The sequence below is a fragment of the Nocardiopsis sp. LDBS1602 genome, assembly GCF_035818715.1.
Taxonomy (GTDB): domain Bacteria; phylum Actinomycetota; class Actinomycetes; order Streptosporangiales; family Streptosporangiaceae; genus Nocardiopsis; species Nocardiopsis alba.
In genome coordinates this window covers 637178-694848 of record NZ_JAYLVW010000002.1, presented here as the reverse complement: position 1 = coordinate 694848, position 57671 = coordinate 637178, and the positions used below count along the sequence as shown (strand labels likewise).

General features: G+C 70.2%; 52 protein-coding genes and 2 tRNA genes (1 of these 54 cut by a window edge). 17 read left to right on the top strand and 37 right to left on the bottom strand.

Features of this window, described 5'->3' with window-relative positions; all coding sequences use genetic code 11:
- The 3 genes in view from U9J66_RS11210 to U9J66_RS11200 are tightly spaced (at most 8 nt apart) and all read left to right on the top strand, a layout consistent with a single transcriptional unit that may run on beyond the window.
- Positions 1-975: the 3' portion of an ABC transporter permease gene (locus U9J66_RS11210; protein ID WP_326337632.1), read on the top strand. Its footprint begins 279 nt before the window's first position; 975 of the gene's 1254 nt are visible here — the last part of the coding sequence; the start codon falls outside the window, past its left edge; it ends in the stop codon at positions 973-975.
- A gap of 8 nt (positions 976-983) precedes the next feature.
- The gene (locus tag U9J66_RS11205; protein WP_161110575.1) at positions 984-2027 is read left to right on the top strand and encodes a peptidase M23; all 1044 of its coding nucleotides are present in this window, start codon (positions 984-986) and stop codon (positions 2025-2027) included.
- The gene (locus tag U9J66_RS11200; RefSeq protein ID WP_014912314.1) at positions 2028-2747 is read left to right on the top strand and encodes an ABC transporter ATP-binding protein; all 720 of its coding nucleotides are present in this window, start codon (positions 2028-2030) and stop codon (positions 2745-2747) included.
- A 116-nt stretch (positions 2748-2863) separates the two neighbouring features.
- Here the strand turns inward: U9J66_RS11200 and U9J66_RS11195 are convergent.
- From U9J66_RS11195 to U9J66_RS11185, 3 genes are all read right to left on the bottom strand, one after another.
- Positions 2864-2940, bottom strand: a tRNA-Met gene (locus tag U9J66_RS11195).
- Between the two features lie 214 nt (positions 2941-3154).
- Positions 3155-3231: transfer RNA gene (locus U9J66_RS11190), tRNA-Met, on the bottom strand.
- A 143-nt stretch (positions 3232-3374) separates the two neighbouring features.
- Complete coding sequence (locus U9J66_RS11185) at positions 3375-6302, bottom strand: UPF0182 family membrane protein (protein WP_017533490.1); 2928 nt, start codon at positions 6300-6302, stop codon at positions 3375-3377.
- 293 nt (positions 6303-6595) lie between these two features.
- On the opposite strand from U9J66_RS11185, the gene U9J66_RS11180 reads away from it, so the two are divergent.
- Positions 6596-7102 carry a PPA1309 family protein gene (locus tag U9J66_RS11180; RefSeq protein ID WP_234305828.1) on the top strand — a complete coding sequence of 169 codons (507 nt, stop codon included), beginning with the start codon at positions 6596-6598 and terminating at the stop codon, positions 7100-7102.
- A gap of 351 nt (positions 7103-7453) precedes the next feature.
- Here the strand turns inward: U9J66_RS11180 and U9J66_RS11175 are convergent, their stop codons facing one another.
- From U9J66_RS11175 to U9J66_RS11165, 3 genes are all read right to left on the bottom strand, one after another.
- Positions 7454-8521, bottom strand: coding sequence for a YlbL family protein (locus tag U9J66_RS11175; RefSeq protein WP_161112341.1), 1068 nt, complete (start codon positions 8519-8521; stop codon positions 7454-7456).
- Positions 8522-8624: 103 nt separating this feature from the next.
- Positions 8625-9062 (bottom strand): molybdenum cofactor biosynthesis protein MoaE, encoded by a 438-nt coding sequence (locus U9J66_RS11170; RefSeq protein ID WP_014908295.1) that lies wholly within the window; start codon positions 9060-9062, stop codon positions 8625-8627.
- 90 nt (positions 9063-9152) lie between these two features.
- Entirely contained in the window at positions 9153-10220 is a 1068-nt protein-coding gene (locus tag U9J66_RS11165; RefSeq protein ID WP_017533489.1) for an NAD-dependent epimerase/dehydratase family protein, read from the bottom strand.
- 123 nt (positions 10221-10343) lie between these two features.
- On the opposite strand from U9J66_RS11165, the gene U9J66_RS11160 reads away from it, so the two are divergent.
- From U9J66_RS11160 to U9J66_RS11150, 3 genes are read left to right on the top strand one after another with little or no spacing between them, the layout of a single operon-like run.
- Complete coding sequence (locus tag U9J66_RS11160) at positions 10344-11789, top strand: zinc-dependent metalloprotease (RefSeq protein WP_014912046.1); 1446 nt, start codon at positions 10344-10346, stop codon at positions 11787-11789.
- Positions 11786-12346, top strand: coding sequence for an NUDIX domain-containing protein (locus U9J66_RS11155; protein WP_017533488.1), 561 nt, complete (start codon positions 11786-11788; stop codon positions 12344-12346). The genes U9J66_RS11160 and U9J66_RS11155 overlap by 4 nt, the downstream gene beginning before the upstream one ends.
- A 9-nt stretch (positions 12347-12355) precedes the next feature.
- On the top strand, positions 12356-12718 hold the full coding sequence (locus U9J66_RS11150; RefSeq protein ID WP_014912705.1) for a hypothetical protein: 363 nt from the start codon (positions 12356-12358) through the stop codon (positions 12716-12718).
- 19 nt (positions 12719-12737) lie between these two features.
- Here the strand turns inward: U9J66_RS11150 and U9J66_RS11145 are convergent, their stop codons facing one another.
- From U9J66_RS11145 to U9J66_RS11120, 6 genes are all read right to left on the bottom strand, one after another.
- Positions 12738-13301 (bottom strand): M48 metallopeptidase family protein, encoded by a 564-nt coding sequence (locus U9J66_RS11145; protein ID WP_014908245.1) that lies wholly within the window; start codon positions 13299-13301, stop codon positions 12738-12740.
- A gap of 278 nt (positions 13302-13579) precedes the next feature.
- Positions 13580-13738 (bottom strand): hypothetical protein, encoded by a 159-nt coding sequence (locus U9J66_RS11140; protein WP_017533487.1) that lies wholly within the window; start codon positions 13736-13738, stop codon positions 13580-13582.
- Positions 13739-13785: 47 nt separating this feature from the next.
- Positions 13786-14064 (bottom strand): WhiB family transcriptional regulator, encoded by a 279-nt coding sequence (locus tag U9J66_RS11135; protein ID WP_014909219.1) that lies wholly within the window; start codon positions 14062-14064, stop codon positions 13786-13788.
- A gap of 199 nt (positions 14065-14263) precedes the next feature.
- Positions 14264-14617 carry a hypothetical protein gene (locus U9J66_RS11130; protein ID WP_036567764.1) on the bottom strand — a complete coding sequence of 118 codons (354 nt, stop codon included), beginning with the start codon at positions 14615-14617 and terminating at the stop codon, positions 14264-14266.
- Positions 14618-14836: 219 nt separating this feature from the next.
- Positions 14837-15727 carry an acyl-CoA thioesterase gene (locus tag U9J66_RS11125; RefSeq protein ID WP_017533485.1) on the bottom strand — a complete coding sequence of 297 codons (891 nt, stop codon included), beginning with the start codon at positions 15725-15727 and terminating at the stop codon, positions 14837-14839.
- Entirely contained in the window at positions 15720-17828 is a 2109-nt protein-coding gene (locus tag U9J66_RS11120) for an ATP-dependent DNA helicase UvrD2 (protein WP_014913426.1), read from the bottom strand. Before U9J66_RS11120 ends, U9J66_RS11125 begins: the two co-directional genes overlap by 8 nt.
- 261 nt (positions 17829-18089) lie before the next feature.
- Here U9J66_RS11120 and U9J66_RS11115 point away from each other — a divergent pair, with 261 nt between their 5' ends.
- Together U9J66_RS11115 and U9J66_RS11110 are read left to right on the top strand one after the other, a co-directional pair.
- A complete protein-coding gene (locus U9J66_RS11115) occupies positions 18090-18350 on the top strand; it encodes a mycoredoxin (protein WP_026124808.1) in 261 nt (86 codons plus the stop codon).
- A gap of 172 nt (positions 18351-18522) precedes the next feature.
- Entirely contained in the window at positions 18523-18948 is a 426-nt protein-coding gene (locus U9J66_RS11110) for an ANTAR domain-containing protein (RefSeq protein WP_017533482.1), read from the top strand.
- 103 nt (positions 18949-19051) lie between these two features.
- Here U9J66_RS11110 and nudC read toward each other — a convergent pair whose 3' ends face one another.
- The 9 genes from nudC to U9J66_RS11065 form a co-directional block, all read right to left on the bottom strand.
- Positions 19052-20002 (bottom strand): NAD(+) diphosphatase, encoded by a 951-nt coding sequence (nudC, locus tag U9J66_RS11105; protein WP_017533481.1) that lies wholly within the window; start codon positions 20000-20002, stop codon positions 19052-19054.
- Positions 20003-20138: 136 nt separating this feature from the next.
- The gene (locus U9J66_RS11100) at positions 20139-21521 is read right to left on the bottom strand and encodes a dipeptidase (RefSeq protein WP_326337629.1); all 1383 of its coding nucleotides are present in this window, start codon (positions 21519-21521) and stop codon (positions 20139-20141) included.
- Between the two features lie 106 nt (positions 21522-21627).
- Positions 21628-22659: a 2-aminoethylphosphonate ABC transporter substrate-binding protein gene (locus U9J66_RS11095; protein ID WP_014908849.1), complete on the bottom strand. Its 1032-nt coding sequence runs from the start codon at positions 22657-22659 to the stop codon at positions 21628-21630.
- A 19-nt stretch (positions 22660-22678) separates the two neighbouring features.
- Positions 22679-23476 carry an ABC transporter permease gene (locus U9J66_RS11090; RefSeq protein WP_161110579.1) on the bottom strand — a complete coding sequence of 266 codons (798 nt, stop codon included), beginning with the start codon at positions 23474-23476 and terminating at the stop codon, positions 22679-22681.
- On the bottom strand, positions 23463-24395 hold the full coding sequence (locus tag U9J66_RS11085) for a 2-aminoethylphosphonate ABC transporter permease subunit (RefSeq protein ID WP_161110580.1): 933 nt from the start codon (positions 24393-24395) through the stop codon (positions 23463-23465). Before U9J66_RS11085 ends, U9J66_RS11090 begins: the two co-directional genes overlap by 14 nt.
- Entirely contained in the window at positions 24392-25447 is a 1056-nt protein-coding gene (locus U9J66_RS11080; protein ID WP_161110581.1) for an ABC transporter ATP-binding protein, read from the bottom strand. The genes U9J66_RS11085 and U9J66_RS11080 overlap by 4 nt, the downstream gene beginning before the upstream one ends.
- Before the next feature lie 3 nt (positions 25448-25450).
- On the bottom strand, positions 25451-26161 hold the full coding sequence (locus U9J66_RS11075; RefSeq protein ID WP_042283234.1) for a phosphonatase-like hydrolase: 711 nt from the start codon (positions 26159-26161) through the stop codon (positions 25451-25453).
- A gap of 2 nt (positions 26162-26163) precedes the next feature.
- Complete coding sequence (locus U9J66_RS11070; RefSeq protein ID WP_036567759.1) at positions 26164-27279, bottom strand: TIGR03364 family FAD-dependent oxidoreductase; 1116 nt, start codon at positions 27277-27279, stop codon at positions 26164-26166.
- Between the two features lie 135 nt (positions 27280-27414).
- Positions 27415-28203, bottom strand: a complete 789-nt coding sequence (locus U9J66_RS11065; protein ID WP_161110582.1) for a GntR family transcriptional regulator — start codon at positions 28201-28203, stop codon at positions 27415-27417.
- 155 nt (positions 28204-28358) lie between these two features.
- Here U9J66_RS11065 and U9J66_RS11060 point away from each other — a divergent pair, with 155 nt between their 5' ends.
- Both U9J66_RS11060 and U9J66_RS11055 read left to right on the top strand, forming a co-directional pair.
- A complete protein-coding gene (locus tag U9J66_RS11060; protein ID WP_042283105.1) occupies positions 28359-28841 on the top strand; it encodes an SRPBCC family protein in 483 nt (160 codons plus the stop codon).
- Positions 28842-28950: 109 nt separating this feature from the next.
- Positions 28951-29499: an EF-hand domain-containing protein gene (locus U9J66_RS11055; RefSeq protein ID WP_017533471.1), complete on the top strand. Its 549-nt coding sequence runs from the start codon at positions 28951-28953 to the stop codon at positions 29497-29499.
- A gap of 38 nt (positions 29500-29537) precedes the next feature.
- Here the strand turns inward: U9J66_RS11055 and U9J66_RS11050 are convergent, their stop codons facing one another.
- The 5 genes from U9J66_RS11050 to moeZ all read right to left on the bottom strand — a co-directional run bounded on the left by U9J66_RS11050 (position 29538) and on the right by moeZ (position 38341).
- Positions 29538-32969, bottom strand: coding sequence for an ATP-dependent helicase (locus U9J66_RS11050; RefSeq protein ID WP_326337628.1), 3432 nt, complete (start codon positions 32967-32969; stop codon positions 29538-29540).
- A complete protein-coding gene (locus tag U9J66_RS11045) occupies positions 32962-36111 on the bottom strand; it encodes an ATP-dependent helicase (protein ID WP_187294574.1) in 3150 nt (1049 codons plus the stop codon). Before U9J66_RS11045 ends, U9J66_RS11050 begins: the two co-directional genes overlap by 8 nt.
- Positions 36112-36197: 86 nt before the next feature.
- The gene (locus U9J66_RS11040; RefSeq protein ID WP_326337627.1) at positions 36198-36515 is read right to left on the bottom strand and encodes an MGMT family protein; all 318 of its coding nucleotides are present in this window, start codon (positions 36513-36515) and stop codon (positions 36198-36200) included.
- 116 nt (positions 36516-36631) lie between these two features.
- Positions 36632-37030, bottom strand: coding sequence for a hypothetical protein (locus U9J66_RS11035; protein WP_017533468.1), 399 nt, complete (start codon positions 37028-37030; stop codon positions 36632-36634).
- A 147-nt stretch (positions 37031-37177) separates the two neighbouring features.
- Positions 37178-38341: an adenylyltransferase/sulfurtransferase MoeZ gene (gene moeZ, locus U9J66_RS11030; RefSeq protein WP_014909009.1), complete on the bottom strand. Its 1164-nt coding sequence runs from the start codon at positions 38339-38341 to the stop codon at positions 37178-37180.
- 289 nt (positions 38342-38630) lie between these two features.
- Between moeZ and U9J66_RS11025 the strand changes: the two genes are divergently transcribed.
- The 3 genes from U9J66_RS11025 (at position 38631) to U9J66_RS11015 (ending at position 40820) form a co-directional block, all read left to right on the top strand.
- Positions 38631-38864: a hypothetical protein gene (locus U9J66_RS11025; protein ID WP_326337626.1), complete on the top strand. Its 234-nt coding sequence runs from the start codon at positions 38631-38633 to the stop codon at positions 38862-38864.
- A 212-nt stretch (positions 38865-39076) separates the two neighbouring features.
- Complete coding sequence (locus U9J66_RS11020) at positions 39077-39718, top strand: TetR/AcrR family transcriptional regulator (protein ID WP_026124803.1); 642 nt, start codon at positions 39077-39079, stop codon at positions 39716-39718.
- 298 nt (positions 39719-40016) lie between these two features.
- Positions 40017-40820 carry a mechanosensitive ion channel family protein gene (locus U9J66_RS11015; RefSeq protein WP_017533467.1) on the top strand — a complete coding sequence of 268 codons (804 nt, stop codon included), beginning with the start codon at positions 40017-40019 and terminating at the stop codon, positions 40818-40820.
- Between the two features lie 145 nt (positions 40821-40965).
- Here U9J66_RS11015 and U9J66_RS11010 read toward each other — a convergent pair whose 3' ends face one another.
- The 3 genes from U9J66_RS11010 to U9J66_RS11000 all read right to left on the bottom strand — a co-directional run bounded on the left by U9J66_RS11010 (position 40966) and on the right by U9J66_RS11000 (position 42694).
- Positions 40966-41208: a hypothetical protein gene (locus U9J66_RS11010; RefSeq protein ID WP_014911150.1), complete on the bottom strand. Its 243-nt coding sequence runs from the start codon at positions 41206-41208 to the stop codon at positions 40966-40968.
- A gap of 268 nt (positions 41209-41476) precedes the next feature.
- Entirely contained in the window at positions 41477-41788 is a 312-nt protein-coding gene (locus U9J66_RS11005) for a DUF6401 family natural product biosynthesis protein (protein WP_026124802.1), read from the bottom strand.
- 222 nt (positions 41789-42010) lie between these two features.
- Positions 42011-42694, bottom strand: a complete 684-nt coding sequence (locus U9J66_RS11000; protein WP_014909199.1) for a ferritin-like fold-containing protein — start codon at positions 42692-42694, stop codon at positions 42011-42013.
- Between the two features lie 603 nt (positions 42695-43297).
- Here U9J66_RS11000 and U9J66_RS10995 point away from each other — a divergent pair.
- Together U9J66_RS10995 and U9J66_RS10990 are read left to right on the top strand one after the other, a co-directional pair.
- Positions 43298-44839, top strand: coding sequence for a DEAD/DEAH box helicase (locus U9J66_RS10995; protein ID WP_026124801.1), 1542 nt, complete (start codon positions 43298-43300; stop codon positions 44837-44839).
- 54 nt (positions 44840-44893) lie between these two features.
- On the top strand, positions 44894-45802 hold the full coding sequence (locus tag U9J66_RS10990) for an alpha/beta fold hydrolase (protein WP_017533466.1): 909 nt from the start codon (positions 44894-44896) through the stop codon (positions 45800-45802).
- Between the two features lie 63 nt (positions 45803-45865).
- Here U9J66_RS10990 and U9J66_RS10985 read toward each other — a convergent pair whose 3' ends face one another.
- The 8 genes from U9J66_RS10985 to U9J66_RS10950 all read right to left on the bottom strand — a co-directional run bounded on the left by U9J66_RS10985 (position 45866) and on the right by U9J66_RS10950 (position 55093).
- A complete protein-coding gene (locus U9J66_RS10985) occupies positions 45866-46828 on the bottom strand; it encodes an MBL fold metallo-hydrolase (protein ID WP_326337625.1) in 963 nt (320 codons plus the stop codon).
- Between the two features lie 111 nt (positions 46829-46939).
- A complete protein-coding gene (locus tag U9J66_RS10980) occupies positions 46940-47824 on the bottom strand; it encodes a PHP domain-containing protein (RefSeq protein WP_161110586.1) in 885 nt (294 codons plus the stop codon).
- A 33-nt stretch (positions 47825-47857) separates the two neighbouring features.
- Positions 47858-48523 carry a DUF6758 family protein gene (locus U9J66_RS10975; protein ID WP_042283114.1) on the bottom strand — a complete coding sequence of 222 codons (666 nt, stop codon included), beginning with the start codon at positions 48521-48523 and terminating at the stop codon, positions 47858-47860.
- A 110-nt stretch (positions 48524-48633) separates the two neighbouring features.
- Positions 48634-50526, bottom strand: a complete 1893-nt coding sequence (gene typA, locus U9J66_RS10970) for a translational GTPase TypA (protein ID WP_014909627.1) — start codon at positions 50524-50526, stop codon at positions 48634-48636.
- A 168-nt stretch (positions 50527-50694) separates the two neighbouring features.
- On the bottom strand, positions 50695-51123 hold the full coding sequence (locus tag U9J66_RS10965) for a (deoxy)nucleoside triphosphate pyrophosphohydrolase (protein WP_017533462.1): 429 nt from the start codon (positions 51121-51123) through the stop codon (positions 50695-50697).
- A gap of 672 nt (positions 51124-51795) precedes the next feature.
- On the bottom strand, positions 51796-54051 hold the full coding sequence (recD2, locus tag U9J66_RS10960; protein WP_187294526.1) for an SF1B family DNA helicase RecD2: 2256 nt from the start codon (positions 54049-54051) through the stop codon (positions 51796-51798).
- Positions 53990-54472: an MmcQ/YjbR family DNA-binding protein gene (locus U9J66_RS10955; protein ID WP_014911329.1), complete on the bottom strand. Its 483-nt coding sequence runs from the start codon at positions 54470-54472 to the stop codon at positions 53990-53992. The genes recD2 and U9J66_RS10955 overlap by 62 nt, the downstream gene beginning before the upstream one ends.
- Positions 54473-54541: 69 nt before the next feature.
- Positions 54542-55093 carry a hypothetical protein gene (locus U9J66_RS10950; RefSeq protein WP_014909583.1) on the bottom strand — a complete coding sequence of 184 codons (552 nt, stop codon included), beginning with the start codon at positions 55091-55093 and terminating at the stop codon, positions 54542-54544.
- 324 nt (positions 55094-55417) lie between these two features.
- Here U9J66_RS10950 and U9J66_RS10945 point away from each other — a divergent pair, with 324 nt between their 5' ends.
- Complete coding sequence (locus U9J66_RS10945; protein ID WP_326337624.1) at positions 55418-57565, top strand: bifunctional metallophosphatase/5'-nucleotidase; 2148 nt, start codon at positions 55418-55420, stop codon at positions 57563-57565.
- Positions 57566-57671 lie beyond the last annotated feature (106 nt).

Here is a 57671-nt window from a genome sequence, read left to right as displayed (position 1 = left end):
TCCCAGATGCCCGCGCAGAGCGCCGTCTTCCGGAACGGCGACGAGACCCTCGACTACGTCGACCTCACGGCCGTGGACGTGTCCATGGCCGAGATCCGCCGGATCAACATCCTCCAGGGGCGTTGGTTCACCGAGGCCGACCTGGGCTCCCAGGCCCCGGTCCTGGTCGTGAACCAGGCGCTCGGGGACATCATCGGCGACAGCACCGAGATCCAGATGGGCACCGACCGCTGGATCGACGTGCGCGTGGTCGGCGTCTCTCAAGGGTCGGCCTTCGACGGGGACTGGTACAGCGCCTACCTGCTGCGTTCCCCGATCACCGAGGAGATGATCTTCGGCCCCACCTGGGACGCCGAGGCCGGCGGCATGTCACCGGGCGAGAGCGAGCTGGGGGTCACCCACGTCGCCCTCCTCGACCCCGCCGACAGCGCCGCCGAGGACATGGACAACGGTGAGGAGTTCACCGAGCGTCTGTCGTCGGCGAAGTGGCGGTGGAGCGCCGACGGCCGCCCCGACCTCATGATCTATCGGGCCGACTACGCGGAGCAGACCCAGGAGCTCATCGACATCATGTCGTGGGGTCTGATCGGTATCGCCGCCATCACCCTCACCACCGGCCTGCTCGGCGTCCTCAACGTCGGGCTGGTCACCGTCCGGGAACGACGGCGCGAACTGGCGACCTACCGCGCCTTGGGCGCGAGCCGGTTCACCCTGTTCGTGGCGGTGGTCATGGAGGCCGTCGTGGTGGCCGTGGTGGCCGGGCTCATCGCCCTGCTCCTGTCGTTCGCCCTGGTGGCCGTCGCGGGGGCCGTCATCGGGAACTTCGTCGCGCTGCCCCCCGATATCGCCATGGTGGTGCCGCCGTCGGCCGTACTGGTCGGTCTGGGCAGCGCCGCCTTCGTCGGGCTCTTGGCCGGGATCATCCCCGCGATCCGGGCGCTGCGCGCGTCCGTCGTCGCAGGGCTGCGGGAATAGGAGAACAAGTGAAGAAGTGGATCATCGTCGGCGCCGTCACCGTCCTCTTGCTGGGACTGGTCGGCTCGGGCTACCTCCTGCTGTCGCGGTCCGGAGCCGACCCCTCGGACGAGGACTTCATCGGGACCGCCTCCGACGTGAGCGGAGAGCCGGTCGAGGTCGAGTTGGGGACGGTCAGCTCCGTACTGGTGCTGGACGCCATCGTCCGCGCCGAATCCGGGGAGAAGGTCCGGGCCCGTCAGGGCGGGACCGTCACCCATCTGTGGTTGAACGACGGCGCGAGCGTGGACAAGGGCGCTCCGGTCGTCAACGTCTCCCTGCCCGCCGAGGGCGGGGCCGTCGAGGGTGAAGACGGGGAGGAGGACGCCCCGGCCACTCGTGAGGTGACGTTGTACGCGCCCGCGAGCGGCACCCTGTCCGGCCTGGACGACGTCCTGGTCGGTGACGTGCTGGAGCCCGGGGCCACGGTCGCCACGGTCTCCAGCGGGAAGTTCCAGGCGGTGGCCCAGGTCCCGGCCAACGACCTCTACCGGTTCTACGACGACCCGGGCGAGATCATGCTCAAGATCGACAAGGGTCCGCCCGCCGCGGAATGCGAGTTCATCGGGCTCGGCGCCGGGAACGACTCCTCCTCCGAGGGGGACGACGAGACCGGCGGCGGCGAGGGCGGCGGCTCCGAGCTGTCCTGCCGGGTCCCCTCCGACCTGACCGTCTTCGACGGTGTGCAGGGCAAGCTGTCGGTGAGCACCGGCGAGGCCGAGAACGTCATCGTGATCCCGGTGACCGCCGTGCGCGGCAACTCCGAGTCGGGCGAGGTCATCGTGATCGGCGACGACGGCTCCGAGGAGGTCCGTGAGATCTCCCTGGGTCTGTCCGATGGGAACTTCCTGGAGGTCACCGAAGGTCTGAGCGTGGGCGAGAAGGTCATGGACCCGATCCCGCTCGACCCGCGTTTCGACATCCCCGAGGAGCCCATGGACGAGTTCGACGAGGAGTTCGATGAGGACTTCGACGAGGACTTCGAGGACCCGGAAATCGCGGAGGAGAGCTAGATGTCGTTCGAGGCTCCCCACCTGCTCCCCACCCCGGTGCGTTCACCCGCCTCTCCGCTGCTCCGGGTGGAGGGGCTGACCCGGCACTTCATGGTGTCGGGCGAACGCATCGACGTGCTGCACGACTGCACCTTCGACGTCGCCCGCGGCGAGGTCGTCGCGATCATCGGGCAGTCCGGGTCGGGCAAGTCCACGCTGCTGAACGTGCTGGGTCTGCTCGACCGGCCCAGCGGCGGGTCCTACGTCTTCGACGGGGTGGACACCACCGGCCTGCGCGAGGGATCGAGGTCGCGGTTGCGCGGTGACGGGATCGGCTTCGTCTTCCAGCAGTTCCATCTGTTGGAGCGGCGGACCGCGCTGTCCAACGTGGGGGTGCCGATGGTGCTCTCCGGGGTGCCGCTACTGCGTCGTCGGGCCCGCGCCAAGGAGCTGCTGGAGTCGGTGGGGCTGGGTCACCGGCTGCACTCTCAGCCGCACCAGCTCTCCGGCGGTGAGCAGCAGCGTGTGGCCTTGGCGCGCGCGTTGAGTCGTGACCCCGCCCTGATCCTCGCCGACGAGCCCACGGGCGCTCTGGACGCCGCCAGCAGCACCATGATCATGGACCAGTTGATCGAGCAGGCGCGGGACCATGACGCCGCCGTGGTCGTGGTGACCCACGACCCGAAGGTGGCCGAGCGGGCCGACCGTATCGTCGAACTGGTGGAGGGCCGCACCCGCTGAGCGTGATCCCGTGCGGACCGACCCTCCGGTCCGCACGGGATCCGCGGTCCCCCTCGGATTCGAGGTATCCGCGCACGAGAAAGCGCCGGTCGGATTTCTCCGACCGGCGCTTTTCCTGGTAGCGGGGACAGGATTTGAACCTGCGACCTCTGGGTTATGAGCCCAGCGAGCTACCGAACTGCTCCACCCCGCGTCGTTGTGTTCTCCACTTTAGGGCATTCACTCTCGGGTGGCAAATCCGTTCCGACTTCCGCCGAACCGGTGGAGAACCCACCCGACCTCGATCGATCACTCGATCTCGACCCTCATCCCACCGTGTGGAAAACCCCGGAAGGACATTTCCGATTTTCACCGGGGTGAAAAGTCGGAAAAAGTACCGGACCCGGGATTTCTCCCGGGTCCGAACCTGGTAGCGGGGACAGGATTTGAACCTGCGACCTCTGGGTTATGAGCCCAGCGAGCTACCGAACTGCTCCACCCCGCGTCGTTGTGTTCACTACGTTAGCGTGCCCACGCGGTGAACGCCAAATCGACGGCCGGAGACGCCGGACACCCCGGACACGAGAGCGGGGCGGGACCCGTCCGGATCCCGCCCCGCGTCACGGCCTCGCCCCGAAGGGGCGAGGACTAGTTCTCGCCCGCGGCCTCCTCGAGGGCCTCCAGAGCGTCGCGCAGACGCTCGTTGGCCTCCTCGTTGGCGTTCTGGGCCTCCTCCCAGGCCTCGACGGCCTCGTTGAGGGCGTCGGTGAGGTCCGAGGGTTCGGAGCCCGCCTCGGAGGTCTCGTCGTCCCCGGTGGACTCCTCGGAGCCCTCGTCCGGGTCCGGAAGCGGACCCTCGCCGCCCTCGAACAGGTTGTTCAGGGCGTCCTGGAGGTTGCTGCCGATCGCGACCTCCTCACCGAAGCCGACCATGACCTGCTGGAGCAGCGGGAAGGACGCGGCTCCGCCGCCACCGGCCTGAACGTAGAGGGGCTCCACGTAGAGCAGACCGCCGGCGAACGGCAGGGTCAGCAGGTTGCCTCGTGTCACCTCGGCGTTGGACTGCTCCAGCGGGAGCAGCACCTCGCGCACGTCGGCGTCGGAGTCGAAGGCGTTCTGCACCTGGCCGGGACCGAAGATCACCGTGCTTCGAGGCAGTTCCAGCAGTTTGAGCTTGCCGTACTCGTCCGACTCGGGGTTGCTGTCCACCGCCATGAACGCGGCCAGGTTCTCACGGTTACGCGGCACGAACGTGGTGGTCAGCGAGAAGCTCGGCTCCTCGGCGCCCGGGAAGTTGATGGTCTGGCGGTAGGGCGGCTCGGAGACCTCCCCCTCCTGGGTCGGGTCGTTGGGGACCGTCCAGAAGTCCTGACCACCGTAGTAGGACGCGGCGTCGGTGACGTGGTACTCGCGCATGATCTCGCGCTGCACCTTGAACAGGTCGTCCGGGTAGCGCAGGTGCTGGACGAGCTCGTCGCTCATCTCGTCCCGGTCGACGATCGTGCCCGGGAAGGCACCCTGCCAGGTCTGGAGGACCGGGTCGTTCTCGTCCCACCCGTACAGGGTGACGGTGCCGTCGTAGGCGTCGACGGTCGCCTTCACCGAGTTGCGGATGTAGTTGACCTCGTTGCCGGGCAGCGCGCCGACCTGCTGGGCCGAACCGTCCGTGAAGGTGTCGGTCACCGCCTGGGTGAAGTCGATGCGGTTCGCGTACGGGTAGCCGTCGGAGGTGGTGTAACCGTCGACGATCCACACGACACGACCCTCGACCACCGCCGGGTAGGGGCGGCTGTCGACGGTGAGGAACGGGGCGACCTTCTCGACACGGTCCAGCGGGTCGCGCTCGTAGAGGATGCGCGAGTCGCTCGTGATCGCGCTGTTGAGCAGGATGCTCGTTTCCTGGTACTTGATCGCGAACAGGATGCGGTCGAAGAAGTTGTTCAGCGGCACGCCGCCGTCACCGTCGTAACGGTTGTAGGCCTGGGAGCCGCTGGCGGTGTCGCCGTCCTCGCCCTCCTCGGTGGCCTCGGCGTCCGCGTCCTGGGACTCGTCGGCGCCGTCGGCCGGGGCGCGGGCCTCGTCCGAGTCCGGGCTCGGGCTGGATTCCACGGCGTCCTCGAGCGTGGGGACGTCGGGTTCCTCGGCCTCGGGGTCGAGGGGGTGGTCGTACTCCTCCTCGGCCTGGACGATGACGTAGTCGGCGCCCTCGCGGCCGTAGTAGATACGCGGCTCGTACTCGCCCACGACGTCGCTGAGCTCACCACGCGGCGGGATGTTGTACTCGGTGAAGACCGGGCGGCCCTCGTTGTCGATCAGGTTGCCCGCGGCGGCGACCATGCCGTAGCCGTGGGTGTAGATCAGGTGCCGGTTGAGCCAGTTGTCCTGGTCGGCGGGCGGACCGTCGAGTTCGCGGACGGCGACGATCGTGTCGATCAGGTTGCCGTCGGCGTCCGGATAGCGGTCGACCTCCAGCACGTCCGGGAACTGGTAGAAGCCTCGGACCTGCTGCATCTGCTGGAAGGTCTGCGAGACCACGGCCGGGTCGGCCAGACGCACGCTGGGGATGGTGTCGGCCTCGGCCGCCAGCTCCTGAGGGGTGAGCTCGGTGGTGGCGTCGTAGTCGATCACCTCGGTGTCGGCGATCCCGTACGCCTCGCGCGTGCTCTCGATGTTGCGCTCGATGTAGGGGCTCTCCAGGCGCTGCTCGTTCGGGTTGACCTGGAAGCGCTGGACGATCTCGGGGTAGGCCACGCCGACGACCACCGCGGACAGCACCAGCAGACCGAGAGAGGCCACCGGGATCATCGTGTTCTTGAAGACGATGTTGGCGAAGAACAGGAGCGCGCAGATCACCGAGATGACGGTGAGGATGGTCAGCGCGGTCTTGACGGCGTTGACGTCGGTGTAGGAGGCGCCGAAGGTGTAGCCGCGGTTGGAGAAGACCAGTCCGTAGCGGTCGAGCCAGTAGGAACCGGCGCGCAGCAGCACGAAGAGGCCCAGCAGCACCGACAGGTGCACTCGGGCCGCGGGGGTGGCGCGCTGGCCGCTGTCGTTCTGGAGACGCACACCGCCGTACAGGTAGTGGACGATGACCGCGGCGATGAACGCCAGGATGACCGCCGCGTACATGTAGCCGAGCAGGATCCGCAGGAACGGATAGGTGAACGCGAAGAAGGCGATGTCGATGCCGAACTCGGGGTCGTTGACGCCGAAGTCCACGCTGTTCACGAACTGGAGGTAGACGCGCCAGTCACCGCTCGCGGCGGCTCCGGACAGGAGCGCCAGGGCGCCCACCGCGATCCAGAAGAAGAGCTTGCGGTGCGGGTCGATGGACTGGCGGTAGCGGTCCAGCCCCTGCTGTTCCAGGCTCATCGGCCGGATGCCGGGCCGGGCCCTGTAGGCGAAGAAGATGCTCGCGCCGACGATGACCGCCATCACCAGTGCGGCGACGGCGAACAGCAGGACACGGGTCCACAGCTCGGTCAGGAAGACCGAGGTGTAGCCGATGGCGTTGAACCACTTGTAGTCGGTCCAAAAGTTCGCGGCGAGCATCAATCCCGCGATGATGACGACCACGGTCGCCGCGACTGGCGCGAGCAACCTTGATCGGCGAGGCATACGCGCAGGTGGTGCGCCGGGCGATCGGAAGCTCACGCCTCCCCCTCGTTCTGGCTAGGTGCGTTCTGGTGCGCGTGTGGCGCCTTATTGGTGAAAACTTATGCGGTGGCCCCCGGGTTCCCGAAATCCCCCATAGGCAGGTGACAAGGCTGCATCGTTGGGGTATCGGAGTCGCAAACGGACGGCCCCCACGCGACCCTACTGCCGGCGAACGGGCGCGGCGAGGTTCCCACATCGGCCACCATGGAAACGTGTCGAACATTCGCGAAGCCGTCATGGACCTGGAACGCCACGCCGCCGAACAGGGGTGGGACCGACCGTTGGGGCTGTACGCCCTGGTACCGACCTCGGAGCTGCTGACAGCGGAGCCCGCTCTGGCCGGTCTGCTGGGGATCGACTCCCCCGCCGACCCGGACGAGCTGACCCCGGTGGAGCAGGAGGAGCTGCCCGGAGACGTCCCGTTGGAGGAGGCCCTGGGTCGCATCCTGTGGCCCGAAGGGGTGGCCGGCTGCGCGCTGGTCATGGAGCGCCTGGTGGTGAAGGGCTCGGACGAGACCCTGGCCGCCGGCGAGGACCCCGCGCTCTCAGGAAAGGAGACCGAGGAGATCCGGATGGTCGCCGGCGTGCTGCGCGACGGCTCCCGCCACTGCGCGATGCGGATGCGCAGTCACGACAGCGAGTCCGAGGTGCTCAACGGCCCGGACCTGATCCCGGCCCTGACCTCCGCCCTCGCCCTCACCCTCGACCTGGAGGAGTAGTACACGCGACCGTGGGTCCGCGATCTTCCACAGCAACCCCCGTGGGCGATGTGGGAGATCGCGTGACCGTTACACCCTGCCGGGGCTGAGGCCCGAAAGTGTTTGCTTTGCGCCTCCGCTTCGCTTCGGCGCGTGTTCGGGCGCCAAGGGAGGGAGCGTTCTTCATCCTCGTCCACGCCTACGCTCGTACCTCGCGGGCGGCTCGACTCGTCTTGCAGAACACTCCCGGCGCCCGAACGGGCAACCCCCCGTGGTTGATGCAGGAGACCGCGTACAGCGACCCCCTGTGGCGAGGTAGGAGACCGCGTGACCGCTACACCCTGCCGGAGCCGAACCCCGAAGCGAACACCGCTATTCGCAGCGGGGGAGGTCGTCGCCGCCGTCACGGATGGTCTCCAGGGCGTTCACGGCGTCGGTGAGGGTCTCCACCCGCACCACCTCCAGCTCGCCGTAGGCGGCGGACTGGGCGACCTGGGAGCAGCTGTCGGCGGCCACGAGGAAGTATTCGGCGCCGTCGCGCTTGGCGCTGACCATCTTCTGCGGGATGCCGCTGATCCCGCCGACGGTGCCGTCGGAGGTGATGGTGCCGGAGCCAGCGACGTGGGCGCCGCCGGTGAGGCCCTCCTCGCTGAGGCGGTCGATGATCCCGAGCGCGAACATCATTCCGGCGCTGGGGCCGCCGATCTCGCCGACGGAGATGTCGATGTCGACGGGGAAGTCCATGTCGTCGGCGATGAGGATGCCGACGGCGGCGGTGTCGCCGTCACCCTCGACCGTGTCGAGCTCGACCTCGAGCTCGTCGCCGTCGCGGTCCAGCAGGAGGGAGACCGGATCGCCGGGCTCGCGGGCCCCCACGTGTTCGACGACGTAGGCGCTGCCGACGAGCTCTTCCGGGTCACCGCCGCTGGTGCTGGTGGGGACGGTCTCGCCGTCCACCTCCAGGATGCGGTCCCCGGGCTCGACGACGCCCTCGGCCGGCATCCCCTCGACGGCGTCGGCGACGAGGGGGATCGCCTCGTAGTCGATGTCGAGCTGGTTGAGGGCGGCGGCGGTCGCGTCGGTCTGGGAGTCGTTCATCTGGACGGTCTGCCTCTGGCTGACCTCCTCCGGGGAACGCCCGGCGGGGAACAGCAGCTCCTCGGGCAGGACCGCCTGACTCGGCGAGATCCAGGCCGAGACGAGGGTGAAGAGGTTGAGCCGGTGCTCGGGTCCGCCGGCGTACTGGACGGTCACCATGGACAGTGAGCCGTCGTGCTCGTAGCTCTCGGCGCCGTCGACGCCGATGATCGGCTCTCCGTCGTCCTGTTCTCCCAGGGTGTCGAGGGTGACGCCCGGAGCCGCGACCAGGTAGGGCATGGGCAGCAGGAGACTGCCGTACCCGAGCCCGACGAGCAGGGCGAGTGCGGCGACCAGGGTCATGACGCGACGAAGCATGTGCACACCTTAGAGCCCCCGCCGGACCGTCGGTGATCGGCCACCCCCGACTCGGGGGCGTCGGTTCAGGGGCTCGGAACGTCCCGGATCAGGGAGATCCGACCCATTCGGTCGCGCCGTCCTCGAAGGCCTGGTTCTTCCAGATGGGCACCTGGGCCTTGAGGTCGTCGATGAGTCGACGGCAGGCCGCGAAGGCCTCCTCGCGGTGCTCGGCGGCGGCCGCGACGACCACGGCGAGGTCGCCGATCCGCAGGTCGCCGACCCGGTGCGCGGCGGCCATCCGGACGACGGGGCGGCCGGCCACGGAGGTGTCGCTCAGCACCTTCTCCATGACCTCGCGCAGGCGGGCCTCGACGGTCGGGTGCGCGGAGTAGGACAGGGCGGAGACGTCCCGTCCGTGGTCATGGTCGCGCACGGTCCCGATGAAGACCGCCGTGCCGCCGGCCCGGGGGTGGGCCACCGCGGCCAGGACCTCGTCGACGGACAGAGGGGTGTCGCGTACTACCGCGAGAGTGATCTCTTCCACAGGTGAACCGTATCAATCGGTCGGTCGCGTGCGCGGCCGCCGGTACGACGTCACGCGCGTTCCGAGCTCTCGCCCTCGCGGGGCGGTGACTCAGGATCTTCCGCGTTTGCGCAGGTGGCGGATGGCGGCGGCGGTACCGATCGCGGCGGCCGCGGCTCCGGCGGCCCCCGCGGCGGTGATGGTGACCTCCTTGCGCCCCAGGGTGCGTCCGGCGATCGCGTGCTTGCCGTCGCGGGATTCCAGCAGGACCCCGAGCGCCGACTCGTTGTCGTGCTCGGGTTTCCATCCGGCCTCGCGCAGGGAGGCGCAGTCCACCACACACGGGTAGACGAGGAACTTGATCTCGCCGGCGGCGGCCGGGGTGATACGGGCCTGGTGCAGGCGTCGGACCGCTCCGAAGGCGAGGTTGGCGGCGACCTCGAAGTGCTTCATCCCGGCGATCTCCTCGACCTCGCTCTGGCTCAAGGAGCCTTCGGAGGCCACGGCGACCACGCCGTCGCTTCCGGTCACCCCGTGCAGGGCGCAGAAGGCCAGGGCGGAGGTCAGGTCGTCCTGGTGGCAGAACTGCCAGTGCTGTTCGTGCCCCTTGACGGTGAGCAGCCGGGGCGCGGAGAAGTGGCGGCTCAGAAGGGTGTCGAGGTCCGGGCCGACGAGGGGCGCGGGGCGCACCACGGTCACCGTCAGGCCAGGGTGGGCGCGGCGCGCGCGTTCGGCCAGCTCCTCGACCTCGGCGAAGTCGCCCATGAGGCCCTCGCCGTTGTCCGAGACCCGGGTGGAGTTCTCGGGCAGCGGCACCGGGTTGTCCGGTGCGGCCCCGTAGACCATCGTGCTGGTGACCAGGACCACACGGGGGACCCCGGCGGCGGCAGCGGCGGTCAGGACGGTCTGCGCGGCCAGGATGTTGTGGCGCCTGCGACGCGCGGGGCGGGTCTCCAGGGAGCGGTCGTCGGCGGTGTGCACGAGGACGTCGATCCCGTCGAGTCGCCAGACCAGGGCGGGGTCGCAGACGTCGGCGATGCGCCAGGTGACGTCGCGCAGGTCGGCGAACTCCCCGTCGATCGCGATCACTTCACGGGCCCGGATGGAACCTTCCGGCGTGGCCAGGCGTTGCACGAGGAGCCGGCCCATCCCGGAAGCGGCACCGGTGACCCCGACCACCGGTCCCGCCGCACGTGAAGGGCTGTGCTCTGGGCGAACCTGGCTGCTTTCGGTATTCACTCCGGGCGACTCCCAGCTAACGTGACAGTGGAGACCAAACCTAATCCTGCCTGAGGTCTGATTGTGAGCGACCTGCCTTTCGGTTTCAGCATGCCGAACGATCCCGATGACGAGTCCGGACGCCGTTCAGGCGACTCCGGCTCGGGTGCCGGCAGCGGCCGCCCGGGCGGGGGGGACTCCGGAACGCCGGACGGTTTCCCGTTCGGCGACCCGCAACAGATGGCCGACATGCTCCGCCGCTTCGCGGACATGATGTCGTCCCAGCCCTCCCCCGGTTCCCCCGGGGAGAGCGCGACGTCCTCGACGTCCGGCATCAACTGGGACATGGCCAAGAACATCGCGCGGCACGCGGTGTCCCAACAAGGGGACCCGAGTGTGCCGCCCGCCGACTATGCCCGGGTGGAGGAGGCGCTGCGCCTCGCCGACCTGTGGCTCGACCAGGCTACCGACCTTCCTTCGGGGGTGCAGACGGCCCAGGCCTGGAGCCGCTCGGAATGGATCGAGCGGACGATGGACGCGTGGGCGCAGCTGTGCGACCCGTTGACCGCCAAGACCGTCCAGGCCATGGGGCAGAACCTGCCCGAGGAGATGTCCACCATGGCCGGTCCGCTGCTGGGGATGATCCAGCAGATGGGCGGCATGATGGTCGGTCAGCAGGCCGGTCAGGCCATCGGTGGCCTGGCGCAAGAGGTGATCGGCACCGCCGACATCGGCCTGCCTCTGGCCGGTGAGGGCAACGCCGCCCTGCTGCCCTCGGGGGTGGCCCGCTTCAGCGAGGGTCTGGAGATCCCCGACGACGAGGTGCGGCTGTACCTGGCGGCGCGTGAGGCCGCCGTGCACCGCCTCTACTCGCACGTTCCGTGGCTGCGTTCGCACGTGTCCCGTCTGGTCGAGGAGTACGCGGCCGGGATGTCGTTCGACGTGAGCGGCCTGGAGGACCGGCTCGGTGAGATCGACCTCACCAACCCGGAGGCGCTCCAGGAGGTCATGTCCGGCGGGATGGGGGCCGAGGGCCTGCTCCAGCCGGAGGACACCCCCCAGCAGAAGGCCGCCCTGACCCGACTGGAGACCACGCTCGCCCTGATCGAGGGCTGGGTGGCGACCGTCGTCTCGGCGGCCGTGGCCGAGCGGCTTCCGCACGCCGGGGCGCTCGCCGAGACCACGCGACGTCGTCGTGCCACCGGCGGCCCCGCCGAGCACACCTTCGCCGCCCTGGTCGGTCTGGAGCTGCGGCCGCGCCGACTGCGCGAGGCCGGTGCGCTCTGGAAGGCCCTGGAGGAGGCCCGTGGGGTGGAGGGCCGGGACGCCGTATGGCAGCACCCGGACCTGATGCCCACCGGCGCCGACCTGGACGATCCCGAGGCGTTCGTCGCCGGGGGCTCCGACGAGGGCCCGGACTTCGACATCTCCTCGTTGACCGGCCCCGAGGGGCCGTCCGACTCCGGCGCGGACGAGGACGACCGCGGGGACGACGGCCGTAAGGACGACAGGGGCGAGGGCGGCGCGTGAGCCTGCGTGAGGACGCCCGGGCGGTACTGACCGCCTGGGCCGCCCCCGACCCCGGCCAGGAGGCGCTGCGCGTCTCCTACCTGGAGCATCTGGACGCCCATGAGGACGCCATGTGGCGTGACTGTCTGCCGGGGCACCTGACCGCGAGCACCGCGATCATCTCCGCGGACGGGGACCGGGTGGCGTTGGTGCTGCATCGGATCCACCGGATGTGGTTGCAGACCGGTGGTCACTGCGAGAGCGACGACGCCACCCTGGCCGAGGCGGCTCTTCGTGAGGCCGCGGAGGAATCGGGGATCGTCGGTCTGACGTTGCTACCCGCTCCGGTGCGGCTGGACCGGCACACGGTGCCGTGCGGCGGCGGCAGCGTCCATCTGGACGTGCAGTTCGCCGCGGTGGCCCCCGACGACGCGGTACTGGTACGGGATCCGGACGAGTCGGCGGGCCTGGGGTGGTTCCCGGTCGATTCTCCGCCCGAGCCCACCGACGATTCCGTGCGCGACCTGGTGCGCGCCGCCGTGGTGGCCGTTCGGGACCATGGTCCGGTACGCCCCTGAGGAGTATCCGTGTCCTTGATCACCGTCGTCGTCATGGTCGGCGGCCTGGTCACCACCTGGCTCGTCCGGCGTTCCCGTCGTGCTCTCGCGCGATTGCTGCTCGATGAGCGCGCCGGACGGGTCGGGGCGGCGGAGGCCGCCCGCCTCCGGTTCGAACACGTGCGCCGCTCGTTCCTCGTGGGACGGGCGGCCTGTGGTCTTCTGGCGGTGCTGATCGTGGCGGTCGTGGGCCGGGCCGCGGTCTCGGGTTCGTGGGGCGCCGCGACCGGCTACTACGTCGCCGCGTTCGGCGCGCTGCTGCTGGCGGGTCTGGTCATGCTCTGGCGGGTCCACACCGATCTGCGTCGTTCCCGGGCGGCCTTGGAGGGCTGACCCCGTCTTCTGAGGGGGCTCACCCTTCCAGGGTGTTCCGGCCGGTCTCCAGATCGTCCTCGTCGTCGTGGACGCACCCTTCGGACCGGCTGCCCGCGCTGTACCCCTCGAGGTAGCCGCGTGCGCGGTCGGCCTTGGGGTAGCGACGTACCAGTTCCCAGAACTCGCGACCGTGGTTGGGGTGGTGCAGGTGGGCGAGTTCGTGGACGAGGACGTAGTCGACGACCCAGGAGGGCATTCCCGCGATCCGGCGGGAGATGCGGATGTCCCCGGTCTCGGGGGTGCACGAGCCCCAGCGGGAGTTCTGGTTGTCGACCCAGCGGACGCTGGCGGGCAACCTGGTCCCGTCGAGGTGGCGTCGGGCCAGTTCGACGGCGCGTTCGTGGAGTTCGCCGTCGCCGGGGCGGCGGCGGTCCTCGCGTGCCTCCAGTCTCCGCAGCATCTGATCCACCCAGCGCTTTTCCTCTGCGCGGGAGAACGTCGCGGGTACGAGGACGACCGTGGTGTCCCCGTCACGGTAGGCCGACACCGTACGTCGACGACGGGGACTGCGCCGTACCTCGATTCTGGTGTTCGAGGGCACGAACTTTACGGTAGCCGAGGGAAGCGTTTCCGAACAGGTGTGCCCTGTTCTGATATGTCACCGGGATAGCGTTTTGTTCGAGTGGTCCGTACGGGCCGCGCGAGCCCCCCTCGGGTCGGATCTCCCCAGAACAGAGGGGTTCTCGTGGCTCCGAGGCACCATCCTCCACTCGGAACACGGCCCCCCGAACCCCCTCTTGGTTATGAAAAAGAGACCGGACGGCCCCGTGTCGGGTGCCGTCCGGTGCTATCGGATGCCATGTCGGCCGTCTCTCGACGTCAACACAGCCTCGACCACGCGATTTCCATGATCGCCTCTTCCGCACGACGCTCCTCGCGCTGACGGGCGCGCAGGTGCCGGGCGCCGAGCCTTCTGGCCAGACGCTCCCGGGGCTCTTCCTCGGTCCGTTCCACCATGCGCATGAGTTCCTGCATCATCGTTCTTCGAGTCCTTCGGTTCGTGTGGGAGTTGATTCGGTGACGGGTCAGGCCGCGACGGGGGCCGGGTTCTTCCGGGGCCGGCCGCGAGGACGCTTGCGCGCCACCACCTGGCCGGAGACGAGCAGCTGCCCGCCCCAGACGCCCCACGGCTCACGCCGTTCGAGAGCGTCCGTCAGACACTGTTCACGGATGGGGCAGTCACCACAGATCGCCTTCGCGGCCTCGACGTCGGCCGGAGCCTCCGCGAAGAACAGGTCCGGCTCGAGACGGCAAGGGATTTCGACCTCACCCAGCTGGGGCGTTACCAGGACCGACGCAAGCATCGGTGCCCTCCAAGATCTTTGATCGTTCGTACAACGCGGTCGGTGTTCGGTCACCGGAACCGGTCCGGTGAGGGACCTGGACTTGCGATGTCGCCGTCGTTCCGCCGTCCCCGGGGGACGGAGGTACTTCACGGAGATACAAAGAAAGCCGCGGGCCCCTGTGCTGGGGTCCGCGGCCACGGAGTGGAACTTCCGACCTCTAGGCCGGAATCCTCCGTGGACACTCCCCCAGTGCGCCGTACAGGCGCGGGGTTTCGCTCGAGGCGTGGACGTCACCGGTGTGCTCACCGCGATCAAGGGCGAGCTCGGACTCGTCACGCAGCAGAGCCATGACGGCACCGGTTTCGGACACACGGGTCCCCTGCGGCGCGGGCTGGGATCCATTGGCCAGCCTGACGCCGATGACGGACTCGCCACCGAAGGTGCGCATACGGATGCCGGTGAAGGCGCCCTCGAAGGCGCCACCGCTCAGGTCGGTGCCCTCGATCAGGTGAGTCATGGGCGAACGCCAGGTAGCGGCGAAACCGGTGCACTGCTCGTTCTTCGTGCTCATCAGATGGGACACCTCCTTCTACGTCGGGCACGGGGTCTTGCACCCGTACCGAGAGCGGTCATGACGACGCTGTACACATTACGGCCGCCCAAGAAAGACGGCAACCCATTTTTGACCTGCGAAAACGACCGCATCCGGCCAGAAGTTCACGGGAATGCCGAAGGGGCCGCGGGTGTTGCCCGCGGCCCCTTCGGTCGCTCTCTCCGAGATGGGTTCCGATCAGGTCCAGCCCTCGGCGTCGACGACCCGGATCAGGCCCTCCTGCACCACCGAGCAGACCAGTCGGCCGTCCCTCGTGTAGACCAGTCCCCGCGCCAGACCCAGCGCCCCCTGCGCGGTCGGGGACTCCTGCGCGTACAGCAGCCACTCGTCGGCGCGGAAGGGGCGGTGGAACCACATGGCGTGGTCGAGGCTGGCCATGGAGATGCCCGCGAACGAGCGGCCGTGTCTCAACAGGACCGTGTCCAACAGGGACATGTCGGAGGCGTAGGTCATCAGGCACACCTGGGTGAGACGGTCGTCGGGAAGCCTCCCGTCGACCTTGAACCACACCGGGTTGGTGGCGGTGCGCAGCTCGGGGTCGCGTTCGGCCTCGAAGGACATCGCGCCCACCGGCCTCGTCTCGATGGGGTGCCAGTGGACGAAGCTGGGCACCTTGCCGAACGCCTCGCGCAACCGGTCCCGGGTGCTGAGCAGCTCCTCGGGCGGAGGGACGTCGGGCATGGGGATCTGGTGGTCCAGGCCCGGTTCCTCCTTGTGGAAGGAGGCGGACAGGGTGAAGATCGGCTTGCCGTGCTGGATGGCCACGACCCTGCGGGTGGTGAAGGAACGCCCGTCACGGACCCGGTCGACCTCGTAGACGATCGGCACCGACGGGTCGCCCGGCCGTATGAAGTAGGCGTGCAGAGAGTGCACGTGGCGCTCGGCGGGCGTCGTCCGTCCCGCCGCCACCAGCGCCTGCCCCGCGACCAGGCCGCCGAAGACCCGCTGAGGCCCGGCCGACGGGCTGCTGCCCCGGAAGATGTCGGCCTCGATCCGTTCCAGGTCGAGCACCTTCAGCAGCTCGGTCAGCGATTGACCCACGCGCCCGTCACCGTCGCGTTCACTCATCCTCTTCCTCTCCGTCACCGGCGACCGTCTCCTCCGGGTCGCGGCCCGCCACGAGCGCGAGCACCGCCTCACCGTAACGATCCAGTTTGACCGACCCGACCCCGGACACGGCGGACAGCCGGGACACGCTCCCCGGCTCCTGCTCGGCGATGGCCTGGAGGGTCGCGTCGGTGAAGATCACGTAGGCGGGCACCTTCTGATCCCGCGCGGTCAGCCGTCGCCATTCGCGCAGGCGTTCCAGCAGCGCCTCGTCGTAGGTGGAGGGGCAGTCCAGGCAGCGGCCCAACTTGCGTTCGACGGCGTCGGTGAGCGCGTCGGAGCACACCCGGCAGCGCACGACGCCGCCCTTGCGCCGGTCGCGGCGGCCCGGGGTGCTGGGCGAGGCGGGGCGCAGTCCGTCGAGGAAGCGCGAGGGCTTGCGGGACTTGCGTCCACCGGGAGAGCGGGCCAGGGACCAGGACATCACCAGGTGCTCGCGGGCCCGGGTCACCCCGACGTAGAAGAGCCGACGCTCCTCCTCCACCTGGTCGTCGGTCTCGGCGTAGATGATGGGCATCATGCCCTCGGTGAGCCCGACGAGGAACACCGCGTCCCACTCCAGGCCCTTGGCCGCGTGCAGGGAGGCGAGGGTGACCCCCTCGAAACCGGGCGCGTGTTCGGTGGCCATGCGCATGTCGATCTCGTCGACGAGGTGGGCCATGGTGGCCCTGCCCCCCGCGGAGCCGGCCTTGGCGGCGACGTCCTCCGCCAGCTGGGCCAGCGCCGACAGCGACTCCCAGCGTTCCCGCGCCCGACGCCCCTCCGGGGCCTGCTCGACCAGCCCGAGGGGGGCGAGCAGGTGACGCACCGTCCGGACGAGGGGCTCGTCCTCCCCGTCGGCCGCGCCGTGGCGTGCCCCCCGCAGCAGGTGCACGGCCTCGCGGATCTCGGGGCGTTCGAAGAACCGCTCGCTGCCGCGCACGGTGAAGGGAACGCCCTGGTCGCCGAGGGCCTGTTCGTAGGCGGCCGTCTGGGAGTTGGTGCGCATCAGCACCGCGATCTCCCCGGCGGGCACCCCCTCCTCCAACAGGACGCTGATCTTGCGGGCGACACCGGTGGCCTCGGCGGGCTCGTCGTCGTACTCCTGGTAGATCGGGTCCGGCCCGTCCGGCCGCTGGGCCCGGAGGGTGAGGTGGTGCGCCGAGGTCGCCCCCTTGGCCTGGGCGATGACGTGGTTGGCCACACGCACCACCTGGGGGGTCGAACGGTAGTCGCGGACCAGCCGCACCAGGGTGGCGTGCGGGTAGCGGTCGCCGAAACCGGTCAGGTAGTCGGGGGTGGCCCCGGTGAAGGAGTAGATGGTCTGGCTGGGGTCGCCGACCACGCACAGGTCGTCGCGGTCGCCCAACCAGGCGTCCAGGAGGAGCTTCTGGAGCGGGTTGACGTCCTGGAACTCGTCGACGACGAAGTAGCGGTACTGGTCGCGGACCCTCTGGGCGATCTTGGGGCTCTCGTTGATCATCGCCGCGGTGAGTTCGAGGACCGACTCGAAGTCGATGAGGTGCTCCTCACGGCACAGCTCCTCGTAGGCCTCGAAGACCCGCGCGACCTCTCCCTCGGGAAGCGGTGACTGGCGACCGGCCTTGGCCACGGCCTTGTCGTAGTCACTGGGCCGTACCTGGGTGACCTTCGACCACTCGATCTCCCCGGCGAGGTCGCGCAGACCGGTCCGGTCCGGCTGCTGGCCCACCGAGTGGGCGGCGCGGGCCACGGCCTGGACCTTGCTCTTGATCAGGTTCGGTTTGGCCCCGCCGACGGCCTCCCCCCAGAAGAAGCCGAGCTGGCGCAGGGCCGCGGAGTGGAAGGTGCGGGCCTGCACCTTGGGGGCGCCGAGCGAACGGAGACGGCCGCGCATCTCGCCCGCGGCCCGGGCGGTGAAGGTGACCGCGAGGACCTGCTGTTCGGAGACGACCCCACCGGCCACGGCGTGCGCGATCCGGTGGGTGATCGCCCGGGTCTTGCCCGTGCCGGCACCCGCCAGGATGCACACGGGGCCACGAAGCGCTCGTGCCGCCTGGGTCTGTTCGGGGTCCAGTCCCTCCAGGACGCGGTCGGGGTCCATGCTGCTCCTGCGTATGGTCGGACGGGTGGGTCTGGACGGTCAGTCTCTCAAGTATCGGCGGTCACAGGGAGCGAACGGTCCCGCGCGGCACCCCGGGAGACGGAACGATCCGTGTCGCACATTCCCCAGAACCAGTCGCCCTTGTGAGGCGTCCCACGTTGTGTCGAACGGCCATGGGAAGCGGTGACGGCCCCGCGGTGTTGGAACCGAGGGACCGATCCCGCAAGCCATGACAGTCGACACGGAAAAGACGTGAGCGAGATGACGAGTACGGGCACCGAGCAGTTCACGATGTACACCACCCCCTGGTGCGGCTACTGCAAGCGGCTCAAGAGCCAGCTCTCCCGAGAGGGCATCACCGGCCGCGAGGTGAACATCGAGGAGAACCCGGAGGCCGCGGATTTCGTGATGAAGGTCAACGGAGGGAACCAGACGGTCCCCACCGTGGTCTTCAGCGACGAAACGGCCATGACCAACCCGTCCCTCGCTCAGGTGAAGAAGAAGCTGGCCGAGCTGTCCTAGGACGGATCGCGCGGACCGCCCGGGGCGGTCCGCGCGGCGGGCGCCCTCCCTCAGGGCGGACCACCCCTGGTCTCCGAAGAACGACTCGGCCGACACCGACGGACCCGAAACGACGGGGAGTGTTGAGTTGGGGGACGACGTGAGGCCTCATGACATAGCGGTCACCGACACGGTGGACGCCGAAGTGGTACGGCGCACCCCGAACGGGTGGCGTGTGGGCGACGGGCACGACGACCGCGAAGCCCCGGACCTGATCAGCGCCATGGTGCTGGCCGACCTCCTCACCTCCGAGGCGGGCGGGGCCCGGCCTCGTGCCCAGGCCCCCGGACGCGCCCCCGAGGGCGCCTCGGAGGTGGAACGCCTGAAGCACACCATCACCCAGTTGGAGCACGCGCTGCACTCGCGCGTCATCGTGGAGCAGGCGATCGGCGTCCTGTCCGAGCGGCACACGATGCCGCCTCGGGAGGCGTTCGAACGGCTGCGCTCCTCGGCGCGTTCCCGTGGGCGCAAGGTCGCCGACCTGGCCGGGGACGTGGTGGACAGCAGCACCAGCCCGCTGACCGTCCTGCCGGACGAGCTCACCACGGGACAGGGCTGACCGGATCTCCGGCAGGCCATGACCCGGGGCGAAGCCGCCACGGTGGGGCCGCGGTCCGTCCGTGACGGGGGGTCGGACGGCCCGCGGCCCCGTCGTGTCCGGCTCAGGGGCCGTCGATCAACTCGCCGCCGTACCAGCCCTCGATGAGGGTGCGGGCGATGGAGACCCGTCCGGGCAGGACGATCTCCCCGGCCGCGGTGGCCTCGGCCAGGGCCTCCCGGGTGAACCAGCGGGTCTCGGCGATCTCGTCGTCCGTGGGGCTGGTCCGCCCCACCGCCCGGGCGGTGTAGCCCACCATGAGACTGCGCGGGAAGGGCCAGGGCTGGGAGGACACGTAGACCGGTTCCTCGACGATCACCCCGGTCTCCTCCGCGACCTCGCGCGCCACCGCCTGTTCCAGTGACTCGCCCGCGTCCACGAACCCTGCCAGCACGGAGAAGCGGCGCGCGTCCCAGTGCGGATTGTTGCCGAGCAGGGCCTCCTCGCGCCCCTCGTGTTCACGGTGCACCAGCATGATCACCGCCGGATCCGTGCGCGGGAACTGTTCGGTCCCCTCCTCCTCACAGATCCGGACGTGTCCCGACCGTTCCATCCGTGTGCGCGCGCCGCACATGGGGCAGAAGCCGTGGGCGGCGTTCCAGTTGGCCAGGGCCAACGCCCGGGTGAACAGCCCGGTGTCGCGGTCGTCGAGGACCGCGCCGACGTCGCGCAGGGAGGCGGGCTCGGCCCCGGTGACCGCTCTCACCTCCTCGTGGGAGCGCACCGCGAAGTAGGCGTGGTCGCCGTCGTGGCCCAACAGGTACCGCTCGCCCTTCGGAGCGCGGTCGGGCGAGGTGAGGACCAGCCTCGGGTTCGGACCCGTGGTGACCAGGGCCCGTGTCTGTCGCGCTCTGAGCGCTCCGGGGCCGTAGCCTCCCGGTTCACCGCCCTCCAGGACCAGAACGCGCGTGTGCGGGTCGTTCCAGGCCTTGGCCGACCATTCCTCATCGCCTCGCAGATGCCCGGCGGGATCGACCGCGTTCCGGGAAAGAGCGGGTACCGCTTCGGAGTCCATGGGTCCTTCCGGCGTTCGTACTCGACATGACAGGTGTAACGCTTTCGAGGACCCCGCGCACTCCCCTTCCGCGGAACCGGGGGGAGTGCGCGGTTCACGCACGGTTCTTCGTGGTCGTACGCGGGGTCGGGCCCGGTCAGGCGTCCCGGGCCGTGCCCAGTTCCTCCCAGAGGTGGGCGACGCTCTCGGCGCCCTTCAGCAGCAGCGGCATCTCGACCTTCTCGTTGGGCGCGTGGATGCGGTCCTCGTTGAGGCCCACCGCCACGAACACCAGGGGCGCGTCGAGGATGTCGGCGATGTCGGCCTCGGGGCCGCTGCCGCCCTCGCGGGTGAACAGGATCTCCTTGCCGAACGCCCGTCCCATGGCGGAGCGGGCCGCCTTGAGCGCGGTGGAGGACAGGTCGGAGGCGCAGGCGCGCACGCCCGGGCCGCCGAACTCCAGCTCGGCGCGGATCCCCTCGGGGAGGGCGGCCTCCACGTACTCGCGGACACGGGCCTGGATCTCCAGCGGCTCCTGGCCGGGGACCAGTCGGAAGCTGATCTTGGCGTGCGCGGAACGGGGGACGATGGTCTTGCCGCCGGCCCCGGTGTGGCCGCCCCACATGCCGTTGATCTCGGCGGTGGGGCGCAGCCAGACCCGCTCCAGGGTGCTGTAGCCCTTCTCCCCCCACGCGGCGGTGGAGCCGGCGGTGGCCAGCCACTCCCGCTCGTCGAAGGGCAGGCGGGAGATGAGCTCGCGCTCCTCGGCGCCGGCCTCGACGACACCGTCGTAGAAGCCGGGGATCGCGATCCGTCGGTCGGCGTCGTGCATCCCGGAGAGCAGGTCGCTCATGATCTTGAGCGGGTTGGGAACCGCGCCGCCGAAGGAACCGCTGTGCAGGTCCCTCTCGGGGCCGTACAGGGCGATCTCGACGTCGGTGACGCCGCGCATGCCCACGCACATGGACGGGGTGTCGGCCGCCCACATCGTGGTGTCGGAGATGACCGCGACGTCGCAGGCCAGACGCTCACGGTTGGCCTTCATGAGCTCGGCGAAGTGCACCGAGCCGGACTCCTCCTCGCCCTCGATCAGCATCTTGATCGTGACCGGAGGGGCGTCGGCGCCGGAGACGGCCAGGGCGGCGCTCACTCCCAATGCGTGGAAGAGGACCTGTCCCTTGTCGTCGGAGGCGCCGCGCGCGTAGAGGGAGGTGCCCTTCTCCGTGGGGGTGAAGGGGTCGGTCTCCCACTCCTCGACCGGGTCGACCGGCTGGACGTCGTGGTGGCCGTAGACGAGCACGGTGGGCGCGGACGGGTCGGCGGCGGGCCACTCGGCGAACACGGCGGGCAGTCCGGGCGTCTCCCAGATCTCGACCGTGGGGAAACCGGTTACGGTCAGGTGGTCGGCGAGCCACCGGGCCGAACGACGCACGTCCTCATGGCGCTCGGGGTCGGCGGAGATCGAAGGGATCGCCAGCCACTCGCGCAGCGCGGTGAAGAATTCGCCCTTGTGGTCCTCGATATAGGCGCGTGCGTCCATCTGCCCTCACTCTTCTCGACATTCTCGTCCGCATCGACCTTAGGACCTGGACGAACCGGACGGTGACGCCCCTCCGTCGAGAAGGGGCGTCGAACGTCGATCCGGGTCAGCCGTCGGTGGCCTCGCGCCAGGCGTCGAGGTACTCGGACAGGTTGGCCTCGATGTCCTTCCAGTCGGGTTCGAAGATCTCGACGCCCTCCATGAGTTCGGCCAGGGCCTCGGCGTCCTCCCCGGTGGGCTCCACGTCGACGCGGGCCGGGAAACCGCCCGCGGCGGAGGAGACCTGCTCCTGGGACCCCTCGGAGAGCAGGAAGTCGATGAGGGCCCGTCCGTTCTCGTCGTTGGGCGCCCCGGTGAGCAGGCCCGCCGTGTAGGGCAGGGCGAAGGTCGTGGGGTCGCCGCCCTCCTCGGCGGGGAACCAGATCCCGAGGTTGGGCATGGAACGGGCCTGGGCGTAGTTCATCTGGACGTCCCCGTTGGCGACGAGCAGCTCGCCCTTGTCGACCTTGGGCCCCAGGGCACCGGTGGAGGAGGAGGGGCCGACGTTGTTCTCCTGGAGCTCGCCGAGATAGTCCATGGCGGGGTCGAGGCCGCCGAACCGGTGCATGGCCTGGATGAGGACCGCGGTGCCGTCTCCGGCGACACCGGGCGTGGAGTACTGGAGCCGCCCTTCGAAGCGCGGGTCGAGCAGGTCCTCCCAGGTCGCCGGTGGCTCGTCCAGCTCCTCGGTGTTGTAGATGAAGGCGAAGTAGTTGTCGACCACCGTGGTCCACTTGCCGTCGGGGTCGCGGGTCTCCACCTGGTCGGCGCCCTCGGGTTCGTACTCCTGGAGGAGGCCGAGTCCGTCGGCCTGCTGGATGAAGGGCGGCAGGGTCACGATCACGTCGGCCTGGGGGTTGGCGCTCTCCCGATCGGCGCGTTGGACCATCTCTCCGGACCCCCCTTCCACGTAACGGACCTCGATACCGGTCTCGGCCTCGAACTCCTCGAAGACCAGGTCGAACCAGCCGGTGCCGGCCTCGTCTCGCAGGCCGTCGGCGGAGTAGACGGTGACGACGTCGGTGTCGGCGGTGGCCCCGCAGCCGGTCATGGCGAGGGCCGCGGTCAGGGCGATGGGGGCGAGGGCGCGGACGCGCATGGTGTGTCCTCCGGGTGGGTCAGCGATGGCCGGCGCGGGTGCGCACCAGGGAGAGGGCGAACATGACGAGCAGGGTCGTGGCCATGAGGACCACGGCGAAGGCGGAACCGGTGAAGAGCGCGCCGCGGTCGGTGGCGGCGAAGATCCGGACCGGCAGCGGGGTCCAGTCGGGCGGGTAGAGCATCATCGTGGCGCTGAGCTCCCCCATGGACAGGGCGAAGCAGAGTCCGGTGGCGGCGCCGAGCGAGGGCAGCAGCAGGGGCAGGCGGACCAGGAACAGGGTGCGGGCCGGGCGTGCGCCCAGGGAGGCCGCGACCTGGCCGTACACCGGGTCGAGGCGGGCCAGGGCCGCCGACACCGACTGGTAGGCGAAGGCGGTGACCAGGACGGTGTGGGCGAGGAAGACGATCGTGTGGGTGCCGTTGAGCAGGACCGGCGGTCGGCTGAAGGCCACCAGCAGCGCCAGCCCCACCACGACGGTGGGCACCGCGACCGGGAGCATGAACAGGGCGTCCATGATCCGGCGGCCCCTGGGCCCCATCGACGCGGCGGAGAGCGCCGCCCAGGTACCGATGACCAGGGCGCAGACACTGGCGACCAGAGCGGTGACCACGCTGACGCGCAGGGCCTCCAGGGTCTGGGGGCCGAACGCCACCGCGTAGTTGTCGAGGGTGGGCCCCGAGGGCAGGGCGCCGCTCCATCCGGTGCTGAACGAGGCCGCCACGATGACGCCCAGCGGCAGCGCGAACAACGGCAGGAACAGGAGCGCGAAGAGCGCCTGGATCGCCCTGCGGGTGAGCCGGTCATGGACGAGCACGACGACCTCCGTCGGTGGGGGCTCCCAGTCGTGAGGTGAGGGAGCGGTAGAGCAGGTAGAGGCCGATGGAGAGCGTCGCGTTGATGGTGGCGACCACGCAGGCGGTGGTGTAGTCGGCCTCCAGGATCGCCGAACTGTAGACGAGCATGGGCAGGGTGACGACGTCCTTGGCCCCGGTGAAGAGGACGATCGCGAACTCGTTGAGGCACAGCACCAGGACCAGGGCCCCACCGGCGACGAGGGCGGGGAGGGCCTCGGGAAGGATCACCGAGCGCACGACGCGGGCGGGGCGCGCGCCCAGGGAGGAGGCGGCCTCCAGTTGGGCGGTGTCGATCTGCGCGAAGGCCGCCAGGAGCGGGCGCAGCACGAACGGGGTGAAGAAGGTGACCTCGGCCAGGATCACGCCCCACGGGGTGGACAGGAAGGTGAAGGGGCCCGAGTCGGCCCCGGTCAGATCGGTCCACATCCCGTTGGCCATGCCGACGGTGCCGTAGACGAACAGCAACGCCAGGGTGATGAGGAAGGACGGGAACGACAGGTAGGTGTCGATGAACCGACCGGCCGACCCGCTGCCCGGGAAGGGCACGAACGCGATGATCAGGGCCAGGACGAGTCCGAGGACCAGACATCCGACGGTGGAGCCGACCGCGATCAGGACCGTGGTGGTCAGCGCGGTGCGGAACCTCGTCGAGGACAGGACGTCGACGTAGGGCCTCGTGGAGAACCCTCCGTCCGGCCCGGTGAACGACTCGGAGATCACCGAGCCCAGCGGATACAGCACCGCCAGGGCCAACAGGACCACGGGCGGGATCGCCCAGACCCAGGCCGGTACGGTGATCCCCGATCGGACCGGGGCGGGTTCGGACGAAGGCCCGGTCGCGGCGGTGGAGGCGGTCCGGGGCGGGGCGAGGGCGCTCACGGTTCCTCCCCCACCGGGACCAGGACCGCGTCATCGCGGTCGAAGCCGAGCTCGACGGCGCCGCCGGGCCCGGGAGGCGTCCGGTGCCCGGCCAGTTCGACGGTGACGGACCGGCCGTCGACGTCGACGATGAGGTGGTGCACCGAGCCGCGCCAGCTCAGGTCGGTGACCGTGCCCCGAAGGGTGTGTTCGGCCGGTCCCAGGACGATCCGGTGCGGACGCAGGCACACCTGGAGTCCGGCCCCGTCGGCGGTGCCCGCGGGCAGGTCCTCCGGGGAGACCGGCAGTTCCAGACCGCAGACGCGCACCCGGTCCCCCTCCAGCCGGGCCGGCAGCAGGTTCGCGCTGCCGACGAACCCGGCGGTGAAGGCGGTGCGCGGACGATCGTAGAGCGCACGGGGCGTGTCGTATTCGCGGAGCCGGGCCCGGTCCAGGACCGCGACCCGGTCGGCCAGGGTGAGGGCCTCGCCCTGGTCGTGGGTGACGTGCAGGACCGTGAGGTCGGGCAGCTCCCGGTGCAGGCGGGCGAGTTCGTCGGTCATCTCGGCCCGCAGCCGGGCGTCCAGGGCGGAGAGGGGTTCGTCCAACAGCAGGACCTTGGGGCGGATGGCCAGGGCCCGGGAGATGGCGACCCGCTGTTGTTGACCGCCCGAGAGCTCGCGCGGGTAGCGGCGGGCGTAGGAGCCCATCCCGGTCATCTCCAGCGCCTCGGTCACCCTGGACGCCACCTCGTTCCGAGGGACCCCTTGCGCGCGCAGGCCGAAGGCCACGTTCCGTTCCACCCTCATGTGGGGGAAGAGCGCGTAGCTCTGGACCACCATGCCGACGCCCCGGTCGTAGGGAGGCAGGTCGGTGACGTCCCTGCCTCCCAGGTACACCCGCCCCGAGTCGGGGCGCACGAAGCCGGCGACGGTGCGCAGCGCCGTGGTCTTACCGGATCCGGAGGGACCGAGCAGGGCGGTGAACTCTCCGGGTTCGACGGTCAGGTCCAGGGAGTCGAGGACGGTGGTGCCGCCGTAGGAGACGCTCACCCCGTCGAGACGGATCCCCACCGGTCAGCCCTCCCGAGCCGCGAGCAGATCGGGCAGTTCGGCCACGGAGTCGAGCACGTGCCCGGCCCCGGCCAGGCGCAGGGTGGCGGTGTCGTGCGCCCCGGTCCGGACCCCGGCGACCACGGAGGCCCCGGCGTTGCGGCCGGCGCGCATGTCCGAGTCGGTGTCCCCGGCCACGGCGACGGCGGCCATGGAGGAGACCCGGGAGCGCAGGGCCGCCGTGAGGATCATGTCGGGGTGGGGGCGGCCGCGCCCGTCGACGTCGGAGGGGCACAGGGCGAGGTCGACGAGGTCGTTCCAGCCCAGGGCGGCGAGGATCCGGTCCTGGGTGTCCCTGGCGAAGCCGGTGGTCAGGGCGATCCCGCGGCCCTGGTCCCGGAGCCGGCGGAGGGCGTCCTCGGCTCCGGGCAGGGGTGCGCAGTGGCCCTCGTCGACCAGGCGGGCGTAGGCGGCCTCGAAGGCGGCGTTGGCCGCGTGGGCCCGCTCCTCGTCTCCGCCGGTGAGGTGGCGGAAGACGGTGATCTTGGACTCGCCCATGGTGGCGCGTACGTAGGCGAGCTGTTCGTCGGTGGCGTCGGGCAGCGCGGCTCCGAAGGCGCGTTCGACCAGGCCGTCGTCGGCGACGGTGGTCCCGGCCATGTCCAGGACCACCAGTTCGATCCGGGAGGGTCGGGGGTCGAGGAGCGCTCCGGTGCGGGTTCCGTGGTCGTTCATGGTCACCATCCCAGTTCGTCGGCGGTGGTCTCGGCGATGGCGGGGGAACAGGTCATGCCGCGTCCGCCGGGGCCGGTGACCAGCCAGGCGGAGTCGGCGACGGGGGCGCGGTGCACCACCGCGTCGGGGTCGAGGCACTGGGCGTAGACGCCGGCCCAGCGTCGGCGGATCGGGGGCAGGGGACGACCGAGGAGCCGTTCGACCACCCCGGTGAGGTGTTCGTAGGGGTCCTCGACGGTGTCGAAGGAGAAGGGGTGTTCGTACTCGTGGGTGTCGCCGATGGTCAGGGAGCCGTCGGCGCGCTGGACCATCAACAGCTGCATGGCGTGGTCCCGGGCGGTGGGCGGCTGGGGCTGCTCGGCTCCGAGGGCGTCCAGCGCCGGTCCCCGGTAGGCCGGGTAGTAGCGGAAGCTGTCGGCGTCCGCGACCGAGGTGGTGAGGGTCTCGCCCAAGGGCGCGGTCTGCATCATCTGGAGGCGGACCCGGCGCACGGGCGGATCGGGGACGAGTTCGCGGACCAGCCCGCCCAGCCAGGCGCCGGTGCAGAGCACGACCTGGTCGCCGTGGTGGAGGTCGCCGTGGTCGTCGCGGACGGTGCCGGGCGCCGGGAGGTCGCGGACCTCGCGTCCGGTCAGCAGGGTGTAGCGGTCGCTGCGGGCGAGCTCGGCCTGGAGTACGGCCTGGGCCACGCGGGGCTCGACCTGGGCGTCGCGTCGGCACCACAGGGCGCCGAGGAGGTCGCCGCGCAGGGCGGGGTTGACCTCGCGAACGCGGTCCGGCGCCAGAAGGCTCAGTTCTCGCAGATGCGCGTCGGGGCCCTCGACCGCGGCCTCGGCCACGGCGAGCTCGTGTTCGGTGGTCAGCGCGGTGAGCGACCCGGAGGGGCGGAAGCCCAGACCGGGAAGCCGTTCGCCGATCTCCTCCCAAAGCTCGCGGGCGCGCAGCGCGGTCTGGAGTTCGGGGCCGGAGGAACGGCCGCTGACCCAGACCAGACCGAAGTTGCGGACCGAGGCGCCTCGCGCGGCGGCCTCCCGTTCGATGTGGACGACCTCGTGCCCTCGGGAGAGGGCCTGCCAGGCGTGCATGGTGCCGAGAACGCCGGCACCGACGATGATCACTCGCATGCCCCGAGGTTCTCGGGCGCGGGTGGAGCGCTCGATGACCGCCGGGGACATCCGGGTGAACCGCCTTCGAACTCTGGACCAGACACGTGACCTTTCCGTTATCGAACGGTCCGGGTCGTGTCCCCGAGATCAGCCGAAGGTTCCGTCGACACCGGTCAGACGGGTGGTGAAGCTGAACCGGTCGCCCCGGTAGAGGGAGCGCACCCGTTCCAGGGGACGACCCCGGGCGTCCCGGGAGAGTCGGTGGATGAGCAGCATCGGCAGGGCCGGAGGCGTGCCGATGAGCAGCGCCTCGCGCGGGGTCGCCAGGACCGTCTCCAACCGCTCGTCGGCGTCGGCGAACGCCGTGCCCACCCGTTCGTCCAGGTAGGCGTAGAAGCTGGAGTCGGGGTCGAAGTCGACGTCCAGCCGGGGTACGCGTTCCACCGCGATGTAGGTGGACTCCAGACCGACCCGCTCGTCGTCGGCCCACAGCACCCGCTCCATGTGCCAGATCGGCTCCCCCTCGACCAGGCCCAGTTCCTCGGCCAAGGGTCCCGGGCAGGGCCAGCTGCGCAGGTCGACCAGGGTCCTCCCCGGGTCGAGGCCCTGCCTGCGCACGCCTTCGGTGTAGCTGGCCAGGGACAGGGGCTGTTCGAGTTTGGGGCCGGCGACGACGGTGCCGCGTCCTCGACGGCGCAACCGTCCTTCCAGGAGCAGGTCGCGCAGCGCCTGTCGCACCGTCTCCCGCGCCGCGCCGAAGCGCTCGGTCATCTCCCGTTCGGTGGGCAGCGCCTCCCCCTCGCCCAACCCGTCCACCAGCTCGGTGAGGAGTATGCGCACCGCGTAGTACTTGGGCACGCGACCGTGTTCGGGCACCCCGGCACGTACCGGGGCCCCGCCGTCCTGAGGGATACCTGTCACCGACATGCGGGGCATTCTCCCCCAGCCCGGTGAACGTCCGGGTGAACGGAGAGGGACCGACCGGCCGCCCCGGCCGCGTTCTCGCCCCGACCTTGGTGCGATCGAGGGATTCGCGAAAGGTCGCTCGGGAAACTCCGGCCTCAGGAACATCGACGTGAGGAGACGAACACATGGCCATCACCGGTGTCGAAAGGAACGACGAGAACCTCACCTTGACGGTGGTCGCGGACTATCCGGCCCCCGTCGAGGAGGTCTGGCGGCTGTGGGCCGACCCGCGTCGTCTGGAGCGCTGGTGGGGCCCGCCGACCTACCCCGCGACCGTGGAGGAGCACGACCTGAGCCCGGGCGGCTCCGTCACCTATCTGATGACCGGCCCCGGAGGGGACCGACATCGCGGCTGGTGGAGGGTGGTCTCGGTGACGGAACCGACCTCCCTGGAGTTCGTCGACGGGTTCGCGGACGAGGACGGGACCCCGTCCGAGAACCTGACCAACACCACCCACGTGGAGCTCCTCGAGCACGACGGCGGCACCCGGATGGTGCTCCGTTCGACCTTCGTCTCCCGCGAGGACATGCGCAGGCTCATGGAGATGGGCATGGAGGAGGGACTGCGGGAGGCCATCGGCCAGATCGACGCGCTTCTCATCGAGTGAGAGGCGATCCTCCCGTTCGGGCCCCGAGGGAACCTTTCCGGTGGTAGGAGACTCAGAGGGACCGGGGGCGGGACAGGCCCGTCCCCCAAGGAGTCCGGGAGGAAACCCCATGGCCATCACCCCCTCTGAGGCGATCGACGCCAGGTTCGGTCACCTGTTCGACGTTCTCGACACCGACGACGACAAGGTCGCCACCTGGGACGACTACCGCCGGCTCGTGGAACGCTACATCTCCGGTTACAGGCTGGATCCGGAGGAGCGCAAGGCCCGGGCCCTCGACTCCTCCTACCAGGCGCTCTGGCAGGAGCTGCTGCGACGTTCGGACGAGACGGGGGTTCGTCTGGAGCGCGAGCGGTTCGTGGCGGCCATGCGCGCGGTGTCGGAGGACCGCAGCCGGCACAACGCGGTCGAAGGCGTGGCCGAGGCCGTCTTCGACCTGCTGGACGAGGACGGGGACGACCGGATCTCCCTGGAGGAGTTCCTGACCTACGCGGACGTCCTGGGCGCTCGTGAGGAGGACGCGCGGAACCGGTTCGCGCACGTGGACACCGACGGCGACGAGCACATCAGCCGGGAGGAGTTCGTGCTCTCGGCCCGTCAGTACCTCTTCGGCGAGGACATCGAATCCCCGGGCGGTTTCGTGTTCGGCGTGGTCTGAGACCTCGGGGCGGCGGGGAGTGGTCTCCCCGCCGCCGCTCACTCCGGTTCGGGCAGGGCGGTGAAGAGGGCCGCCAGCCCCTCCGCGTCGAGCAGGTCGACGGGACGGACGGTCTCGTCGGCCCGAACGTAGTGGAAGGCCGCGCGGACCTCCTCCGGCCGCACCCCGACCAGGTCGGCCCAGGCCAGCCGGTAGGCGGCCAACTGCACCCCCACCGCGTGGCGTTCGGCCCGGTTGCCCGGTGGGCGTCCCGTCTTCCAGTCGACCACGTCGTAGGTGCCGGTCTCCGGGTCGTGGAAGACCGCGTCCATGCGCCCTCGGACGAGACGGTCGCCGATGACCGTCTCGAAGGGCACCTCCACCTCCAGCGGCACACGCGAACCCCACTCGCTCGCTTCGAACATGCGCTGGAGTTCGGCCAGGTCCTCGTCCTCGCCGGCGGTCTCGTCGGCGGCTCCGGGAAGCTCGTCGAGCAGGGTGGCGTTCTGCCCGAAACGCCCCTCCAACCAGGTGTGGAAGGCCGTCCCCCGCCGGGTGTGCGGGGCGGGCGGTCGCGGGAGCGGTCGCCGGATCTGTCGGGCCAGCGCCGAGGGGTCGCGGGCCAGCCAGACCATCGAGGAGACCGACAGGTGGTCGGGCAGTTCCACCTGGACGGGCCCCTCCCCCGGCCCCGAGGCGGCGCGGTCGCGGTGGGCGAGCAGCAGTTCGGTGTCGCGCTCCCAGCCCCTGAGCCTGCGACGCAGCACCTCGGGGGCGTTCTCGGGAAGGACCCGATCTCCCTCCCTGATCCTCCGACGAGCGCGCTCGACCAGTTCGGCGCCGACCAGGACCCTGGCACGACGCTCCTCGGCGGGGTTCCGAGCCCCTGAGGCGGGGGCGACCTCGACGGTCGACCCCTCCGCCTCGACCGGGGACTCCGGCGGCCACACGGCCGTGGTCTCCTCGTCGGCGTGCGGGTTGGTCTCCTCCGGATCGGGCGGGGGCGCCCAGGCCACCACCGGTCCGGCGCCCCGCTCACAGGCCTCGCGGATCTCCTCCAGGAACACCGAGGGGCCGCGCGGCGTACTGCCGGTGCGCCCCCACCAGTGGCCGGTGCACACCAGGGCGTAGGAGGCCCGGGTGACCGCGACGTAGGCGAGCCGCCGCTCCTCCATCAGGTGGCGGGCCTCCTCGGCCTCCTTGAATCCGGCGATGTCGTCCTTCTCCACCCCTCGCAGGACGGGCAGGCTCGCCCGGTCCCCGCGCAACGGGTAGGGCAGCATGTGGTCGGCCTTGAGCCAGGCCAGGGGGTCGCGCGCCTTGGCGGGGAACAGCGGGGAACGCCGGCCACCGCTGACGCCGGGGACGAACACGACCGGCCACTCCAGGCCCTTGGCCCCGTGCATGGTCATGAGCTTGACGCTGTCGGAGCCGCCGACGCGTTCGCCGGGGCTGAGCGCGCTCTCGTTCTCCTCCGCGGCGTTGAGGTAGCCGAGGAAACCGCCGAGGGTGGGGTCCTCCGAGTTGCCGACGAAGCGGACCGCGTGGTCGACGAAGGCGTCCAGGTCGGCGCGGGCCGACAGCGGGTCCCGGTTGGTGCGGGAGCCCACCTCGATGTCCAGGCCGAGCGTGCGCTCGACCTCGGTGATCAGGTCGGGCAGGGGCTGGCCGACGAGCCTGCGCAGGGAGCGCAGCTCCTCGGCCAGGCGGCCCAGTCTCTCGTAGGCGACCTCGGAGTAGTTCTCGGCCGGCCCCGGGTCGTCGACGGCGTCGACGAGGCTGCCGCTCTCGGCGGTCAGATCCAGCACGGTACGACGCAGCAGGTCGTCGGTGTCCTCACCGCCGTCCTCGGAGGCGGCTCCGGTCAGGTCCCTGCGGGTGTGCCGGGCCAGTTCGGTCGCGCGGGCGCCCAGGGCCGCCAGGTCGCGCGGGCCCATCCGCCATCGGGGCCCGGTGAGCAGACGCGCCAGTTCGTTGCCGGCCGAGGCGTCGTGGACCACCCGCAGGGTCGCGATGATGTCGCGGACCTCGGGCACCATCATGAGGCCGCCCAGACCGACGACCTCCACGGGGATGTCCCTCGCCTCCAGGGCCTCCCGCAGGGGCGGGAACTGTGAGCGCTTACGGCACAGGACGGCGATGTCGCCCGGACCGATCGCGCCGTCGGAGGCGCCACCGAGCTCTCCGTCGGGCCAGACCCGCCCGTCCGGTGCGAAGACCGGGCCGCCGGGATCGTCGGCCGTGGCCCTGACCAGCCGGTGGACCTGGTCGGCGATCCACTCGGCCTCCTCCGTCTCGGTGGAGAACAGGGCGGCCATGGCGGTACCCCGATCACGTCGGGCGGGGCCCGGGTGCAGGACCGGAACGTCCACGGCCTCGGCCCTCAGCTCCTCGGAGACGCGCTCGGCGACGTCGAGGACGCGGGCGCCGTTGCGGAAACTGACCGACAGACGCCGCACCGGGGCCGGGTTCCCCGGAGAGACCGGGAAGTCGGTGGGGAAGCCGGTGAGGTTGGCGGCGATCGCCCCGCGCCATCCGTAGATGGACTGGCAGGGGTCGCCGACGGCCGTGACCGGATGCCCCTCGCCGAACAGCGCGCGCAACAGTACGAGCTGGGAGTGACTGGTGTCCTGGTACTCGTCCAAGAGCACCACGCGGTAGCGGCCGCGTTCCAGCAGCCCCACCTCGGGATGGTTGAGGGCGATACGGGCGGCCAGGGCCATCTGGTCGCCGAAGTCCATCGCCTCACGAGCCCGTTTGGCCCGGTCGTACAGGTCGACCAGCGGCAGGAGTTCCTCGCGTCGGCGCTGGGTCGAGACCAGTTCGCGGGTGGGCGCCGTGGGCTTGCGGCGCATGGCGTCCACCTGGGACTGGATCCAGCGCCCCACCCCGCGCACCCGGTCGGTGGTGGTCAGGTGGTCGGAGATCTGCCCGGACAGGTCCAGAACTCTCCGTGTGACGGTGTCGGCGCCGACGTCGACGTGGTCCATGGGACCGTCGTACTCGCCGACGATACGAGCGGCGAGCTGCCAGGCCTGCCCCTCGCTGAGCAGTCGCGAGGTGGGCTCGACCGCCTCGCGCAGGGCGTGATCGGCCACGATCCGCCCCGCGTAGGCGTTGTAGGTGGAGATCGTGGGCTCCCCGTCGAGTTCCTCCTCGGGGAACTGCTCGGTGGAGCGCAGCTGCTCCAGGCGTTTGCGCACGCGTTCGGCCAGCTCGGCCGTGGCCTTGCGGGTGAAGGTCAGACCGAGGACCTGTTCGGGCCGCACCAGACCGTTGGCGACCAGCCAGACCACACGTGAGGCCATGGTCTCGCTCTTGCCGGAGCCGGCGCCGGCGATCACCACACCGGGTTCCAGGGGGGCCGAGATGACCTGGGCCTGCTCGATGGTGGGCTCGGGACGCTTGAGCAGGCGGGCGAGTTCGGCGGGGCTGAAACGGGGGCGGGGGCCGGGGGTCTCGGGGGTGGGGGCGGGGTTGGGTTCAGACATGTCTGCCCTCGTCCTGGACCGGACAACAGGCGCGTACGGCGCACGCGTTGCATCCGATGTTGCGGGTGGCGGCGAAGCGGGAGCCCCCCATGCCGGTGGCGACCTCGTGCACGAGGGTCTTCGCCCAGCCGGGATCGGGGTCCTCGCCCAAGGGGGGCTGGACCTGTTCACGCGCCTTCTTGCTGAACGCGGCGGCACCGACCTGGACCAGCGCGGCACCGCCGGGCTCGAACAGGCCGAGCTTGGCGAAGGCGCCCTGGAGCACGGCCATCTGGTAGACGCCGAGCTGGGGGTGGCGGGCCAGGTCGTCGGCCTTGGAACCGCCGGTCTTGATGTCGACGACCACGGCACGGCCTTCGGAGTCGCGTTCGAGACGGTCGACGCGGCCGGTGATCTCGATACCGCCGACGTCCACCTTGAACCCCTCCTCGGTGACGACCAGTTCACGGTCGTTGAGGGCGTCCCAGGTGACGAGCTTCCGGATCATCTCGTCGGCGCGGTCGCGCTGTTTGTCGGACTGCCAGGGGCCGCCGAAGTCGAGGTCGGACCAGATCTCGTCCATGCGCTCGCCGACCTCCTCGGCGTCGCCGCCCTGGGCGACCAGGACCGCGACGGCGTGCACGATGGTGCCCAGGGCCGAGGCGGAGTCCCCGGAGGAGGCCCCGGCGGCGCGTTCGAGCAACCAGCGGAACTGGCAGTTGGTGAAACTCTCCACCTGGGAGGGCGAGACCCGGATGGTGTCCTCCGGGTCGGCGAGGGGACGATCGTCGCTGAACGGGGTGAGGGCGTACCACTCGGAGGGGTCGGCGCCCCGCACCCCCTCCTCCGCCAGTCGGGCCAGGTGGGCGGCGGAGGCCTCGCGCAGAGGGCCCGGCGCGTCGGGGTCGGTGACCACCGAACGCAGGTCGGCGACCAGGGCGGGCAGCGACAGCCAGCGCCGTCCCGTGCCGACCGGCTCCGGGTCGCCCAGTCCCATCTCGTTGAGGAAGCGGGAGGGACGTTCGTCGGACTCCTCCCCTCCCACACAGGTGACGTAGAGGGTGCGCCGGGCGCGTGTGAGCGCCACGTAGAACAGACGGCGCTCCTCGGCGAGGAGTTTGGAGGCCAGGGCGGCGCCGCGCGAGTCGGCGTGGAGCCCCTGGGAGTCGACCAGCTCCTCGACCCCGAGCAGGGAGCCGCGCAACCGCAGGTCGGGCCAGTCGCCCTCCTGGGCTCCGGCCACCACGACCAGGCCCCACTCCAGTCCCTTGGAGCGGTGGGCGGTGAGGATGCGCACCGACTCTCCGTCGGGGGCGCGTTCGGCGAGGCTGTCCCCGGGGATCTCCTGCGCGGCCAGATCCTCCAGGAAGCCGTCGGGGGTCCCCGGCGGCAACCGGTCGCAGTAGCGGGCGGCGCTCTCGAACAGGGCGACGACGGCGTCCAGGTCACGGTCGGCCGCGGCGCCGCGACGCCCTCCGGCCAGGCTCGCGCGCAGCAGGCGGTCGGCCAGCCCACTGGCGCGCCACAGTTCCCACAGGACCTGTTCGGCGTCGGAGCCGCCGGCGGCGAGCGCGCCGACCGTGCGCAGGGCCTCGGCCACGCGCACGGCCGGGGCGGCGATGACGGGGTCGATCAGGGTGAGCCGGCCGGGGTCGCGCAGGGCGTCCACCAGAAGTCGGGTGGAGGGGCGGTGTTCGGCCTCCTCCGTCTCCCCGTTCTCCCTCGCCTCCCGGACCCGGTCCAGGTCCAGCCTGCGCAGGGCGCGGGTCAGCCGGCGCAGGCGAACGGTGTCGGCCTCACCGAAGGGGCTCGTCAGGAGTTCGCGGGCCGCGTCGTCGTCCAGTTCCTCCGGGCGCAGGCCGTAGCGGATGAGGGCGAGCATGGGGCGGACGATGGGCTCGGCCGCCACGGGCAGGTCGTCGGCGCCCACGGCCACCGGGACCGAGGCCGCGGTGAGCGCTCGGCGCAGCACGGGCAACTGCCGGCTGGAGGAGCGCACCAGGATCGCCATGTCCGACCACGGGACCCCGTCGATCAGGTGGGCGCGACGCAGGAGGTCGGCGATGACCGCGGCCTCCTGGGTGGGACTGTCGGCCATCAGCAGACGCACCTCGCCGTCGGGGATCCCCTCGGCGGGTGTCAGGTCGCGGTGGGCGTTGACCCGCCCGCGAGCGGAGGCCACGGCGGGCAGTCGACGGGTGATCGCGCGCGAGGCCGCCAACAGGGCGGCGCCGCTGCGTCGGCAGGTGCGCAACGCCACCACCGGGGCGCTCTCCCGCCGGAGCGTGGGGAAGCGTTCGGGGAACTCCAGGATGTTGTGGACCTCGGCGCCGCGGAAGGCGTAGATGGACTGGTCGGGGTCTCCCACCGCGATCAGATCACGGCCGTCCCCGGCCAGGGCGCGCAGGAGCTCCTCCTGGGCGGGGTCGGTGTCCTGGTACTCGTCGACGAACACCACCTCGTGGGCGGCCCGTTCGCGGTCCTGCACCTCGGGGTCCGAGAGCAGACCGGCCGCGATCCGCACCAGCTCCGCGTAGTCGAGGGTGGGCACGGGGGCGACGTCGAAGCGGCCGTTCATCCGGTCCAGGAAGCCGGCGGCGGCGACCCAGTCGTCACGATCGCGTTCGGCCCCCATGGCGGCGAGTTCGGCGGGGCCCAGTCCGCGTTCCTGGGCGCGCATCATGAAGTCGCGCAGCTCCTCGGCGAAGCCGCGCGTCTCCAAGGCGGGATGGAGCCGTTCGGGCCAGTCCCGGGCGCCGTCGGCCAGCTCCCAGGAGAGGAGCTCACGGATCTCCATCAACTGTTCGGGGCCGGAGAGCAGCCGGGGCGGCAGGTCGCCCATCCGCTGGAACTCGCGTCGGATGAGCGCGTAGGCGTAGCTGTGGAAGGTGAGGGCCAGGGGTTCGCGGGTGGTACGACGCAGCCGTCCGGTGATGCGCTCGCGCAGTTCCTGGGCGGCCTTGCGGCTGAAGGTGAGCACCAGGATCCGGGAGGGGTCCACCCCACGGTTGTCGATGCGGTCGACGACGGCCTCGACGATGGTGGTGGTCTTGCCGGTCCCCGGCCCGGCGAGGACCAGGAGCGGCCCTCCGGGATGCTCGACCACGAGCCGCTGGTTCTCGTCCAGCACCGGTGGCGGCTGCACCCGGTGGGCACGCCGCACGAGACGGTACGGGGATGTGTTCACCTCACCAGTTCACCAGAGTCGGACGACCATCCCGAACGACCCCGGCCGGGTCGCCTACCTCGTCAGGCCCCGGAACCGCCGTCCCATCGGGCTCGTGTCATATCGACCCGATCGCTCTGAGAACGCATCGGCGTGCCCTCCGCCGCGTAGTGGGAGCGGGCCCGCACCTCGTGTCCGGAGGCCGGCCGACCGTCCGAGCGCACCACGCGCCACCACGGCACTCCTCCGCCCCAGCGGGACATGACCGAACCCACCTGGCGCGGGCCGCCCCGGCCCACGTACTCGGCGATGTCGCCGTAGCTCATCACACGGCCCGGCGGGATGGTCTCCACCACCGCCAGGACCTCCTCGGTGTACTCGTCGGGCACGTCGTCCGTCATGGGGCCGAGCCTAGCCACCCCCGACGACAGGCGTGCCCGGGTTCCCCGCTCCGCCGGAGCCCATGACGAAGGGGCCGTCCTGGAAGGGGACGGCCCCGCTCGCGTCGCGGCGCGGGTCAGGGCGTTCTCGTGGTCACCCCGGCGTCGTGGTGGTTGTTCCAGGCCAACTCCGGGTGTCGCTTGTGGGTCTTGGCCGCCATGACCACACCGAACACGCCCAAGGCGATCAGGAGGCCGCCGCCCACCCACGCGGTGATCGCGGCCGCGAGGATGTGGGTGAAGCCGAGCAGCCACGGCAGGACGAACAGCACCACCCCCGCCGCCAGGACGCCGAGCTCGCTCGCGATCGCGGCGGGGCGGGTCAGCGACAGCACCGCGGCGAAGATGGTCCCCAGCCCCAAGAGGAAGAACATCCCGCCGGAGAACCCGTACATTCCATGCCAGATCCAGCTCAGGCCCACGGCGAAGCCGAGGACGATCGCCGCCCAGTCCGCCCGGCGTCCCTTGTCACGCATCACTCCACCTCCCACGACGAGGGCGCGCGCCGGTCGGCGCGGCCACCCATGTGAGGTTTGTACCCACTTGCGTAGTTTTCAGGGACGCGGGGCCGTGAACGCGTCCGGGCGGCACGGGAGACCCGTACCGCCCGGAGGGAGCGTGACCTAGTAGGAGGGCAGGCTCGGGTCGACCTGGTTGACCCAGGCCAGCACACCGCCGCCGACGTGCACGGCGTCGGCGAAACCGGCCGCCTTCACCGCGGCCAGCGCCTCGGCCGAGCGGACGCCCGACTTGCAGTGCAGGACGACGCGCTTGTCCTGGGGCAGGCGCTCGAAGGCCTTGCCGTTGAGGAACTCGCCCTTGGGGATCAACGTCGCGCCCGGGATGCTGACGATCTCGTACTCGTTCTTCTCGCGCACGTCCACGAGGAAGATCTCGTCGGGCTTGTTGTCCAGGAGGTCCTTGAGCTCCGGCGCGGTGATCGTGGAGTCCGCGGCGGCCTCGGTGGCCTCCTCGGACACGGCGCCGCAGAAGGCCTCGTAGTCGATGAGCTCGGTGACCGGCTCGGTCTCCGGGTCCTTGCGGACCTTGACCTCGCGCCAGGTCATCTCCAGGGCGTCGAAGATGAGCAGACGGCCCACCAGCGGGTCACCGATACCGGTGATCAGCTTGATGGCCTCGTTGACCATCACCGAGCCGATGGAGGCGCACAGGACGCCCAGGACACCGCCCTCGGCGCAGGAGGGGACCATTCCGGGCGGCGGCGGCTCCGGGTAGAGGTCGCGGTACTGGGGCCCGTACTCGTTCCAGAAGACGCTGACCTGACCGTCGAAGCGGTAGATCGAACCCCACACGTAGGGCTTGTTCAGGATGACGCAGGCGTCGTTGACCAGGTACCGGGTGGCGAAGTTGTCGGTGCCGTCCAGGATCAGGTCGTAGTCGGCGAAGATCTCCAACGCGTTGTCCGACTCCAGACGATCCTGGTGCAGGACGACCTCGACGTTGGGGTTCACCTCCTTGATGCTGTCCCGGGCGGACTCGGCCTTGGGCCGGCCGACATCGCTCTGGCCATGGATGACCTGGCGCTGGAGGTTGGACTCGTCGACGACGTCGAAGTCGATGATGCCGAGCGTGCCCACGCCCGCGGCCGCGAGGTAGAGCAGGGCCGGGGATCCCAGGCCACCCGCCCCGACGACCAGCACCTTCGCGTTCTTCAGTCGCTTCTGGCCGTCCATCCCCACGTCCGGGATGATCAGGTGACGCGAGTAACGACGCACCTCGTCCACGGTCAGCTCGGCGGCCGGTTCGACCAGCGGCGGCAGCGACACGGTGACTCCTCATGTCTGTTCGGGTCGCCTCGCATCCACACCCGTACCGAGGGGAGCCCGCGGAGGGCGGGGCGGCGCGCGAAGCGTCTTGCACTCATACCCAACCTAACGGGTGGGGTATTCCATTCCCACCCCGGGGAGGAGTGGTCCACGTCGCTCCACGCGCACCCCCCGTCGAGCGGCCTCGGTGAGGGGCTTCCCGGAGGAAGGGGGGGCGGGTGTCGAGAGGCACCGAAGGGTGGAGTAACGGTAGTGTCACGGGTACGGAGACGACGTTGGGGAGGACCCCGTGGCATCTTCCGATTCCGACCGGAGAACGGGCGGACGCCGCCCTGAGAACGACGACCCGACCACCGATGTGCCCGAGGCCGACGCCGCCGAACAGCGCACCCCCGCCGGGTCCGACGAACCCGGCGACTGGACCGAGGGCGCGGCCCGCGGCACCTTCGACGAGGCCGACGAGGCCGACGTGATCGAGCAGTCCATCGAGGCGGGCGAGGAGGACGAGGAGGAGCGCCGCTGACCTCCTCATCCGCACCGGCCGACGACATACGCCCCCGCCGCCCCTGAGGACGGCATTCGCCCCGTGCCGCCCACACGGAACCTACGCGGGAGTAAGATGAGGGACGACCTGCGGGCCGGGCCACAGATCACAGGCCGCGTCCGCAAGCACTAGCCACGCAGATGCCCGGTCAACGGCGTGCATCTGCCATGCCGAGTTCGGAGGGTGTGGGTGTGACAGCTCCTTCAGACGCCCGCGCCCGGGGTACCCGCTTGCCCCGGGTCAGGCGCCGTCGCCAGCTCCTGGCCGCGGCTCAGGAGGTCTTCGTCTCCCGCGGATACCACGCGGCGGCGATGGACGAGATCGCCGACCGCGCGGGGGTCAGCAAACCCGTTCTGTACCAGCACTTCCCGGGGAAGTTGGAGCTCTACCTGGCCCTTCTGGAGGAGCACTCCGAGGCCCTGGTCGAGAAGCAGCGCGAGGCGCTGGAGAGCACCGACGACAACCGTCAGCGCGTCACGGCGAGCTTCCAGGCCTACTTCGACTTCGTCGCGGGCGACGGCGAGGCCTTCCGGCTGGTCTTCGAGTCCGACCTGCGCAACCTCCCCGCGGTCAGAGAGAAGAGCGAGCAGACGTTCCGGCGTTGCGCCGAGCTGATCGGCGAGGTGATCCGTCAGGACACCAGCATCTCCGACGACGAGGCCCACCTGCTGAGCATCGCCCTGGTCGGTATGGCCGAGACCAGCGCCAGGTACTGGCTGAACAACGAGGGCTCGATCCCCAAGGACGCCGCCGAGCAGCTGGTCGCCCGGCTGGCCTGGCGCGGCATCAGCGGCTGGGACCTGACCCGCTCGGCCGAGGAGGACGGCTCCTAGCCTCTCCCTCGCGAAGACGACACCCCCGGACGCCCACGCGCCCGGGGGTTCTTCCGTTCCACCCCGAGGAAGAACACGGATCGCGAATTCTCCCATCTTGAAAAAGGGAATTCACCCAGCTCTCCACCAAATCCTGATAAAGGCCATGCAATCACCTCGAGGTATTGCTGACAAACGGTTCGAAACTCCCTCGACGGGTATCGCGAAACTGAGAAGTAACGAGCTTCTCTTCGCCGTATCCGCTCGACTCCGGCCACCGGAATCACGGGCGGGACCAGCGATTCGGGGGTGAAGACGTATGGACATCGGGCAGGGTCTGATGAGCGCCTGGCAGTCGATAGCGGGCTTTGTGCCACTGCTGCTGGGCTTCCTGGTGATCCTCGTTCTGGGCTGGATCATCGCCTGGTTCGTGGGCAAGGGGGTCGCCAAGGGACTCCACGGCGTCGGGCTGGACCGCGCCCTGCACCGCGGCGGTGTGGGCCACTACTTCGAGCGCAGCCGCTGGACCGCCAGTGAGCTGGGCGGGAAGATCATCTACTACGTCGCGCTGCTGTTCGTGTTGACGCTCGCGTTCAACGTCTTCGGGCCGAACCCGATCAGCACGCTGCTCAACGACGTCATCGCCTGGATCCCGCGGGGCATCGTCGCCCTGGTGATCGTCGTGGTGACGGCCATGATCGCCAAGGCCGTCCGCGACCTGATCGACGGGGCCCTGGGCGGACTCTCCTACGGACGCCTGCTGGCGAACATCGCGGCCGTCGCGATCGTCGCCCTCGGTATCATCGCCGCGCTGAACCAGATGGGCGTGGCCGTGGCCGTGACCCTGCCGGTGCTGATCACGGTGCTGGCGACCATCGGCGGCATCCTCGTCGTCGGTGTCGGCGGCGGTCTGATCAGGCCGATGCAGTCGCGGTGGTCCCGCTGGCTGGACGTGGCCGAGCGCGAGACCAGCCGGCTGAGCGAGGAGAGCAGCTACCGGGCCGGGCGCGAGGCGGCCATGAACCGCCCCGGGGCCAGGGCCGAGGAGGAGACCGCCGAGACCAGGGAGGAGAGCTCCAGCCTTCCCGGGCAGCGCGGGACCGGCGGCGAATCCACCCCGTAGCCGTCGGGTCCCGCACGTTCCCACCCGTCCGGGAGGAACGCGAGATCGGCGGACTCGGGAGCACACGAAAAGAGGGCGGGGCCCGGCGGCCTCGCCCTCGTCGTGTGTCCCGGACCGAGCTCGGACGTCTACGGCCGGAGGCGACTCACAGGAACTCGGAGTCGCGCAGCTCCAGTCGGGAAAGGTGTTCGATACGCCGGAAGGCCAGCACGACGGTGGCGATCAACGGCAGGAAGGCCAACCAGAAGACGACGCTTCCGGGTCCCGTGAGCACCATCGACGCGAGCGCGACGACGAAGATGAGTGCGAAAAGCGCGAAGTCGACGCGATCCTGCTGGATCAGGACGCCGACGGGTGGGCGCGCCGCCCCATGCCGACCGCTCCTCATTCGCATTCCTTTCTCGCGGCTCCGCAGGCCGCTCCGCCGGTTACGGTGACCGAGATCCGCCCGGCACCTTGAACGCCGTGAATCCCACGCCGCATTCCGCGGGGTTCTCGATCGCACCCGGATACGCCGGACCACGATCGGCCACGGTGGAGCCACCGTCGTGTTTCAGCCTACGCCCGGTCACGGCATTTCGCCGGGGAACCGCCAAGGGCGACGATCGCGAGAGGCTCGCGTCGAAGATCACATACGCCCGCGGGTCACGACCAACCTAGCGGACGAAACCGCGCTCCTTCGCCAAGCGACAGATGGCGAGAATGCGAAGGGTCTCCCAGTCGTAGCCGGCGTCCTCGGAATCCCAACCGCGTTCGAGACAGCCGTCGAGGAAACCGTGAAGGTAGGTTCCGAGGGTGGCGGCGTTGAGTTCGGCACCGCCGGAGACGATGCCTTCGCACACCTGTGCGGCATGCTGATCCAGCTCAGCGCTCATCCAGGGCTCTACAGAGCCCTCGAGCGGTCCGAGGCGGTGGAAGTCACGGGTGAGTCCGGCCAGTGGGTGGCGCACGGAGGTCCCACGGGGCATGGAAGTACCTACTCGCGTGGTCGAGGAGACGGGAAACCTTCTCGACTATATGTGCCGGCGACCAATGGATCGTCACGAATGTGGTGGAAATTACCCGCACTTGACCAAGAGCCGACAAGAAAAAGTCAAGGCCCCGATACACGACGAAACCGGCATCCGTCGTCACGTTAACGGATGCCGGCGAGCACTCGGACCGTCGGTCCCCACGCCCTTTCGGACGTGTCAGTCGGCCAGGCCCATGGCGGCCAGGCGGGCGGTGTGGCCCTCGGTGAGCGAGGCGAACATCCGACTCACCGCGGCCAGGTCGCCCAGGCCCGAGCCGCTCTTGTCCCTCTCGCTCCCCCGCGAGAGCAACCCCGCCAGCTCCGGCCGATCCACGGCCACCGACTGCGCCTGACTCAGCGCCTCGCCCACCAGACGTCGCGCCCACAAGGACAGTCGACCGGCCAGCTTGGGGTCCTCCTCCAGCGCGGCGCGTACCTGACCCGCCACGAACTCGGCCCTTCCGGTCTCGGCGAGGACGTCCTCGACCAGGGCCCGGGTCTCGGCGTCGGCCAACTCGGCGACCTTGCGATAGAAGTCACCCGCGATGCCGTCGCCGACGTAGGTCTTGACCAGACTCTCCAGCCAGCTCTGCGGCTCGGTCCGCTCGTGCCAGGCGTCCAACGGCGCGATGAAGGGGGCCATCGCCTCCTCCGGATCGACGCCGAGCTCCACCAGCCGGTCGTGGATCGCCTGGTAGTGGCTCTGTTCCGTGGCGGCCAGCCCGGCCAGCTCTCCCTTGGTGCGCAGCGACGGGGCCAGGCCCGCGTCGTCGGCCAGACGGAAGAAGGAACCGAGCTCGGCGTAGGCGAGGAGTCCGAGCAGATCGATCACGCCGGGTTCGGCGGAAGGGCCTTGGGTCATGACCGTCAGGGTATCGCCCGGCCCTTCGGACCCGAACCGGGGACTAAACGGCCTCGAATGACGGTTGCACCGGGCGGGAGCGGGTACGGTCTCGGCCGTCCACCGACCCGGTGAACCTCTTCTGTCCACCGGGCGAACCAACAGCTAGACTCTGTGTGATGACCAGCGTGCGCGCACACCGCGCCGCCCTCCGCGCCCTCCACACGCGGGCCCTCCCGCGGGTACCCCTCGGCGCCGCGAAGGCGGGCGCTCGGGGTGCGGGCGCCGGACACCACGACGTGTCCTCACGACCAGTGCGGCGTGAGGGAGCGATGGCCACGCGCCCAGCGACGCACCGCACATGACAATCCAGCGGATGGAACCGGAAAGTCCGCGGCAGGGGCAGTGTCCCCGGGCCGCGCGGATCCAGTCGGCAGCGCCACCGGGGTTCCCTCCGTCAGACGGGGACCGGGTGTGCCGCGCCCTCCGCGGCGGCCGGAGGCCGACCGCGACCGCACCCCGCCGCGGCCACGAACGACGCTGCGGCCCGCCTAGATGGAGGCTTGAGCCCTGAGCAGCACAGATGAGACGAAGACACCCCGCATCACCTTTCGCGACCTCGGAGTGAGTCCCGAGATCTCCGACGCCCTGGAGGCGGAGGGGATCGTGGAACCGTTCCCGATCCAGGAACTGGCCCTGCCCATCGCGCTCAACGGCAGCGACATCATCGGGCAGGCGCGCACGGGTACCGGCAAGACCCTCGCCTTCGGCCTGCCGCTGTTGCAGCTGTCCCAGCGCGAGCCGGGCACGGCCAAGCGACCGCGTGCCCTCGTGGTGGTCCCCACCCGTGAACTGGCCATCCAGGTGGCCGCCGACCTGACCACCGCGAGCAAGCGCAGTGGCGGTCGCATCCTCACCGTCTACGGTGGGCGTTCCTACGAGCCGCAGATCAACGGCCTCCAGGAGGGCACCGACGTCGTGGTCGGGACCCCGGGCCGCCTTCTCGACCTGGAGAAGCAGAAGCACCTGCGGCTGGACGGCGTCGCCTCGGTGGTCCTGGACGAGGCCGACAAGATGCTCGACCTGGGGTTCCTCCCCGACATCGAGCGCATCCTCACCAAGACGCCCGCCGAGCGTCAGACGATGCTCTTCTCGGCCACCATGCCGAGCGAGATCGTCACCCTGTCGCGCAACTACCTGACCCGACCCACGCACGTCAGGGCCGGGGACGACAACGAGATCGACGGCTCCGCCATCACCAGCCGGATCGCCCAGCACGCGTTCCGCACCCACCAGATGGACAAGCCGGAGATGCTCGCGCGTCTCCTCCAGGCCGAGGACCACGGGCAGAGCATGGTGTTCTGCCAGACCAAGCGGGCCTGCGACCGGGTCGCGAGCGACCTCAAGAGCCGTGGCTTCGCGGCCGCGGCCGTGCACGGCGACCTCGGGCAGAGCCAGCGCGAGCGCGCCCTGCGGGCCTTCCGCAACGGCAAGATCAACATCCTGGTCGCCACCGACGTGGCCGCCCGGGGTCTGGACGTCGACGACGTGACCCACGTGGTCAACTACGAGACGCCCGAGGACGAGAAGACCTACACCCACCGGATCGGCCGGACCGGCCGCGCCGGACGCACGGGCACCGCCGTCACCTTCGTGGACTGGCAGGAGATGCCGCGCTGGAAGCTGATCAACGGCGCGCTCGACCTGGACTTCCACGAGCCCGAGGAGACCTACTCGACCTCGCCGCACTTCTTCGAGGCGCTGAGGATCCCCAAGGGCACCAAGGGCCGGCTCGCCGAGGACAAGCGCGGAGAGCACGCGGGCCTGGAGGCCGAGGAGATCGAGGACATCGGCGACACCGGCCAGCCGCGGGGCGGCGACCGGGGGGAGCGCGGTGGCCGTCGAGGACGCGGTGGCGATCGTGACCGCGGCCGCGGTAAGCAGGGCGAACGCCGTGGCGGCGGCCGTGACCGCTCGCGCCGACGGACCAGGAACGGCGAGTCCGTGACCGGTGCCGGGGCCTCGGCGGAGAAGGCCGGGACCACCGCGCCGCCCTCCACCGAACGGTCCTCCGCCTCCGAGAAGGGCTCCGATGGAGAGGGCACCCGCCGGATCCGTCGCCGTCGTCGTACGCGCGGCGCCCGCAGGGACCCCGAGAACACCTGACCGAACCCGCGTATCCTCCCGTTCCGGCGCCCTGATCGTCTAGGGTGTCCCGACGTGAGTACACCTGAGTTCCTCGATCTGCCGCCGGGTGTGCGGCGCACGGACCTGAGTCTTTCCTATGGTCCGGTGGCCGCGCTCCGGGCTCTGCCCACCTCCGGCGGCACAGAACTGTCCCCTGCCGTCCTGGTGCACGGTTTCACCGGCAGCAAGGAGGACTTCATCGCCCTCCTCCAGAGTCTGGCGCAGGCCGGACGGGAGGTGGTGGCGATCGATCTGCCCGGCACCTACCGGTCGCCGGGCCCGGAGACCCTCACCCCGCCGCCCGGGGTGAGACTTCCCGACTACCGTCTCTCCTCTCTGGGAGAGGTGGTCTCCGAGGTCCTGGACCAGGTCGGCGACGGCGGCCCCGTACATCTGGTGGGGCATTCCTTCGGCGGCCTGGTGTCCCGTGAGGCGGCGTTGGTCGACCGTTCCCCCCTGGGCTCCCTCACCCTCATGTGCTCGGGCCCCGGCGCGATGAGCGGGGCCGCCGCGACGCGCACCCGCAACCTGATCGCCGCCGTGTCGATGAACCCCACGAGCGAGCGCCTGCGCGAACTGTGGGACGAACTCTTCGAGGCCGAGGCGCACCGCCGTTCGAGCCGGCCCGAGATCGTCGACTTCCTCCGCGACCGTCTTCTGTCCAGCAGCGCCGTGGGCCTGTTGCGCATGGCCGAGGACCTGTTGGGCGCCCGGGACCGGGTGGACGAGCTGGTCGAGGTCGACATCCCCAAGCTGGTCCTGTACGGCGAGAACGACGACGCCTGGCCCACGTCCGAGCAGGACGAGATGGCCGTGCGTCTGGGCGCCCGACGCCTGGTGATCCCCGGTGCGGGCCACTCCCCCAATGTGGAGGCGCCCGAGACCACGTCGAGCGCGCTGACCGCCTTCTGGAACGAGACCGAGTCGGTGGGCCGCCGCTGAGACGACTCGTGCCGCCACCCCGGTAGGGGCGGCGGCACGATGTGCGGGGGACGGTCCTCGGGATCAGACCCAGGCGTCGAAGTTGCGGCTCTCCGTCTCCACCGTGGTGGAGGGTCCCCGGTCGGGCAGGATCCGGGTGTCCGGCGGGAGCGTCAGCAGATTCTCGCCGATGGAGGCGAGCTGCGTCGTGTAGTCGATGTAGATCCCGCCGACCATGCCGGGCTCGCCCTTGCGCAGGGTGTCGCCGCCGAACACGGCGCCGAGCTGGCTGACGTAGTAGCCGACCGTGCCGGGGGAGGTTCCGGGCAGCGGAAGGACGTCGATGTGCAGGTCGCCGACGTCGAAGGAGCCGCCGCCCTCCACCTCGATCTCCGGGCGGTGCTCGGCACCGTGCACGCGACGCCAGGCGCGCATCTCGCGGGGGTGCAGGGCGATGTCGGCCTCGGTCTCCTCCGCGATGGTCAGGGCCGCCTCGATGTGCGGACTGTAGGCGTTGGTGCAGGCCACGAGGTACACCTCGCGGTCGCCGACGACCTTCAGGATCGCCTCGGCGTCGTGGGCGGGGTCGATGACGACGACACCGTCCTTGTCCGCCTCCACGATCCAGGTGTTGCTGATGATCTCGGACTTCTCACCGTCGAACTCGAAGGTGCCAGCGGTGCGCACGCGGGTGATCCCGTCGGCGTCGGGGCCGGTGACCCCGACCTCCACGACCTCGTCCTCCTCCTCGGAGTCCTCGGTCTTCGCCTCCTTCGCGTCCTCGTCGGCCTTCTCGTCCGTGTCGTCGGAGGCGCTCTCGTCGGAGTCGGCCTTCTCGTCGGCGGCCTCGGCCTCATCGGACCCGGCGGTCTCGGTCTCGTCGGCGGACCGGTCCTCGGTCGCGGCCTTCTCGGCGGTCTCCTCCGTGTCGGTGTCCTCGGACCCGACCGCGTCGTCGACCTTCTCCTCGGTGTCCTCCGCGACCTCCACAGCGGAATCGGTGGCCTCGTGGCCTTCCTGCTTCTTCGGCTTCCGCTTCCAGAACACGGCGTCAGACCCTTCGTCCAGATATGTGCTGATTCAGCGCTGCGACCATTGTCGCGCCCTCACGCAGTGTTCCGTACCGTACCGAACCTCGGCGCGTCAGGGCATCCCTTCTCACGCCTCTCGACCGCGGATCGGCTCGGCACCGGTCGCGGGGGCGATGAGCTCCTCGAACGCCTCGGGGGCCGTGGTCCGACAGCCCAGCCTGCGACCGCTCAGAGTGCCGTGGTCGTCGCTGGAACCGGTGACCACCGCCCCCAGGTCGGAGGCGACACCGCGCCAGAACGCCGCCTGGGATCTCCGGTGCGAGGGATGGTCGGCCTCGATCCCGCCCAGCCCGGCCGCCACCATGCGTTCGACCAGCTCGACCGGGACCGCGCCGTTCATGGCGCCCTCGGCCCGGCCCGGATGGGCCAGGGAACAGACCCCGCCGGCCTCACGGACCATCCGGACCGCGCGGACCGGATCGAGCGCGTAACGGGAGGCGTAGGCCGGACCGCCCGAACCGATCCACCGATCGAAGGCGTCCTGGACGTTCTCGGCGGCACCCGCCTCCACCACGGCCCTCGCCAGGTGGGGGCGGCCGATCGTGTTGGCGTCGGCGTGCTCGGAGTGACCGGCCCCGGCGATCTCCAGCACCCGCTCCCAGGTGACGTCGACGCCCAGCTCCTGGAGCTTGCGCACCATCTCCTCGGCCCGAGAGGCCCGATCGGAACGGATCCGGCGCAGTTCCTCGAGCAGGCCGGGCGCCTCCGGGTCGAACAGGTAGGACACCAGGTGGACGCTCGACCCCTGATAGGCGCAGGACAGCTCCATCCCCGGGACCAGCGTGAGGTCGGGCGGCAGGCTCCGGGCGGCCTCCTCGATCCCCCCGACCGTGTCGTGGTCGGTGAGGGCGAGCACGTCCACCCCCGCGGCGACCGCGTATGCCATGACCTCGGCCGGGGTGTCGCTCCCGTCGGAGACCGAACTGTGCGAGTGCAGATCGATACGTGTCACCGGGCGATTGTACGTAAGACCGGGGTCCGGCCGTCAGTCGTTCGTGTCCGTCGAGGCGAGGTTCCGCTCCAGGAAGGGGCTCGGCGCGCCGAACGGAGGCTCCAACGCGACCCCTCCGTCACGTAGATCCCTCAGGTCGCGCAGGGCGTGGATCTCGCCCATGAGGATCCCGGTGTCGGCGGAGTCGAAGACCAGCCACAACCAGTGGGCGAGCGCCTCACCCGTGTAGACGGCCCGGCTCCTGCCCATGTCCAGGTTCCACAGGGCCACGTCGTGACCGTCGAAACGGACCTTGGCGGCGGGCGCCCCCGCATCACAGCCCGCACCCGGATCCGGCCCGTTCAGACCGGCGAGGCGGGCCCCCAGACCGATCCCGGGGTCCTCCGCCACGATGACGAGCTCGCCGAAACCACCGAGCGGGTTCGGCCCCGAGAGGGCGACCGCGGTGGCCAGGGCCCCGCTGCGCTCGTCGCCCGCGTCGGCGAAACCGGTGACCACCCATCCCGCGGGCAACGGCCACGGGATCCACAGGGGCACCCGGGCACGGGGCAGAAGGACTTCGAGGGAGGCGCTCCCCGGCACACGCACACCCTGGAGCGGCGCCACGGACCCGTGGGCGTCGCACTGCCAGGCGCTGGACCACAACCCCGGAGGTTGTACGCCGCGCCCACAACGTGGACACGTGGGCTCGAACTTCATGTTCTGGTCATCTACCCGGCCGTAGCCCGGGAAAAACGCGGGGCGGACGGGACACATGATCCCGACCGCCCCCTGCCACCGTCCGGCGCCCGATCAGGGCCGGAACGGTGCTAGCGCTGCTGGCGCTTCTTGTTCGCGGTGATGCGCCCGCGCTCTTTCTGGTCGAGGATGACCTTGCGGATGCGCACGTGCTCGGGCGTCACCTCGACGCACTCGTCCTCGCGGCAGAACTCCAGCGCCTGCTCCAGGGAGAGCTTGCGCGGCGGCACCAGGCGCACCAGCTCGTCACCGGTGGCCGAGCGCATGTTCGTGAGCTTCTTCTCCTTGGTGATGTTGACGTCCATGTCGTCGGCGCGAGAGTTCTCGCCGACGATCATGCCCTCGTACACCTCGGTGGTCGGCTCGACGAACAGGACGCCGCGCTCCTGGAGGTTGAACATCGCGAAGGGGACGGCCACACCGGCGCGGTCGGCGACCAGGGAGCCGTTCGGGCGGGTGCGCAGCTCGCCGAACCACGGCTCGAACTTCTCGAAGACGTGGTGGGCGATACCGGTACCGCGGGTCTCGGTGAGGAACTCGGTACGGAAGCCGATCAGACCGCGGGAGGGGACCAGCCAGTCCATGCGCACCCAGCCGGTGCCGTGGTTGACCATGTTCTCCATGCGGCCCTTGCGGACGCTGAGCAGCTGCGTGATGGCGCCCATGTAGTCCTCGGGCGCGTCGACGGTCAGACGCTCGACCGGCTCGTGGACCTTGCCGTCGATGTCACGGGTGACCACCTGCGGCTTGCCGACGGTGAGCTCGTAGCCCTCACGACGCATCTGCTCGACCAGGATCGCCAGGGCCAGCTCGCCTCGACCCTGCACCTCCCAGGCGTCGGGACGCTCGGTCGGCAGCACACGCAGGGAGACGTTACCGACGAGCTCCTTCTCCAGGCGGTCCTTGACCAGACGCGCGGTGACCTTGGCGCCCTTGACCTTGCCGACCAGCGGCGAGGTGTTGGTACCGATGGTCATGGAGATGGCGGGCTCGTCCACCTTGATCAGCGGCAGCGCCACCGGGTTCTCGGGGTCGGCGAGGGTCTCGCCGATCATGATCTCCTCGATACCGGCGATGGCCGCGATGTCACCGGGGCCGGCCTTCTCGGCGGGCTTGCGCTCCAGACCCTCGGTCATGAGCAGCTCGGTGATCTTGACCTGCTGGGTGCTGCCGTCGGTGCGGATCCACGCGACCTGCTGACCCTTGCGCAGCTCGCCCTGCTGGACGCGGACCAGGGCCAGACGGCCCAGGAAGGGAGAGGCGTCGAGGTTGGTGACGTGGGCCTGGAGCGGGGCGTCGGGAACGTACTCGGGCGCCGGGATGGTCTCCAGGATCGTGGAGAACAGCGGCACGAGGTTGTCGTTCTCGGGGACCGCGCCGTTCTCCGGGCGCTCCAGCGTGGCCTTGCCGTCGCGGGCGCAGGTGTAGACGATCGGGAACTCGATCTGCGACTCGTCGGCGTCCAGGTCCATGAACAGCTCGTAGGTGTCGTCCACGACCTCGGAGATCCGACTGTCGGGCCGGTCCACCTTGTTGATCACGAGGATGACGGGGAGCTTGGCCTGGAGGGCCTTGCGCAGCACGAAGCGGGTCTGCGGGAGCGGGCCCTCACTGGCGTCGACCAGCAGGACGACACCGTCGACCATCGACAGACCGCGCTCGACCTCGCCACCGAAGTCGGCGTGGCCGGGGGTGTCGATGATGTTGATGACCACGTCCTCGCCTTCGGGCGTGGTGTAGTGGACCGCGGTGTTCTTCGCGAGAATGGTGATGCCCTTCTCGCGTTCCAGGTCGTTGGAGTCCATCACACGGTCGTCGACGTCCTGGTTGTCCCGGAACACACCGGACTGCCAGAGCATGGCGTCGACGAGGGTCGTCTTGCCATGGTCGACGTGTGCCACGATGGCGACATTGCGCAGGTCGGTGCGGCGGGCGGAGCCCTCGACGGAAGTGGCGGTGGGCATGCTTGAGTCTCGATCTCCTGTACTGGGTAGAGACCGCAGATCGCCACGGCCCGTCGCCAGTTTATGTGGTCATGATGGTCTGGTCGGGAAGCGAACGAGTCGTCCCGGTTAGCTTCGTCACTACGAGGCGTCCCGGAACGGAACCCGCGAAACCCTTGTACGCGCGCCTCAGGCGGTTTGTTCCCCCACCTGGAGGATGTGGGCGATCGGTCCCAGGAAGGGTCGATCGGCGGGCAGCCAATCGAGCCTCTCCAGACCCGCGATATCCACCCATTCCAGGGCCAGATGCTCCAGAGGACGGGGGACGCCCTCCAGGAGTTCGACGCGATACAGCCGCAGGACCGCGGGGAGCCCGGTACGCCGGTCCGGTCGGGGCAGGGGAAGGTCGGATCCGATCCGCTCCCGCACCTCGACGGTGACGCCGAGTTCCTCACGACATTCACGGACGAGCGCGTCGCCGGGGCTCTCCCCCGGCTCGGTCTTACCGCCGGGGAACTCCCATCGGCCGCGATCGGCTTCCGGTTCGGCCCGTTGGGCGGCGAGGACCCGTCCGTCCCGGATGACGACGGCGCCCACCACGATCAGTGTTTCTTGCACGGCACTCCAGCCTACGGGCTGTGAGCCACACCCCGCGCCGGCTGTGTTCGCTTTACGCCTCCGCTTCGCTTCGGGCCGTGTTCGGGCGCCCCTGTGGAAAGGTAGGAGGTCGGGTGACCGTTACCCCGGGGGGTGAAGGTGGGAGGGCGGGTGTCGGTTACACCAGGGGGTTGAGGTAGGAGGGCGTGTACCGGTCACTACAGGGGGTCGGTGTGGGAGACCGCGTGCCGGTCACCCCAGGGGGTCGAGGTAGGAGATCGTGTCACCCTTACACCCTGCCGGGGCTGAGGCCCGAAAGTGTTTGCTTTGCGCCTCCGCTTCGCTTCGGCGCGTGTTCGGGCGCCAAGGGAGGGAGCGTTCTTCATCCTCGTCCACGCCTACGCTCGTACCTCGCGGGCGGCTCGACTCGTCTTGCAGAACACTCCCGGCGCCCGAACACACCCCCGGGCGCCGGCCTTCTGCGGCCGGCGCCCGGGGGTCGGCGCTCTCCGGGGGGAGGAAAGGGCGCCGTTTCTCATGTTGGCCTCGATAGCACTCGCGGGAAGCTTCTCGCCGGTGAACGAGTGACTGTTCGAGAGCCTATGCATCCGGATGAGCCCATGGGGGTGGTTCGGGGAAGGTTTTCGAACTTATTCAGGGACGAAAACGGTCTTTTCCCCACGCAATGGGCGCTCAGTTGAGGGAATCGGCGCTCGAGTAACCGGAGAGACGCAGTCGATGGCCGAGCGCGGTGTGACGACGCCCCGAGGAGACGTTGCGCACCGCCTGCGCCAGGGCACGACGGGATCCCACCAGCACGACCAGCCTCTTGGCCCGGGTGACGGCGGTGTAGAGCAGGTTGCGCTGCAACATCATCCAGGCGCTGGTGGTCACGGGGATCACGACCGCCGGATACTCGCTGCCCTGGGAACGGTGCACGGTGATGGAGTAGGCGTGGGCCAGCTCGTCGAGTTCGGCGAAGTCGTAGGCGATCTCCTCGTCCTCGTCGGTGCGCACCGTCACCTCCTGGGCGACGGGATCGAGGCCGGTGACCACCCCGAGGGTGCCGTTGAAGACACCGTTGCGGCCCTTCTCGTAGTTGTTACGGATCTGGGTGACCTTGTCGCCCACCCGGAAGATCCGGCCGCCGAACCGACGTTCGGCGACACGTTCGCCCGGCGGGGTGAGCGCGGCCTGGAGCGCGGAGTTGAGGTTGGCCGAACCGGCGGGGCCGCCCTTCATCGGGGTGAGCACCTGGACGTCGCGGAGCGGGTCGAGCCCGAAGCGTCGGGGGATGCGGCGGGCGACCACGTCGACGGTCATCTCCGCGGCCTCCTCCGTCTCCTCACAGGGGAAGAGGAAGAAGTCGGCCATCCCCCGCAGGTGGGGAGGCTCCCCCTGGTTGATCCGGTGCGCGTTGGTGACCACCCCGGACTGTTGGGCCTGCCGGAAGACGTGGGTCAACCGCACGCTGGGGATCGGCGACCCCTCCTCCAGAAGGTCGCGGAGGACCTGCCCGGCGCCGACCGAGGGGAGCTGGTCGACGTCCCCCACCAGCAACAGGTGGGCTCCCGGCGGGACCGCCTTGACCAGCTTGTTCGCCAGGATGAGGTCGAGCATGGAGGCCTCGTCGACCACCAGTAGGTCGCAGTCGAGGGGGTTGTCCCGGTCGTGCGCGGCCTCACCGCCCGGGCGCAGCTCCAGGAGCCGGTGCACGGTGGAGGCCTCGTGTCCGGTGAGTTCGGTGAGGCGCTTGGCGGCGCGACCGGTGGGCGCGGCCAGGATGACCTCGGCGCCCTTGGCCCGCGCCATGGTGACGATGGAGGAGACGGTGAAGGACTTGCCGCAGCCGGGTCCGCCGGTGAGCACGCACACCTTCCGGGACAGGGCCTCCCGGACCGCCTCCTTCTGGGCCTCGGCGAGGGAGGTACCGGCGCGGCGGTCGAGCCAGTCCAGCGCCACCGGCCAGTCGACGTCGGCGAAGGCGGGCATGCGCTCCTCGGGTGTGTCCAGCAGGGTGCGCAGCCCGGTGGCCAGACCCATCTCGGCACGATGGAAGGGCAGCAGGTAGACGGCCCGGACCGGCTCCCCCTCGGGGCCGGGGACGTTCTCCCGGGCCACCCCCTCGTCGGCGACGAGGCGGGCCACGCACTCGATCACCAACCCCGCCTCCACCTGGAGGATCTTCACGGCGGCGGAGATCAGCCGCTCCTCGGGCAGGAAGCAGTGCCCCTCGTTGCTCGACTCGGACAGGGTGAACCGGATCCCGGCCATGACCCGCTCGGGACTGTCGTGCGGGATGCCCACCGCCTGGGCGATGGTGTCGGCGGTCTTGAAGCCGATCCCCCACACGTCGTCGGCGAGCCGGTAGGGCTCCTTCTGGACGACCTCGATCGAGGCGTCGCCGTACTGCTTGTAGATGCGCACGGCCAGCGAGGTGGTGACCTGGACCCCTTGGAGGAAGAGCATGACCTCCTTGATGGCCTTCTGTTCTTCCCACGCGTCGGCGATGAGCCGGGTGCGCTTGGGGCCCAACCCCGGAACCTCGATCAGCCGGGCGGGGTCCTCCTCGATGACGTCCAGGGCGTCGGTTCCGAAGTGGCCGACGATCCGTTCGGCCATCTTGGGTCCGATGCCCTTGATCAGGCCGGATCCGAGATAGCGGCGGATGCCCTGCACCGTGGCGGGCAGCACGGTGGTGTAGTCGTCGACCTGGAACTGGCGGCCGTACCGGGGGTGGGAGCCCCAACGGCCGCGCAGCCTCAGTGCCTCGCCGGGCTGGACCCCGAGGAGTGAGCCGACGACGGTGAGCAGGTCGTCGGAGCCCCGACCGGTGTCGACCTTGGCGACGGTGTACCCGGTCTCCTCGTTGGCGTAGGTGATGCGTTCAAGGACGCCCTGGACCACGGCCTGTTTGAAGGGAGGAGAGGTCTCGGATGGGGTGGGCACCGCGCGTCGCCGTCCTTTCTCGGTCGTCGGCGTCGTCCGTCGGAAGTCGGTCTCCCAGGGCCCCGAGCACCCGGTCGCGGTCGGCGCGACGCAGGCCTCGGGCGACGCTCCGGTAGGAGTGGTCGACCATCTCCACGAACTCGTCGTCGGGGACGGTCCCGTCCAGCCGCACGGAGTTCCAGTGCCGCTTGTTCATGTGCCACCCGGGGGTGACGGCCGGGAAGAGGGCCCGTAGTTCCAGCGCCGTCTCCGGGTCGCACTTGAGGTTGACCACGGCCGGCCGGTCCTCGTCACCCGGCATGAGCAGCGCGAACATCCTCTGCCGGGCGATCTTGTAGACCAGGGGCCCGGGGCCGAAGGGTTCGCTCTCCTCCGTCTCGGGGAACCACAGGGCCACGTCGATGAACCGTTCCGGTGTCATCCGTCCTCCCTCGCCGACGATCGTCGTCTCCTCCGAGAGTGCCAGAGGTCGACGACGATCGGGACGACGTCAGAGGAGCCCGTAGTGGGCGCGCCCCTCCTTGGAGAACATGTTGGCCAGCATCCAGCAGGTGAAGCCCAGCGGGACGAGCATGAGGAGCCCGCCGCCGAGGACGTTCCACAGCAGGAACAGGCCGGCCAGCCCCTGGAACACCACGACGCCCCAGTAAGCGCCGACGGTCCGGCGGGCCAGCCGCCGACCCAGCATGAGGGAGGCCACGCCGTACAGGCCGGTGACGAGCGCGTAGACGGCCATCAGGGCGCGCATCGTCTCGACGTCCATGACCATCTCCACCCCCTCCTCGGCCATGAGGGCGGTCTGCTCGTCCAGGGCCTGGGCCATCATGTCGGTCGGGAACGCCAGGGGCAGCAGGAAGATGAGGGAGAGCAGGACACCGCACGCGCCGCCGATGTACATCAGCATGCGGGTCGTCACGACCTTCGCGGGCATGGGGGCGTCGGGGCCCATGGCCTCGAAGCGTGCGTTGAAGTCCGACATCCCGCGCGGCGAGGGGACCCCGCCCCGATTCGGGTCGTACGGGTCCTGGCCAGAGGAAAACACGGACGTCCTCCGAGGGATGAGCGAGCCGACGGTCCCCACCATGGTAGAGGCGCGCCGGTGCGACGGCCACGGGCTCCCGACGATCGGTACGGGATCGCGCCCCGGTCCGGTCACCCGGGGCGACCGGCCGCGGCGGACGGTGACCTCGGACGACCCGTGCGGGGCGGTCGTCCTTCGAACGCCGGGAGATTCTGCAAATCGTAACCCCCTGGTCCGTGCCTCAACACCCGACCACGCCTAGGGTGAACAGGCTCCGCCCCCGTTCACCCCGGCGGTGCCCCCGACAGTTCCCCCGCACGATCCCCCGAAGGAGTAACAGCGGACATGTCCAGACTCGTGCGTGCCTCCGGCGCACTGTTCCTGAGCGGCGCGCTGGTGGTGCCCCTAGCGCCGGCCGCCGCGGCCGAACCCATGAACGCCTCCGACGAGGCGGCCTTCACCCTCACCGTCCTGCACGCGAACGACCCCGAGTCGGCGCTGCTGGGTGCCCCCGCCGATCCGGACTACGGCGGGGCCGCCCGGTTCGGCACCCTCGTCCAAGAGCTGCGCGAGGACGAGAACGCCGGCGTCGACGCCGAGGCCGGCGAGTCCGAGAACCGCGGCGTGGTCACCGTCAACTCCGGTGACATGTACCTGCCCGGCCCGGAGCTCGCCGCCTCCCTGGAGGAGGACGCCCCCTTCTACGACGCGATCGGCGCCTCCTACGTCGGCTACGACGCGATCTCCATGGGCAACCATGAGTTCGACTTCGGCCCCGACCTGTACGCCGACTTCATCGGTGAACTGTCCGAGGACACCACCGTGGTCGCCGCCAACGTGGACGTGTCCGCCGAGCCCGGGCTGGCCGCGCACGAGGCCTCCGGCAGGATCGCCCCGAGCACCGTCGTGGACGCCAATGGCGAGCAGGTGGGCATCGTCGGCGCCCTCTACCCGCCGCTGGCCACCATCACCAGCTCCCGAGACGTGGTCGTGGACGAGGTCGTCGGCCCGGTGCAGGCCGAGGTCGACCGCCTCACCGAGGAGGGGGTGGACAAGATCATCATGATCTCCCACCTCCAGAACATCACCTACGAGGAGCGGGTCGCCCGTGAGCTGACCGACGTCGACGCCATCGTCGCGGGCGGCGGCCACGAGGTGATGGGCTCCGAGGACGACGTCCTCGTGCCCGGCGACTCGGTGAACACCCACCCCGGGACCGGTGAGCCGCTCACCTATCCGCTGGTGGCCCAGAACCCCGACGGGGTCGACGTCCCGATCGTGACGGCCGGCTCCAACTACAAGTACGTGGGCCGTCTCGTCATCAACTTCGACGCCGAGGGGAACCTGGTCTCCGTCGGCGACCGTTCCGGTCCGGTCGTGGTGGACGGCTCCGTCACCCCGCACCCGGAGATCGAGGAGCGCGTCTCCGGCCCCGTGGCCGACCACGTGAACGAACTCGCCGAGACCGAGATCGCTCAGAGCGAGGTCGACCTCGAAGGCCGCCAGTCCCCCGGCGTGCGCACCCAGGAGACCAACCTGGGGAACCTGATGGCCGACGCCCTGCTGGACACAGGCGCGCGCAACGCCGCCGAGTACGGGGTTCCCGAGCCGCAGATCGGTATCCAGAACGGTGGCGGCATCCGCAACGCGTCGCTCATCCCGTCCGGTCCGATCACCGTGCTGGACACCTACTCCATCGCCCCGTTCGCCAACCAGGTCGCGGTGGTCCCGGACATCCCCCGCTCCCAGGTCAAGGAACTGTTGGAGCAGAGCGTGGTGGCCGCGCCGGCGGCCAACGGCGGGTTCATGCAGGTCGGCGGGGTCAACTTCGCCTACGACCCCGAGCGTACCGCGCAGGTGGTCGACGAGGAGGGCACCGTCCTCACCCCGGGCGAGCGCGTGCGCAACGTGATCCTGCACGACGGGACCGTGCTGGTCGAGGACGGCGAGGTCGTGGAGGGCGACCCCATCACCATCGCCACCAACGACTTCTCCGCGCGGGGCGGCGACATGTACCCGTTCCGCGGCGCCGACTACACCGTGGTGGGCTCCAACTACCAGGGCGCCCTGGAGCTGTTCGTCACCGAGACCCTGGAGGGCCGGATCGGCGCCGAGGACTACCCCGAGGGCGGTTCCGGCCGCATCGTGGTGGGCGACGAGGCCACCGTCCCCGGTGACGATGGAGGCGAGGGCGGCGATCCCTCCTCCACGCTGGAGCTGGACCGGACCCCGGTCCGCGACGGCATCGCGATGCACCTGCGCTACACGACCGACGCCCCGGACGCCGGGAACGTCGTGGCGATCTTCCGCGGCGGTGACGAGCCGGGGGTCGACGCCCCCTTCGCGGAGATCAAGGCCCACAAGTCCGAGGGCCGTGCCGTGACGAACACCCGCGGGCTGGGCACGGGCGAGCATCGGGCCTACCTGCTGACCGACACCGGTGAGGTGTTGGCGGGTCCGCTGACCTTCGAGGTCGTGCCCCGCAGGGGCTGAACGAGGATCCGGTGATCCGGGATCGAGGGGCCGACGTCCATGACGGGCGTCGGCCCCTTTCCGTGTTCCGTGCTTCTTTTCGTGCGCGCGGTACTCTTCGTCATCG

Excerpts from the sequence above, each read along its gene's own strand:
- U9J66_RS10955 (WP_014911329.1), bottom strand. The coding sequence starts at position 54,472 with ATGACACCGGAACGGTTCATCGACGTGGCCCTGTGGTTCCCCGAGACG.
- U9J66_RS11040 (WP_326337627.1), bottom strand. The coding sequence starts at position 36,515 with ATGACGGACGACGTGCCCGACGAGTACACCGAGGAGGTCCTGGCGGTG.
- U9J66_RS11120 (WP_014913426.1), bottom strand. The coding sequence starts at position 17,828 with ATGGACCCCGACCGCGTCCTGGAGGGACTGGACCCCGAACAGACCCAG.
- U9J66_RS11115 (WP_026124808.1), top strand. The coding sequence starts at position 18,090 with ATGACGAGTACGGGCACCGAGCAGTTCACGATGTACACCACCCCCTGG.
- U9J66_RS11100 (WP_326337629.1), bottom strand. The coding sequence starts at position 21,521 with ATGGACGCACGCGCCTATATCGAGGACCACAAGGGCGAATTCTTCACC.
- U9J66_RS11005 (WP_026124802.1), bottom strand. The coding sequence starts at position 41,788 with ATGCCCCGTGGGACCTCCGTGCGCCACCCACTGGCCGGACTCACCCGT.
- U9J66_RS11050 (WP_326337628.1), bottom strand. The coding sequence starts at position 32,969 with ATGTCTGAACCCAACCCCGCCCCCACCCCCGAGACCCCCGGCCCCCGC.
- U9J66_RS11130 (WP_036567764.1), bottom strand. The coding sequence starts at position 14,617 with ATGAGCACGAAGAACGAGCAGTGCACCGGTTTCGCCGCTACCTGGCGT.
- U9J66_RS11035 (WP_017533468.1), bottom strand. The coding sequence starts at position 37,030 with ATGCGTGACAAGGGACGCCGGGCGGACTGGGCGGCGATCGTCCTCGGC.
- typA (WP_014909627.1), bottom strand. The coding sequence starts at position 50,526 with ATGCCCACCGCCACTTCCGTCGAGGGCTCCGCCCGCCGCACCGACCTG.
- nudC (WP_017533481.1), bottom strand. The coding sequence starts at position 20,002 with ATGGACTCCGAAGCGGTACCCGCTCTTTCCCGGAACGCGGTCGATCCC.
- U9J66_RS11015 (WP_017533467.1), top strand. The coding sequence starts at position 40,017 with ATGGACATCGGGCAGGGTCTGATGAGCGCCTGGCAGTCGATAGCGGGC.
- U9J66_RS11065 (WP_161110582.1), bottom strand. The coding sequence starts at position 28,203 with ATGCCCCGCATGTCGGTGACAGGTATCCCTCAGGACGGCGGGGCCCCG.
- U9J66_RS11055 (WP_017533471.1), top strand. The coding sequence starts at position 28,951 with ATGGCCATCACCCCCTCTGAGGCGATCGACGCCAGGTTCGGTCACCTG.
- U9J66_RS11175 (WP_161112341.1), bottom strand. The coding sequence starts at position 8,521 with ATGACCCTGGTCGCCGCACTCGCCCTGCTCGTCGGGCTCGGGTACGGC.
- U9J66_RS11000 (WP_014909199.1), bottom strand. The coding sequence starts at position 42,694 with ATGACCCAAGGCCCTTCCGCCGAACCCGGCGTGATCGATCTGCTCGGA.
- U9J66_RS11135 (WP_014909219.1), bottom strand. The coding sequence starts at position 14,064 with ATGCTTGCGTCGGTCCTGGTAACGCCCCAGCTGGGTGAGGTCGAAATC.
- U9J66_RS11200 (WP_014912314.1), top strand. The coding sequence starts at position 2,028 with ATGTCGTTCGAGGCTCCCCACCTGCTCCCCACCCCGGTGCGTTCACCC.
- U9J66_RS11075 (WP_042283234.1), bottom strand. The coding sequence starts at position 26,161 with ATGAACGACCACGGAACCCGCACCGGAGCGCTCCTCGACCCCCGACCC.
- U9J66_RS11140 (WP_017533487.1), bottom strand. The coding sequence starts at position 13,738 with ATGATGCAGGAACTCATGCGCATGGTGGAACGGACCGAGGAAGAGCCC.
- U9J66_RS11060 (WP_042283105.1), top strand. The coding sequence starts at position 28,359 with ATGGCCATCACCGGTGTCGAAAGGAACGACGAGAACCTCACCTTGACG.
- U9J66_RS10945 (WP_326337624.1), top strand. The coding sequence starts at position 55,418 with ATGTCCAGACTCGTGCGTGCCTCCGGCGCACTGTTCCTGAGCGGCGCG.
- U9J66_RS11095 (WP_014908849.1), bottom strand. The coding sequence starts at position 22,659 with ATGCGCGTCCGCGCCCTCGCCCCCATCGCCCTGACCGCGGCCCTCGCC.
- U9J66_RS11125 (WP_017533485.1), bottom strand. The coding sequence starts at position 15,727 with ATGAGTGAACGCGACGGTGACGGGCGCGTGGGTCAATCGCTGACCGAG.
- U9J66_RS11010 (WP_014911150.1), bottom strand. The coding sequence starts at position 41,208 with ATGAGGAGCGGTCGGCATGGGGCGGCGCGCCCACCCGTCGGCGTCCTG.
- U9J66_RS10975 (WP_042283114.1), bottom strand. The coding sequence starts at position 48,523 with ATGAAGTTCGAGCCCACGTGTCCACGTTGTGGGCGCGGCGTACAACCT.